We start from the raw sequence: 55553 nt of genomic DNA, 5'->3' as shown, positions 1-55553 counted from the left end.
CGCACCAGGACGCCGTGACCGGTCAGGCGACCGGGCCGGCCATCCTGGTGGTGGACAACTACGACTCCTTCGTGTGGAACATCGTGCAGTACCTGGCCCGGCTCGGCGCCCGGGTCACGGTCTGGCGCAACGACGACCCGCGCCTGGTCCAGGAGGGATGGGCGGACCCGTTCGACGGGATCATGCTCTCCCCGGGGCCCGGGGTGCCCGCCCAGGCCGGGCGGTGCATCGACATCATCCACGAGCAGGCCGGCCACCGGCCCGTCTTCGGGGTGTGCCTGGGTGTGCAGGCGATCGGCGAGGCGTACGGGGCGACGGTCGACCGGGCCCCGCAGCTGCGCCACGGCAAGACGTCCACGATCCTGCACCACGGTGCCGGGTGCCTGGCCGGACTGCCGGAGCCGTTCACCGCGACCCGGTACCACTCACTGGCGATCATGCCGGAGACGGTGCCGGACGTCCTGGAGGTGACCGCGACCACCGAGGACGGCGTGATCATGGCGGTCCGGCACCGCGAACTGGCGGTCGAGGGCATGCAGTTCCACCCGGAGTCGGTGCTCAGCGAGGGTGGCTATGCGATCTTCGCGAACTGGCTGGCGCTGTGCGGTGACGCCGGTGCTCCGGCCCGGGCCGAGGGCCTCACACCGCTGGTGGAGCTGGGCTGAGCGATCCCCGGACCCTCAGCGGGCCGGGCGGGCGTACTGCAGCTCGATGCCGCCGGAGTAGGCGGGGAAGGACAGGTTGTCCTCCCTGCGCTCCTGGTAGCCCAACCCGTACGCGGCCACGTAGTCCTGGTAGTTGCTGACGTACGGGGAGGACAGCAGCGCGGCCTCCAGCGCGTTCTGGTCACCGATCACCTGGATCCGGTACGGCGGGGCGTAGGGGATGCCCTGCAGCACCACGGTGTTGCCGACGCACTTGATGCCGGTCGTGGAGATCACCCGCTGGCCCTGGATCGTCATCGCCTCGGCGCCGCCCTGCCAGAGGGCGTTCACCACGGCCTGGATGTCCTGCTGGTGCACCACCAGCAGGTCGGGGTCCACGTCGGGCGGGGCCACCGAGGACGGCGCGTCGTTCAGCACCACCGTCAGGCCCGGGCCGGAGACGGGGGTGGTCTGCGCATTCGTCGCGGCCTGCTCCAACTGCTGCGCCGAGACCCCACTCGCACCCGTCGCACCGCTCAGCCGGTCGACCTGGGCCCGTACGTCGGAGACCTGGGCGGCGAGGGCGGCGTTGCGCTGGGACTCCACGGTGACCATCGAGATCAGGTCGGTCGTCCGCCCGCCACGCAGGTCGGTGCCCTTCGCCAGGGCCGCGCTGGTGCCGATCATGTAGCCGGCCAGCACGCAGATCAGCAGGGTGGCCAGGCCCGCCACCAGTCGGCCGGACATCCGGCGGGGCCGGGGGACGTCCGTCTGGGCGGACCGCTGGGACCGCAGGTCGCGGACGCGGCCGATCACCATCCGGATCGTGTCACGCAGGGACGCGGGACCTGTCGGCTCCTCCATGCTGTCCCTCCCCCTCGGTCGCCGGTCGGCCCGGTTCTCGTCGTCGACTAGGCTACCCAACGTACCCAACAGGATCCGTACGAGGAGTGGTTGTGCCCGAGTCCCAGCAGCGCAAGTCCGCCGCCGACAGCGAGAACAGCGACGAGCTGGAGACCACCCGTCGGACCGGTGCCCCGGGCACCGCCGCGTGGGTCATCCCGACCCTGCTCACCCTGCTGCTGCTCGGCGTGGCCTGGATCGTCGTGTTCTACGTCGCCGGCTACATGATCCCGTTCATGGCCGCCCTGGGGAACTGGAACCTGGCGATCGGCATGGGCCTGATCGCCGCCTCCTTCGTCGTCGCTACCCAGTGGAAGTGACGGCGGCCGCCTGGGCGAGTGCGATCGCACCGAGGCGTCCGGACCACTCCCCCAGTCCCGGCGGCACGATGAAGTCGTCGATGCCCTCCGCGACCGACGAGGAGGACACGTACCCGGCCAGCAGCTCCTGGGTCCGGCTGCGCACCATCGGGAACAGCCCGGGCCCCGACATCACGCCACCGCCGAGCACGATCCGGCGCGGTGACAGGGTGCAGACCAGCGCCGCCATCAGCTCGGCGAGGTAGCCGGCCTCCAGTTCCCAGGCCGGGTGGCCGGCGGGCAGCGTCTCCGCAGGCACGCCCCACCGCCGGGCCAGTGCCGGGCCGGAGGCCAGCCCCTCCAGGCAGTCGCCGTGGAAGGGGCAGGCCCCCTCGAAGGGGTCGCGGGCCAGGTCGTGCGGGACGCGTACGTGGCCCATCTCGGGGTGCACCAGGCCGTGCAGCGGGGCGCCGTTGACGATCGCGCCACCGCCGACGCCGGTGCCGATGGTCAGGTAGACGAACGGGTCCAGGCCCTGCCCGGCGCCCCAACGGGCCTCGCCCACGGCAGCACCATTGACGTCGGTGTCGAAGCCGATCGGTACCCCGAGCGCCTGCTGCAGGGTCCCGACCACGTCGGCGCCGGTCCAGCCGGGCTTCGGGGTGGTGGTGACATGGCCGTACGTCGGGGAGGCCGGGTCCAGGTCGACCGGCCCGAAGCAGGCCACACCGAGGGCTGCCATCGGCGCCGTAGTGGCCTGTTCGCGGAAGAAGTCGATCGAGCGGCCGAGGGTCTCCTCCGGCGTCGTGGTCGGGAACCGCGCCTCCGCCCGGATGTCGTCGGGCCCGGTGCCGACACAGCAGACGAACTTCGTGCCGCCGGCCTCGATGCCGCCGTACAGACCACTCGACCCCATCGCCCCTCCTCGGGTATCACCGCATGTCCAGGTCCCCCCATGTCACCCACCACGCTACCGGTGGGCGGCCCCGGAATCGCGCAGACCGCTCATCTCCACGAGCCTGTCGACCACCGCCGCGTAGTAGGTGTCGAGGTCCACGACCGAACGGTTCAGGTGACCGAACAGCTCAGTGGAGATCGCCCCCATCACGCCGCTCCACGCGGCCATCCCGCGCAGCAGCAGCGCTTCGTCGACCGGACCCTCCAGCATCCCGACCAGGCCCGCCACCGCGGCGCGCTCCGCCGGGTCGACGGGTGCCGCCAGTTCCGCCGGGAGCCGGTACCCGGCCCCGGAGGCGTCGGACACGATGGCGAGGAAGGCGCCGGTCGCCTCGGCGGCCGACGGGACGGTGTCCTGGGGTGCGTGGTAGCCGGGGACCGGGGAGCCGTAGAGCAGCGCCCAGTCGTAGGGGTGCGCGACCGCCCAGTCCCGCAGCGCCTGCGCCAGGGTCCGGAACCGTCGGGCGTACGCCTCCCGTGGCCGCACCGCGCGGTCCGCCTCCTCGAGCACGGCGCCCAGTTCGGCGTACACCTCCACGAGCAGGGCGGTGAGCAGCTCGTCGCGGCTGGCGAAGTAGCGGTAGATGGCCGAGGAGGCGATCCCCAGGTCGCGGGCGATCGCCCGCAGCGACAGCTCACCGGGGCCGGCGTCCAGCAACTGGGCGCGGGCCCGGGCGAGGATCCGCCGGGTCATCTCCTGCCGGCCGATCTGCCGGGCGGTGCGCGGGGCGTCGGGATCCGGTGCGTCGCTCATGTCCTCAGCATGCCGCACGATGCGTCAGGAGCAGCGAAGTGCCCTCAGGGCCGGTCGTCAGGTGACGTCGAGTTCCTGGTACATGCCGTCGGCGTAGTGGTTCTGCAGGTTGCAGACCAGTTCGTAGCGGCCGGGCGGCAGGGTGAGGGTGATCCAGCCCGTGGCGCCGGGGGTGATGCCCTCCCCGGTGCCAGCGGCGCAGGAGGCGGACGCCTCGCCGAGACTGCCTGCTTCGTCAACCTTGCCGTCCGCGCCGGGGACCCGCTTCCCGGCGGAGGTGCCAGCGGGCAGGGGCAGGATCACCAGCTCGTGGGTGCGCCCTCCGAAGTTGGAGGCCACGAAGCTGACCTGGCCGGCGGGGACGCTGGCCGGGGAGGCACGAAGACTCATGCGCTCACCCATCGGGGCGCTGCCGCCCATCATCGGTGAGTTCATCATGCCCGCGTCGGTCAGGGTGACCGAAACGGTCTGGCCGGGCAGGGACTCCGGCGCCGTACAGGACAGCCGGGCCTGCGAGGAGCCCGGGGTGGTGGCCCCACCGGTTCCGCCGCCCCCGTTCCCGCCCATCATTCCTCCATCGGAGGAACGGCCACCGGAGCTGCAACCCGACAGGGCCACCGCTGCCAGGATCCCGACGACGACCAGACGAACGTGCTTACCCCCGACAGATGTCATCTCTCCACGCTACTCCGGGCTACCTGACGTTCGGCATTCTCAGAGGTCGTTGCCGGCGTAGGACATGTTGAAGCTCTTGTTGGCCAGCGGGAAGTCGGGGACGATCGTCTCGGCCAGTGCGACCGGCAGCCCGGGCCACGTGCAGAACGAAGGATCCACGACCTTGACCCGGGTGAGCACGCCGTGGGCATCCACCTCGATGCGGTGGACCAGGGTGCCGCGCCAGGCCTCCACGACACCCAGCCCGGCCCCGGGTCCGGTGGGCAGGTCCGCCGACGCCGACGCGTTGCTGTCCGACCCGCTCCCCTCCAGCGCGGCGATGCGCGCGGCGAGGTCTGCCACCAGGCGCGCGGTCACGGCGACCTCGTCCACTCGGACGTCGAAGCGGGCGCGTACGTCGCCGGTGGTGCGGGTGATGACCTCGAACCGCTCGCCGAGGTCGACGAACGGCTGGTCGGCGCGGGCATCGACGGCCAGGCCGGACGCGCGCGCCACGTAGCCGAGGACGCCGAGCCGGCGCGCCTGCTCCGGCGGCAGGACGGCGGTGGTGTCGAGCCGGTTCGCGACCATGCCGTGCCCGGTAGCGATCGACGCCAGCTCCGCGGCCTCGGCCGCGACGGACGTCACCAGGGCGAGGTCGGGGGCCGACGCCAGGTCGGCGCCGCCGATCCGGATCGCGCCGCGCAGCAGGCGGTGGCCGGTGAGCCGGGCGTTGTGGCGCAGCAGGGTCTCCCGCAGCCGTCCGGCGTGCTGGTTCACGATGCTCAGGCCGGTGTCGTTGATGATGGCGCCGATGTCGTTGACGTGGTTGTAGAGGCGCTCGCACTCCAGCAGCAGGGCCCGCACCAGTCGGTCATGTTCGGGCACCTCGATGCCCAGGGCATCCTCGACGGCCATGGCGTACGCGAGGCTGTGGCCGACGGCGGTGTCGCCGCTGATCCGCTCGGCCAGGGGGATGCCGTCGGCGACGGGGCGACCCTCGAACAGCTTCTCCACACCCCGGTGCGCGAAGTACAGCCGCTGGTACATCCGTACGATCGTCTCCCCCACCACCGAGAACCGGAAGTGGCCCGGCTCGATCATGCCCGCATGGACAGGGCCGACCGGGATCTCGTAGACGCCTTTGCCCGAGACCTCGACGAACGGGAACCCCTGGTCGGCGCCGAACGTGGGTGCCGGGTCGGCGTCGCGGAGCATCGGGTAGAAGCCGGTGGGCCAGTGTCCGTGGCGGACCAGCCGATACGGCTGGGGGTGGCCCCGCGGGACGATGCCGTAGAGGTCGCGGATCTCCCGCTCGAACCTGCCCGCCGGGTAGGACAGGCCGGCCAGGGTGGGCAGCCACGCGTCGTCCCGCGGGACCTCGACGACGACCTCGACCCGCTCTCCCGCACTGCCGAGGAAGACATGGACGACCCGGAAGGAGGTGCCCCGTACAAGGGGCCCGTCCTCGTGCGCCGCCACCAGGGCGAGCCGGAGGCCCCTCTGCAGCTGGGTGGCCATCGCGGCGGCGAGCTGGTCGCGGGTGACCAGGACGGTCTCGGGTGGGGCGAGGCGGGTCATCGGGTACCTCCCAGCGCAGCCACCGCGTCGGTCAGGACGCCGACGAGCGGCCAGGCCGCGAAGGCCAGGACGGCGCTGAGCCCGAGGGCGATCACCACCGGGACCTGCCGGAAGACGGTGGGACGATCCGGCATCAGGGCCTCCGGGTCGGGCGTGACCGGGTCGGGGTCGCTGCCCACGGTCATCGCGAGGACGTGGCGCGCGAAGCCTGCGAACATGGCGAGCAGCAGGACACCGGCGAGCGCCATCTGCCAGCCGAGTCCGCGACCGAACCCGGCGACCAGGATCGCGACCTCGGTGAAGAAGGTGACGAACGGCGGGAAGCCGAGCAGGGCGGCCGCGCCGAGGAGGAAGGGCGCCCCGAGGTCGGGACGGCGCCGCAGCAGGTTACGGACATCGGAGATGCGGTGGCCGCCGACTGTGCCCAGGACGCGTCCGGCCAGGACGAACATGGTCGACTTCGCCAGCCCGTGGCCGAGCATGTGCAGCAGGACCGCCGCCAGGGCGAGCGGCCCTCCCGCTGCCACCCCCAGCGCCAGGAGGCCCATGTGCTCCATGCTGCTGTAGGCGAGCAGGCGTCGGTAGTCCTTCTGGGTGAGCGACATCGCCGCCGCGACCCCCAACGACAGCAGCCCCGCGGTGACGAGCATGCCGCGGACGAGTTCGGGACCGATCGCTGCGTCGGTGATCGCCTGGACCCGCAGGATCGCGTAGAGGGCCACCGCCTCCAGGACGCCGGACATCAGGCCGCTGACCGGGGCCGGGGCCTGGCTCTGGGCGTCCGGCAGCCAGGAGTGCATCGGCGCCAGGCCCACCTTGGTGGCGAAGCCGAGGACCGTCAGGGCGCCGGCGGCGCGCGTGAGTGCCGGGTCGAGCCGGGCGGCGCTCTCGAGCAGACCGAGCCACGACAGCGAGGGCTCCCCCGTGCCGCGGCTGGCCGCATAGAGCAGGACGATGCCGAGGAAGGCGATCGCGATGCCGACCGAGCCGAGGACCACGTACTTCCAGGCCGCCTCCAGTGCTCCCCGTCCGCCGCGGTAGCCGACCAGGAAGGCGGTGGTGATCGTCGTCAGCTCGATGGCGACCCACAACAGTCCGAGGTTGTCGGCGACGACGGCGAGGGCCATGGCGGTCAGGAAGAGGGCCAGCAGGGTGGCGAACAGGCCGATGCTGCGCTGGCGGTCGGCCCGGTGCGGGATGCCGGCCCACAGCGCTATCACTGCGACGGCCCCCACCACGGACAGCATCCAGGCGCTCAGGGCGTCCACCCGGAGCAGGCCCGCCCCGGTGCTGAGCGGGCCGCCGAGGTGGACGGCGACGACCAGCGCGACGCCGACCACCAGCAGGGTCGCCGCGGCGGCGACCGGCAACCAGAGTGTCCAGCTGTGGCGACGCAGCAGGAAGCTCAGCGCCGCCAGGAGCAGCGGCAGCGCGAGCGCGATCCAGATCAGGGCGGCCATCAGTCCCGCAACTCCCTCAGCTCGGTGATGTCGATGTGTCCTTGCTCCTCGTGCATCCGTACCACCAGGACGCCGAGGATGAGGACCACCAGCAGCACGTCCAGCGACACCCCCAGCTCGATGGTCAGCGGGAGGCCACCGGAGGTGAGGAAGGCGATCGTCGCGATGCCGTTGTCGATCAGCAGGAAGGCGACCAGCTGGGTGAGCGCCGACCGGCGGATGAGCAGCTGCCAGAAGCCCAGCAGCACCAGGGAGAAGCCGACCGGCGCGGCCTGCGCGGCGGGATCGGCCTGGCCCCCGAGGAGGGGGCCACTGATGGCGTAGGCGAGCAGGGTGAGGCCGGCGGCGCCGATGAGTTCGACGGCCGGGTTCGCCAGCGAGCCGGCCTCCTTGGTCTGGTCGATCAGCCGGGCCGACCGGGCCATCGCCCAGGGCATCGCCACCGCCTTGACCAGCAGGACCAGCAGCGCGACCGGCGGTGCCTGGCGCTCGCCCCCGTGCAGGCCGACGACCAGGACCAACCCGGCCAGGGCGAGGCCCTGGATCGCCAGCAGGCGGATCGCCCGGGTCACCGAGCGCCCCCAGACCTGCAGCACTGCGGTGAGCAGCAACAGGCCGGTGGTGGTCGCGAGCAGTTGCTCGTACAGGTGGTCGGACATCGGGGTCTCCTGCTAGAACACCAGGTAGGAGGCGCTCACCGAGAGGAACGCCAGGACGAAGGAGCCGGCCAGCAGCTCGGGGACGCGGAACAGCCGGAGCTTGGCCATGAACACCTCGGCGGCCGCGAGCAGCGCACCGGTCACCAGCAGTTTGGCCGTGATGGTCACCAGGCCGACGAGCAGGCCCAGCGGTGCGGCGTCCGCGGCGACCCCCCACGGCATGGCGAGGTTGACGACCAGGCCGAGCAGCGCGGTGAGGCGCAGCCACGAGCCGAACTCGAGCCAGCCGAGGTCCCGGCCACCGCTCTCCAGGATCATCGCCTCGTGCACCATGGTGAGCTCCAGGTGCGTGGAGGGGTTGTCCACCGGCAGGCGTCCGGTCTCGGCGATCACCACGACGACGAGCGCGACGATGGACAACAGGCTCACCGGGTTCAGCAGGGACGTCGGGTCGAGCTTGCGGGCCTGCACGATGGAGGCCAGCGCCGATGTCCCGGTCGGGACGCTGAGCGCGTAGATGCTCAGCAGGACCGTCGGTTCGACGAGCGCGGCGATCGTCATGTGCCGGCTGGAGCCCATCCCCCCGAAGGCGGTGCCCGACTCCAGGCCGAGCAGGGCGAGGGCCACCGTGCCCAGCAGCAGGACCGAGACGACCACGAACAGGTCGCCGGGGACGCTGGCCAGCGCCAGCGTGCTGACCAGCGGGACCAGGGCACACAGCAGCAGGCTGGAGGCCACCAGCAGGATCGGCGCCGTCGTCAGCACCGGCGTCGAGCCCGGGGCGCGCAGCGGCTCCTTCGACAACAGCTTGGCCACGTCGCGCCAGGGCTGGCCGATGCCACCACCCACGCGGCCCTCCAGCCGGGCGCGGGTGGTCCTCATCACGCCGATCAGCAGCGGCGTGACCGCGATCGCGAGGACCAGCTGGGTCACGATGACCAGCACCGAGTCGATCACCCCCGAGTCGAGTCCCACAGCCTCGATCACCACAGCCTCGGTCACCACAGCGCCAGCACCACCAGGACGACCACGAGGGCGGCGAAGGAGAAGCCGACGTAACGGTGGATGCTGCCGTTCTGGACGGTCCGTGCGAGGTCGCCGAATCGTTCGGCCCGGCGGGCGGCGGGCAGGTAGATGCGCTCCTCGACCACGTCGACGGTCTCCTGGGTGAAGGCCACCTGCGACACCAGCAGTGGCGACTGCTCGTGCCGGACCACCTCGACGCTGCGGGTCGCCTGCAACGACGAACCGAAGACCCGGACCAGCGGCTCCGCGTAGCTGGTGGCGTTATACTCCATCCGGGGGCTGGTGCGTTCGCCGCCGCTCCCCCAGGCCAGGCCGACGTCACGACGGGGGTGCCGCCGGGCCAGGACGACGTTCACGACGACCAGCGGGACCAGGATCGCCAGCAGCAGCAGGGTGAGGCCGACGGGGTGCAGCACGACGCCGACGGCATCCAGCACCAGGCCGGTGCCGGCGACGGTGGACACCCCGCCGGCGGGCACCGCGCCGGCAAGGGCCACCGACACCGGTCCGGGAGCCAGCCCGAGCGCGAGGACCAGCAGCGAGCCGACGGCCAGTGCTGCGCGCATGGTGATCCCAGCCTCGTGGGCGTCGGCGGCCGCCCGTGTGCGGGGCCGGGCGAGGAAGCCGATGCCGAGGGCCTTGACGAACGTGAGCAGGCCGAGTCCGACCGTGAGCGCGACCACGGCCATCGTGACCGGCATGACGACGGCGACGAGCCGGTCCGCACGGGCATCGGCGTGGACGAGGGCCTGCAGCAGCGCCCACTCCGCCACGAAGCCGGACGTCACCGGCAGCGCCGCGGCGCCCATCGCGCCGATGCCGAAGGCCGTGGCCGTCCAGGGCATCCGCGAGGCCAGGCCGCCGAGCAGGTCGAGGTCACGCTCCCCGGTGGCGTGCAGGACCGAGCCCGCACCGAGGAACAGCACCGTCTTGAACGCTGCGTGGCTCACCGCCAGGAGCAGGGCCGCGAGGAACGCCACGCCGGCCACCCCGTCCTGGCCGGAGTCGCGCAGCAGCACCCCGATCCCGACGGCGGCCACGACCAGGCCGACGTTCTCGGTCGTCGAGTAGGCCAGCAGGCGCTTGAGGTCGGACTGGACGGACGCCTGCAGGATGCCGTAGAGAGCCGAACCGGCCCCGAGGGCGATCAGCAGCACCGCCCACCAGCGGGGCCCCTCGGGCAGCAGTCGGAGGACGACCATCATGATGCCGTAGACCCCCATCTTCACCATCGCGGCGCTCATCGCCGCGGACATGTGACTGGGCGCCTCGGGGTGTGCCCGCGGCAGCCAGACGTGCACCGGCACCAGGCCGGCCTTCGTGGCGAACCCGGCGGTGAGCAGCACGAACGCGACCCCGGCCACCGGGCCCCCGAGCCCGGCCCCGGCCATCGTGGCCCAGGACGTGCCTCCGGCCGCAGCGGCGAGGATGCCGAAACCGGTGAGCAGCAGCAGGAAGCTCAGGTGGGTCATCACGGCGTACCAGAGCGTGGCGCGACGTACGGGCTCCCGGACGGCATGGTCGGCCAGCAGCAGCACGGTGGACCCGCCGGCCATCAGTTCCCAGGCCAGTAGGAAGGTGACGGCATCCGCGGCGGCAGGGACGAACTGCAGGCCGACCGCGAAGACCGCGAAGGCGGTCCAGCCCGTACGTGACGCGGCGGCACCGTGGGCGTACCCGATCCCGAACAGGGCCGACAGGGCCACCACCATGCCGGCGATCGCCATGAAGACGGCACCGAGCCGGTCGGGAGCCAGCAGCATCGGATCCATCGGACCGGCCAGCGGCAGCGCGAGCGGGATCCGCAGGCCCGCCGCGGGCGCACCGAGCAGGGCGGCCACACCTGTGATCGCTCCGGCGACACCGACCGCGACCAGGGCGCTGCCCGACGCCGCGTTGCGTACGCGACGGGGCACGACCACGGCGAACAGGACGGCCAGCGCCCCGAGCAGCGCCTGGGCGAGCAGCCCGACGTCCACCAGGGCGGCGAGGCGGTCCGGCGTCATCGGCCGGTCACCTTCCGGAACGCCGCGACGATGGCCTCGGGCGCCGGCGGACAACCCGGGACGTGCACGTCCACCTCGACGAAGTCGTCCACCGACCCGGCCACGGCGTACGAGCCCGCGAACAGGCCGCAGCCACGGGTGCAGTCACCGATCGACACCACCACGCGCGGGTGCGGGACGGCGTCCACGGTGTTGACCAGGGGGCCGGCCATGTTCTGCGTGACCACGCCGGTGACGGCGACCACGTCGGCGTGGCGGGGGGAGGCGACGAGGCGGACGCCGACGCGTTCGGCGTCGTAGACGGGCCCGAAGGCCGCGCCGAGCTCGATCTCACAGCCGTTGCAGGAGCCGGCGTCGACGTGGCGGACCTGGGCGCTGCCATGCAGCGCGCGCGGTGGGACGAAGCCGTCCCGGATCGCGAGACCGTGGTCCGCGGTGTCGTCGAGCGGCTCGGTGGTGCGCCCGGTGCGGGCGATCAGCCTGAGGATTCGTCCGGTGCTCACGCTTCGGTTCCCTCCGCGACGGACGCCTCGCCGTCGAGGGCGGCCTGCAGCTGGGCCTGGTCGGCCAGCAGGAACGACAGCGTGGTGCGCGCTGCGGCCAGCAGGTCACGCACCGAGGGAACGAGCAGCGAGTACACCACCTCGCCACCGATGCGCTGCTGGCGGACCAGTCCGGCGCGCCGCAGTACCCCCAGTTGCTGGGACAGTGCGCTGGGCTCGACCTCGACCTTCGCGAGGAGTTGGTGGACCGCATGGTCACCCTCGCACAGCAGCTCCAGTACGCGGATCCTCACCGGGTGCCCGAGGGTGCGGAAGAGCTCGGCCTTCGCCTGGTGCAACGGGACGGGCAACTCAAGACCTCTCGACTTGATGAATTCTGCAATTAGAGTACTACGAAACTCCGGTGCATGCCATCACCGGCCCCTCCCCACCTCTTGCCTCTCCACTACTTAGCGTTACTATTTACTAGTAGTCAGTAACACTGAGCAGCGAGGGAGACCTATGGGCAGGCAGATGACGGAGATGCTCAAGGGCACCCTGGAGGGCATCGTCCTGGCGATCCTTGCCGGACGGCCCGCGCACGGCTACGAGATCACGGCACGGCTGCGCGAGAGGGGCTTCTCCGACATCGCCGAGGGCACCGTCTACGCGATCCTCGTCCGGATCGAGCACAAGGGCCTGGTCGACGTGGAGAAGGTCCCGTCCGAGAAGGGGCCGCCCCGCAAGGTCTATTCCCTCAACACGCAGGGACAGCAGGACCTCGAAGAGTTCTGGAGGACGTGGAGCTTCCTCTCGGAGAGACTCGAACAGCTCCACGACGAACGGAGATAGCCATGGTTGCAGGATGGATCGAGCAGGTCACGGGCTCGCTGGAACAGAAGAAGCGCTACCGGGAGTACAAGGCGCGCACGAAGCAGCTACCCACCGATTACCGCATCGCCATCGAGGCGCTGGACCGGTACCTGATGTACTTCGGGTCGATCTCCAAGGGGGACGTCCTGGTCTCGATGCTGAATGATCTCGCCGATCTCTTCGAGCAGAGCGCGGCGGACGGCACCCCGATCCGCGAGATCGTCGGGACCGACCCGGTGGAGTTCGCCGAGACGTTCCTGCAGAACTACGCGGAGGGCCAGTGGATCAGCCGGGAGCGGGAACGCCTCACCACCACCATCGACCGCGTCGCGGGCGACCGGCCGTGACGCGGGAAGGAACTCCGACATGATCACCGAAGCGGTCCGACCCGCGATCCACGTACGCGGCCTGCAGAAGTCGTACAAGGCACTGGAGGTGCTGAAGGGGGTGGACCTCGACGTGGCGCGGGGCAGCATCTTCGCCCTGCTCGGCTCGAACGGGGCGGGCAAGACGACTGTCGTGAAGATCCTCTCCACGCTGCTCCGGGCCGATTCCGGGAGCGCCACCGTGAACGGCTTCGACGTGGCCGAGCAGGCAACGGACGTCCGGCGGTCCATCAGCCTCACCGGGCAGTTCGCCGCCGTCGACGAGATCCTCAGCGGACGGGAGAACCTGGTCCTGGTCGCCCGGCTGCGCCACCTCAAGGACCCGGGCGGCATCGCGGACGACCTGCTCGGGCGCTTCAGCCTCACCGAGGCCGCGACGCGGAGGGTGTCGACGTATTCGGGCGGGATGCGCCGGCGACTCGACATCGCGATGAGCCTCATCGGGGATCCGCAGGTCATCTTCCTCGACGAGCCGACGAACGGGCTCGACCCGCAGGCGCGCAACGAGGTGTGGCAGGCGGTCAGGGATCTCGCCGAGCACGGCACGACAGTGCTGCTCACGACGCAGTACCTCGACGAGGCCGAACAACTCGCCGACCGGATCGCGATCCTCCACCAGGGCCGGATCATCGTCAACGGCACCCTCACCGAACTCAAGCAGCTCCTCCCGCCCGCGAAGGTCGAATACGTCGAGAGGCAGCCGACCCTCGAGGACGTCTTCCTCGCCCTCGTCGATGACGAGGCGCGAACAGGGTCGCCCGCAACGGGAGCCATGACGCCGGCCGGGACCACGAAGGAACCACGATGACCACGCATGCCCTCGGCGACACCGCCGTCCTGCTGGGACGGTCGCTGCGCCACATCACCCGCAGCCTGGACACCATCATCACGACCACGATCATGCCGATCGCCTTCATGCTGCTGTTCGTCTACGTGTTCGGCGGCGCGATCGAGTCCGGGTCCGATTCGTACGTGAACTACCTGCTGCCCGGCATCCTGCTGATCACGATCGCGTCGGGGATCTCCTACACCGCCTTCCGGCTGTTCCTGGACATGCAGAGCGGCATCTTCGAGCGCTTCCAGTCCATGCCGATCGCGCGGTCGTCCGTGCTGTGGGCGCACGTGCTGACCTCGCTGGTCGCCAACCTGGTCTCGCTCGTGGTCGTCGTCCTCGCCGCCCTCCTCATCGGCTTCCGTTCCGGGGCGGGAGCGCCGGCCTGGCTCGCGGTCGCCGGCATCCTGGTCGTCTTCACCCTGGCCCTGACATGGATCGCCGTCATCGCCGGCCTCTCCGCCACGTCGGTGGACGGCGCCAGCGCGTTCTCCTACCCGCTCATCCTGCTGCCGTTCATCAGTTCGGCCTTCGTCCCCACCGAGACCATGCCCGGCCCGGTGCGCGCCTTCGCCGACCACCAACCGGTGACAGCCATCGTCAACGCGATCCGCGACCTGTTGGCCCAGCAGCCGGTCAGCACCGACCTCTGGGTCGCCATCGCCTGGTGCGTCGGGATCCTGGTGGTCGCGTACGTCCTTGCCATGGCCACGTACCGCCGCACGATCTCCTAGCCGGCCGTCCCTGCCGGGCCCGCCTCTCCTCGCGAAGGTCGTTTGACAGACCACCCCGCCGGCTTGCACCCTTGAAAGGAGAGCACTGCTCACACAAGAGATCAGAGAGCACTCTCTATTGCAGGCGAGACGAAGGGGACGGATCCATGGCATTCCACCTGGTCGTCGGGGCGGGACCGATCGGCCGCCACGTCGCAGCAGAACTCGCCAGCGAGGGCGAGGAGGTGGTGCTCGCCAGCCGCAGCGGCACCGGACCGGCCCTCCCCGGCATCCGCCGCCTGGCGCTCGACGCGACCGATGCGGCCGCGACCGCCGAGGCCGCGCGGGGCGCGGCGGCGCTGTACAACTGCGTCAATCCCCCGCACTACCACCGCTGGCCGCAGGAGTGGCCACCGATCGCCGCGGCGTTGCTGCAGGCGGCCGAGCGGTCCGGGGCGGTCCTCGCCACCACCAGCAACCTCTACCCGTACGGCCGCCCGACCGCGCCGATGGTCGAGGGGCAGCCGGACACGCCCGCCGAGGCCAAGGGCGAGGTCCGGGCCCGGATGTGGGCCGACGCCCTCACGGCCCATCGAGCCGGGCGGGCGCGGGTGGTGGAGGTCCGGTCCTCCGACTACGTGGGGGACATCGCCGGGATGAACGCGTCCGTCCCGCGGGCCCTTCCGGCGGCCCTGGCCGGGCGGACCGCCCGGGTGATCGGCGATCCCGACCAGCCGCACACCTGGACCGACGTCGACGACGTGGCCCGGCTGCTGGTGGCCGCCGCGGCGGACCCGACCGCCTGGGGACGGGTCTGGCACACCCCCAGCAACCCGCCGCGGACGCAGCGCCAGGCCCTGGCCGACGCCTGCGCGGCCGTGGGCAAGGAGCCCGGTGACGTACGGGCCTATCCGGACCGTACGCTCGCGCTGGCCTCCACCGTGGTGCCTGCCCTGCGGGCGATCCGGGCGATGTCGTTCCAGTTCACGGCGCCGTTCGTGATGGCCTCGGCGACCACCCAGCAGCACTTCGGCCTGGCGCCGACGCCCTGGCCCCAGGTGTGCGAGCGGACCGCCCGGGCCGCACTCAGCCGAGCGGCTTGAGCAGCGGGAAGAGGATCGTCTCGCGGATGCCGACGTTGGTGAACAGCATCACCAGGCGGTCGATGCCCAGGCCGAGGCCGCCCATCGGCGGGGCCCCGAACTCCAGCGCCTGCAGGAAGTCCTCGTCGAGCTGCATGGCCTCCTCGTCGCCCTCCGCGGCGCGCAGGGACTGGGCGGTCAGACGCTCGCGCTGGATCACCGGGTCGATCAGCTCGGAGAAGCCGGTGCCGCGCTCCATCCCGCCGATGATCAGGTCCCAGGCCTCGATCTTGTTCGGCTCGGAACGGTGGGGGCGGGCCAGCGGCTGGGCGGCCGGTGGGTAGTCGCAGACGAAGGTCGGCTGCAGCAGGTGGGGCTCGACCAGCTCGCCGAACAGCTCGATCACGAGCTTCTCCTCCGACCACAGCGGGTCGTACTCGATCCCGTGCGAGGCGGCGACGACCTGCAGCCGCTCCAGCGAGGTGGCCGGGGTGATCTCCTCCCCGACCCGCTCCGACAGGCCGGGGTAGACGCCGAGCCAGCGCCACTCGCCGTCGAGGTCGATGACACCCTTGTCGGTCTCGATCTGCCGGGTGCCGACCGCATCGGCCGCATCCAGGATGATCTGCTTGGTCAGTGCCGCGATGGTGGTCTGGTCACCCCAGGCCTGGTAGGCCTCGAGCATGGTGAACTCCGCGGAGTGCGAGGAGTCGATGCCCTCGTTGCGGAAGACCCGGCCCAGTTCGTAGACGCGCTCGGCACCACCGACCATCACCCGCTTCAGGTACAGCTCCAGCGCGATCCGCAGGCTCATGTCGATGTCGAAGGCGTTCAGGTGGGTGTTGAACGGGCGGGCCGCGGCACCGCCATGGACCAGTTGCAGCACCGGGGTCTCGACCTCGAGGTAGTCGTCGGCGTGCAGCGTCTCGCGAATGGACCGGGTGATCGCGGCGCGGGTGCGCAGCACGGTCTGCGCCTCCGGGCGGACGACCAGGTCGGCGTACCGCTGGCGGACCCGGGTCTCCTCGGACAGCTCGTGGTGCAGGTTCGGCATCGGGCGCAGCGCCTTGGAGGCCATCTCCCAGCCGTCGGCCATCACCGAGAGCTCGCCGCGCTTGGAGCGGATCACCCGGCCGTGCACGTACACCCAGTCACCCAGGTCGACGTCGGCCTTCCAGGCGGCGAGCGCATCGTCGCCGACCTCGGCCTTGGAGACCATCACCTGCAGCCGGGCGGCGTCCGCGCCGGGCGTGAACCCGCCCTGCAGGGTGGCGAAGCAGAGCTTGCCGGTGTTGCGCATGAAGACGACCCGGCCGCCGATGCCGACCAGGTCCTGGGTCTCCTCGCCGGTCTCCAGGTGGTCCCAGCCCTCGCGGACCTGGCCCAGCGTGTGCGTACGGTCCACCCACACCGGGTACGGGGGGCGGCCTTCCTCGAGCAGCCGGGTGCGCTTATCCTGGCGCACCTGCATCTGCTCGGACACCTCGTGTTCGGGAAGCTCGGCCGGGGCATTCTGCACATCACTCACCGGGTCATGCTACAAGCTTGCTACGGCCCGGGTCGTACGAGCATCAGTACGGGAGGAGGCGGGTCGGGTCCAGTAGAGTCGCCCGCATGGCTGACATGCTGGTCGACTACCCGACGGGAGCGGCGTTCGACGAGATGGTGGACCGGACCGGAGCCATCCGCGAGCCGTACGCCCTGCTCGGACGCACCCTGACCCAGATGGCCCCCGGGGACCTGCACGCGATCGCCGAGTCGCTCTCCAACAACTACCTGGCCGCCGGGGTCACCTTCGACGTCGGCGGGGTCGAGCGGCCCTTCCCGCTGGACGCAGTCCCCCGGATCATCCCGGCCGACGAGTGGGACGTGGTCGACACCGGCGTTCAGCAGCGGGTCCGAGCCCTGGAGGCCTTCCTGCACGACGTCTACAACGACCAGCGGGTCGTCGCCGACGGTGTCGTGCCGCGCTCGCTGATCACCACCTCGACCCACTTCCACCGGGTGCTGCACGGGATGAACCCGACCAACGGCGCCCGGATCCAGGTCGCCGGGATCGACCTGATCCGCACCGAGGACGGCGACATGCGCGTCCTGGAGGACAACGTCCGGGTGCCGTCCGGCGTGTCGTACGTGATGACGAACCGTACGTCGATGGCCTCGGTGATGCCCGAGACGATGGCCGAGCAGCGGGTCCGCCCGGTCGCCGACTACGCCCAGCACCTGCTGCACGCGCTGCGCCGGGCCGCGCCGGAGGGCGTCGAGGACCCGACGGTCGTGGTGCTGACCCCGGGCGTCTACAACTCCGCCTACTTCGAGCACACCCTGCTGGCCCGCACGATGGGCGTGGAACTGGTCGAGGGCTCCGACCTCGAGTGCCGGCGCGGCAAGGTCTACATGCGTACGACCCGCGGCATGCAGCAGGTGCACGTGATCTACCGCCGGATCGACGACGACTTCATCGACCCGGTGCACTTCCGGCGAAACTCCCTGCTCGGGGTGCCCGGCATCGTCAACGCCGTCCGCGCCCGCGGGGTCACGCTGTGCAACGCCCTGGGCAACGGGGTGGCCGACGACAAGCTGGTGTACACGTACGTCCCGGCGCTGATCCGCTACTACCTGCACGAGGATCCGGTGCTGAAGAACGTCGACACCTGGCGGCTGGCCGAGCCGGCCGCGCGCGAGGAGGTGATGGACCGCCTCGACGAGCTGGTGGTCAAGCCGGTCGACGGCTCCGGCGGCAAGGGCATCGTGATCGGCCCGATGGCCAGCGCCGAGACCCTGGACGAGCTGCGCCGCAAGGTCGAGCAGGACCCGCGCGGCTGGATCGCGCAGCCGCTGGTGCAGCTGTCGACCGTGCCGACCTTCCTGAACGACCGGCTGGCGCCCCGGCACGTCGACCTGCGGCCCTTCGCGGTCAACGACGGGGAGGACGTCTGGGTGCTGCCCGGCGGCCTGACCCGGGTCGCGCTGCCGGAGGGGGAGATGATCGTCAACTCCTCCCAGGGCGGCGGCTCGAAGGACACCTGGGTGATCGCCCGGACCCCGGAACAGATCTCCCTGCAGGTCGACCCGGCCGAGGGGTTCGGCGCGGAGACCACCGAGGTCGGTCCGCAGCCCGAGGCGACGGCCCCGGCGGACCTGGCCCAGCTGCCCGCCCCGGCCCAGCGTCCCCCCGCCTCGGCGCCGCCCCGCAACCCGCAGCACGAACAGCAGCAGCAGGTGCTGCCGCAGGAGGGCGCAGCATGCTGAGCCGGATCGCCGAGTCGATGTTCTGGATCGGTCGCTACGTCGAGCGGGCCGAGGACACCGCGCGGATCCTGCAGGTGCAGCTGCGCCTGTTCGTGGAGGAGCCGGTGGTCCCCACCGCCACGGCCTGCACCAACCTGCTCACCCTGATGGGGGTGCCCGCCGGGTCGTACGACCTGGACGGCGCCGAGCAGGGTGGGCGCAGCGCGCACGAGACGCTGGTCGACCTGCTGGCGTACGACCGTTCCCAGCCGTCCTCGATCGCCTACTGCTGGGCGCAGTCGCGCGACAACGCACGCCGGGCCCGCGAGGTGATCCCCTCCACCGTCTGGGAGCTGGTGAACACCACCTGGCAGGCGCTGCCGCGGGTCACCCCGCACGCCGTCCGGTCCCAGCACAGTTACCTGGACTGGGCCCGGGAGCGGTCCGCCCTCTTCTACGGCCTGGCCCGCGGCTCGATGGTGCGCGACGAGGGCTGGCAGTTCCTGCAGCTGGGCCGCAGCCTGGAGCAGGCCGACATGACGGCCCGGCTGGTGACCGCGACCACCCTCGCCGAGGGCGCGGTGCCCCTGCCCGCCGCCCTGCGCGGGTGCGATGCGCACGACGCGTTCCTGCGTACCCACCGCGGCTGGCGCGCCTCGACCCAGGCGATGGAGTTCCTGGTCCGCGACGGCTCGTTCCCGCGCTCGGTGATGCACGGACTGACCCGCGCCCTGGACGCGCTGAACGCCGTCTCGGAGCCCACCCGCGGGGTCGGACGACCCGGCGAGGCCCGCTACGAGCTGGGCCGGATGACCCAGGAGCTCGCGTACATGCCCGTGGACGAGCTGCACGCCGACCTGGCCGGGCAGATGGCCCGGGTGCAGCGCACCTGCGCCGAGGTCACCGCGAAGATCTCCCAGGACTTCTTCGCCGGGGCGACCGCCCAGTCCTGGACGACCGAGGAGGCACGCTGACATGCGGCTGAGCATCGACCACGTCACCTCGTTCCGCTACGCCACCCCGGTGCGCGCCTCCTACAACGAGGCGCGGATGACCCCGGTCTCCACCCACCGGCAGGTGGTGTGGACCTCGCGGCTGACGATCTCCCCGACCCCGTGGCGGACCACGTACACCGACTACTGGGGCACCCCGGTGACCTGCTTCGAGATCCATGAGCCGCACGACCGGCTCGAGATCCAGGCGCTGTCGCTGGTGGAGACCCGTCCCGACGGCGACGAGTGGGACACCGAGCGCCGGATCTCCCCCACCGACCTGGACTGGGCGGACCTGCGCGGCCCGGCCGTCCTGGACTCGATGGGCGAGTACCTGGACAACAGCTCCCGGACCACGCCGCACCCCGAGCTCGCCGACCTCTCCGCCGGCCTGGTCGACCGGGCCCCCCGGCTCGCTGCCCTCGACGTCTGCGCACTGGTCCACGACCGGCTGGCCTACCAGGCCGGCAGCACGGCCGTGACCTCCACCGCGGCCGAGGCCTGGGCCGGCGGCAGCGGGGTCTGCCAGGACTTCAGCCACGTCACCTGCGGCGCACTGCGCGGGCTGGGCATCCCGGCCCGGTACGTGTCCGGCTACCTGCACCCGGCCGGTCCGGACGCGGTCCGCGGCACCGGCGTCGCGGCCGAGTCCCACTCCTGGGTGGAGTTCTGGTGCGGGACCTGGCTGGCGTACGACCCGACCGGGATGCACCGTCCCGACGAGGCGTACGTGCGGATCGGGCACGGCCGGGACTACTCAGACGTGCCCCCGCTGCGCGGCACGTACGCCGGTGGTGACTCGGAGATGGACGTCAAGGTCACGATGACGGCCCTTTCGTGACCCGCGCCCACTAGGGTGAAGACCATGACGCACCCGCCGACCGCCTGGACGCCGCCCGGATCCGGCGCGTCCGCGGAGCCCCCGGCCCCGCACCCCACGGCACCGCCCGCCCCGACGGTCCAGCACCAGCCCTCCACCGCGCAGCCGTCCGAGCACGGAACGCCGTACCCGGTGCCGCCCTCGCAGCCCGCCCGCCCGGGCCAGCCCGCCCAGCCGCAGCAACCCGCGGTCGAGGCCCCTGCCCCGACCCCGCCGCAGCGGGCCGACCACGGCATGCCGGTGACCACCACCGACTCCTTCCCCGGCCGCACCATCGCCCAGGTGATCGGGGACGTGATGGGCGTGGTGGCCCGGTCCCGAGAGCTCGGCGGCAACCACGGCATCCAGACCCGTACGCTCCTGGTCGAGCGCCAGGAGGCGGTCACCCGGATGTGCCGGATGGCCCGCGACGCCGGCGCCGACTCGGTCGTCGGGATGCGGTTCGACACCTGCCAGGTGAACGACGAACTGATCGAGGTGATCGCCTACGGCACCGCGGTCCGCTTCGCCGAGAGCGCGGGGTTCACCGGCTCGCCGGTCGACCTGCCGCGGCCGTCCACCACGGCCAGTGCCACGCACCCGCCGGTGCACCACCAGCAGCACACGCCGCCTCCTACAGCGACGAGCTGACCCGCACCCCGCCGTCCGCCGGCCGCCACGAGAGGTGGCCGAGGTCGGGCACCACCACGTCCGCGAGCGGGGCCAGCTCGGCGGTCGTGTGCGTCGTGGCCACTGCCACCGTCGCCATCCCGGCGGCCCGGGCGGCGAGCAGGCCATTGGGAGCGTCCTCGGCGACCAGGCACCTGAGCGGGTCGGCGCCGAGCCGGTCGGCTGCGCGCAGGAAGATCTCCGGATCCGGCTTGGCCCGCTCCACGTCGCTGGCGGTGACCAGCACCGCGGGCGCGGGCAGGCCTGCCGCGGCGAGCCGGGCGGCCGCCATGTCGCGGGTGGCCGAGGTGGCCACCGCACCCCGGCTCCCGACGGCCCGCAGGGCCGCCGCGGCACCGGGCAGCGCGACCACGCCCTCCTGGTCGGCGAGCTCGTGCTCGGCGATCCAGGCCAGCGCGTCGTCGCGGCGGTCCGTCCCGACCAGCTGGGTGACCACCGAGCGGGTGGAGCGGCCGAACATCCCCTGCAGCTGCTCCTCGGTCAACCCGTACCGCATCGCGAAGCGCGTCCACACCCGCACGATCGCCGGCAACGAGTCGACCAGCGTGGAGTCCATGTCGAAGATCACGGCGTCGTAGGTCCGGTCGGTCATCGGCTCCCCCTCGGGCTCGTCCTGCCTGCAACCATGCCACCGTCGGCCAATCACCGGCCGCTTCGGAGCCATGGTGACCGACGTGGAGACATGGTGTCGAGGAGAGTGGACCGAGTGCGGGCCACCCCCTCCCGAGGTCCCCTCGTCACAGCAGGGCTTCCCGGCACCCCGTGATCTCCCATGCCTCCACCAGGCCGTCCAGGACGAACGGATCGGTGGCGGCGAACCTCTCGGCGGCCTCGCGGGTGGTGAAGACGCCGAGGGCGCCGTCCGCAGGATTCTCCATCGGCCCGATCGCGAGCAGCGTTCCGTCCTCCCTGAACGAGCCTCAGAGGTCCCGATGGGCTGTGAACCACCGAGCCCCACCTTGCTGAGTGAATACTCACTCACTACACTGGGGCGGTGACCAGAGCCCAGCGACTCTCGCCGGGCGACCGGCGCGAGGCCATCATCGAGGCGACCATCCCGCTGCTCGTCGAGCGCGGCCCGGATGTCTCCACCCGGCAGATCGCGGCGGCGTGCGGCATCGCCGAGGGCACCCTGTTCCGGGTCTTCCCCAGCAAGGACGCCATCCTCACCGAGACGATCCGGGCGACGCTCGACCCCACCGAGGCGATCGACGAACTGCACGCCATCGACCCGGCAGGCCCGCTGGCGGTGCGGCTACGCGAGGTCGTCGGGATCCTGCACGCCCGGGTCCTGCGGGTCAGCAGCCTGGTCAGCGCACTGGTCGGCCCGCGTCCGGGCATGGAGGGCAAGCCTCATGGGCCCGGCCACCCGCACCATCCGCACGGCGTCGAGGACCGGGAACGGCTCACCGCAGCCGTCGCCGACGTCCTGGCCCCCGATGCCGACCTCCTCGACGTCGACCCACTGGTCGCCGCCTCCTTCGTCCGCTCCTTCGTCCTCGCCGCCGCCCACCCGATGCTGGGTGACGGCCGCCTCGGCGATCCCGACCTGACCACCCGTCTGCTCCTCCGGGCCCTGCGGAAGGAACTCCCGTGAAGCATCCCCTGAACCGGCTCCTCGTCCGCCACCTGCGGCCCTACACCGGCCTGCTGGCCGGTGTCGTCGTCCTGCAGTTCGCCGCGACGATCGCCTCCCTCTTCCTGCCCACCCTCAACGCCACGATCATCGACAACGGCGTGGCCAGGGGCGACACCCACTTCATCTGGTCGCACGGCGGCCTGATGCTCGCCGTCAGCCTGGTCCAGGTGGTCTGCCAGATCGCCGCGGTCCTCCTCGGCAGCATGGTCGCGATGGGCTTCGGCCGTGACGTACGCGCAGCCGTCTTCTCCCGCGTGCTGTCCTTCTCCTCCCGCGAGGTGAACCGCTTCGGCGCACCGTCCCTGATCACCCGCAACACCAACGACGTCCAGCAGGTGCAGATGCTGGTGCTGATGACCTGCATCATGATCATCGGCGCGCCGATCACCATGGTCGGCGGGGTGGTGATGGCGCTGCGCGCCGACTGGCACATGTCGTGGCTGATCCTGGTCGCCGTCCTCGTCCTGGCCGCCGTCATCGGCCTGCTGGTGAGCCGGATGGTTCCGCTCTTCCAGGCCATGCAGAAGCGCATCGACGTGCTCAACCGGGTACTGCGCGAGCAGATCTCGGGCATCCGGGTCGTCCGCGCCTTCGTCCGCGAGCCGTACGAAGCGAAGCGCTTCGCCGCCGCGAACGCCGACCTCACCGCGACCGCACTCTCCGTCGGACGACTGATGGCGAGCATGTTCCCCGTCGTGATGCTCATCCTCAACGTGTCGAGCATCGCCGTGCTGTGGTTCGGCGCGCACCAGATCGACCTCGGCAGGATGCAGGTCGGCCAGTTGACGGCCTTCCTGCAGTACCTGATGCAGATCCTGATGAGCGGCATGATGGCGATGATGATGCTGGTGATGGTCCCCCGCGCCGCCGTCTGCGCGGACCGGATCATGGAGGTGCTCGACACCGACAGCACCGTCGTCCCGCCGGCCGACCCGATCCGCGAGGTGCGTACGCACGGCACGGTCGCCCTGGCCGGGGTGGGCTTCACCTACCCGGGCGCGGACGCACCGGTCCTGCAGGACATCTCCTTCACCATGGAGCCGGGCAGGACCACCGCCATCATCGGCTCGACCGGTTCGGGCAAGACCACCCTGGTGCACCTGCTGCCCCGGCTCTACGACGCGACCCAGGGCACCGTCGAGGTCGACGGCGTCGACGTCCGCCGGCTCGACCCCGAGGTGCTCTGGAGCCGGGTCGGCCTGGTCCCGCAGAAGCCCTACCTGTTCACCGGGACCGTCGCCAGCAACCTGCGCTACGGCAACCCCGAGGCGACCGACGAGGACCTCTGGCACGCGCTCGAGGTGGCGCAGGCCCGTGACTTCGTCGAGGCGATGCCGGGACAGCTGGAGGCGCCCATCGCCCAGGGCGGCACGAACGTCTCCGGCGGACAGCGCCAGCGGCTGTCCATCGCCCGGGCCCTGGTCCGCAAGCCCGACCTGTACATCTTCGACGACTCGTTCTCGGCCCTCGACGTCACCACCGACGCCCGCCTGCGCGCCGCCCTGGTCCGCGAGACCAGGGACCAGGCGGTGCTCATCGTCGGCCAGCGCGTGTCCACCATCGCCGGCGCCGAACAGATCCTGGTCCTGGAGGACGGCAGGATCGTCGGCCGGGGCACCCACGAGGAACTGCTGGCCGACAACCCGACCTACCGGGAGATCGTGGAGTCCCAGATGAGCGCCGAGGAGGCCGCAGCATGACCACCACACGAGCCCCGAAGGGCGCCCCGGTGCGCGTCGCCGCCCCCGAGCGCCCCAAGTACCAGCCGACCGTACGCGGCCACGGCCCGATGGGCGCGATGAGTGGCGCCGCCGCGGAGAAGGCGGCCAACTTCGGCCCCTCGCTGCGCCGCCTGCTCGGGCACCTGCGCCCCGAGCGCGCCCTGATCATCCTGGTCACCCTGATGGCCGCGACCGGGGTGGCGTTCACCGTGGTGGGCCCCAAGCTGATCGGCCGCGCCACTGACATCATCTTCGCCGGCGTGATGGGCAAGGCGCTGCCGGCCACCGTCGTGGTGGGCGGGCAGACGGTGCCGGTGACCAAGGACATGGTCATCACCGGCCTGCGCTCGTACGCCCAGGGCGGCCCGGGCCTGCCCGGGATGGGCGGCGGGGGCATGCTGACCCCCTCCACCGCCGGCCGCTTCGCCGACATGCTGCAGGGCATGGCCGTCGTCCCGGGACAGGGGATCCGGTTCGGTGACCTGTCCGCGGTCCTGCTGCTGGCCCTGGGCCTCTACGTCCTGGCCGGGGTGCTGATGTGGGGCCAGGCGTACGTCCTCAACGGCGTGGTCCAGCGGTCGGTCTACCGGCTGCGCGAGCAGGTCGCCGGCAAGATCAACCGGCTGCCGCTGGCCTACTTCGACCGGCAGTCGCGCGGCGAGCTGCTCAGCCGGGTGACCAACGACATCGACAACATCTCCCAGACGCTGCAGCAGACCATGTCCCAGCTGCTCAACGGGCTGCTGACGATCATCGGGGTCGGGGTGATGATGTTCGTCGTCTCCCCGATCCTGGGCGCCATCGCGATCGCGGCGATCCCGATCTCCGTGGTCCTGGTGACGATCATCGGCAAGCAGTCCCAGAAGCAGTTCGTGCTGAACTGGCGCTACACCGGCGAGCTCAACGGCCGGATCGAGGAGGCCTACTCCGGCCACGCCCTGGTCAAGGTCTTCGGCCGGGCGCACGAGGTGGAGGCCCACTTCGCCGAGAGCAACGACCAGCTCTACCGGGCCGGATTCCGCGCGCAGTTCATCTCGGGCATCATCATGCCGACGATGTTCTTTGTCGGGAACCTGTCGTACGTCGTGGTAGCGGTCGTCGGCGGCCTGCGGGTCGCCAGCGGCCAGATGTCGCTCGGCGACGTGCAGGCCTTCATCCAGTACAGCCGGATGTTCACCCAGCCGATCACCCAGGTCGCCTCGATGGCCAACCTGCTGCAGTCCGGGGTGGCCTCGGCCGAGCGCGTCTTCGAGGTGCTGGACGAGGACGAGGAGCCCACCGAGGCCGCGGGCCTGCTCAACCCGACCCGTGGCCGGGTGGAGTTCGAGTCGGTCGACTTCTCGTACGATCCGGAGCACCCGCTGATCACCGACCTGTCGCTGGTGGCCGAGCCGGGGCACACGATCGCGATCGTCGGCCCGACCGGCGCCGGCAAGACGACGCTGGTCAACCTGATCATGCGGTTCTACGAGCTGCAGGGCGGCCGGATCACCCTGGACGGGGTCGACATCACCTCGATCCCGCGCCACGACCTGCGCAAGAACATCGGCATGGTGCTGCAGGACACCTGGCTGTTCCACGGCACCATCCGGGAGAACATCGCGTACGGACGGCCGGACGCCTCCGAGGCGGAGATCCTCGACGCCGCCACCGCGACGTACGTGGACCGTTTCGTCCACTCGCTCCCCGAGGGGTACGACACCGTGATCGACGAGGAGGGCAGCAACATCTCCGCCGGCGAGAAGCAGTTGCTCACGATCGCCCGCGCGTTCCTCGCCGACCCGGCGCTGCTGATCCTCGACGAGGCGACCAGCTCGGTCGACACCCGTACCGAGCTGCTGGTCCAACGGGCGATGAACGCGCTGCGCAAGGACCGGACCAGCTTCGTGATCGCCCACCGGCTCAGCACCATCCGGGACGCCGACACCATCCTGGTGATGGAGCACGGCCGGATCGTCGAGCAGGGCAACCACGACGAGCTGCTGGCCGCGGATGGGGCCTACTACCGGCTGTACCGGTCCCAGTTCGAGGGAGCGATCGAGGAACCGGCCGCCTGATGGGGCCCGGGGCGGCCCTGCGCCTGACATCATCGAACGATCCTCGGAACGGTGGGTGTGCCATCCCGCGGGCCGTTCGATTTGCGCCTCGGATACCCCCCGGGGCATTATTGACACGTCCCCACCACTCCACCGAAGGAGAAAACCCATGTGCCGTCCCGTTTCCTGCTCGTCCTGCGGCAAGACCACCTGGGCCGGTTGCGGCCAGCACGTCGCCTCCGTCAAGGCGTCCGTGCCCGCCGGCCAGTGGTGCACCTGCGACCGCAACGCCGCGGCCCCGTCGAACGACGGTGGCCTCATGTCCTTCTTCCGTCGCTGAGCCCAGGAGCGCACCTCACCCATGTCTGACCGTCCCCGCAAGGTCCTCATCGTCGGCGGCGTCGCCGGCGGCATGTCCGCAGCGACGCGCCTGCGTCGCCTCGACGAGTCCGCCGAGATCGTCGTCTTCGAGCGCAGTTGGTACGTCTCGTTCGCCAACTGCGGCCTTCCCTACCACGTCAGTGGCGTGATCGAGGACCGTCAGGCCCTGCTGCTGCAGACCCCCGAGTCCCTCGGTCGCCGCTTCGGGATCGACGTCCGCGTCGGCCACGAGGTCGTCTCGATCGACCGGGACGCCAAGCGGGTGTCGGTGCGCGACCTGAACACCGACCGGATCACCACCGAGTCGTACGACACGCTGATCCTCTCCCCCGGTGCCGCGCCGTTCGTGCCGGACATCCCCGGCGCGGAGCGGGCCCTGACGCTGCGCAACATCGCGGACGTCGACAAGATGGTCGCCGCGGTCGGCCGCAGGCCGCACACCGCGGTGGTCGTCGGCGGTGGCTTCATCGGCATCGAGGTGGCGGAGAACCTCCAGCACCTCGGCATCGACGTCACCGTCGTCGAGATGGCCGACCAGCTGCTGGCCCCGCTGGATCCGGAGATGGCCGCGTACGTCGCCCAGCAACTGGTCGACAACGGCATCGAGGTGCTCACCGGCAACGAGGTCGTCGCCATCGGCGAGAAGACCGTCACCCTGGGCTCCGGCGACGAACTGCCGGCCGACATGGTCGTGATGTCGATCGGCGTCCGCCCGGACTCACACCTGGCCAAGGATGCCGGGCTCGAGGTCAACGGGCGCGGCGGCATCGTGGTCGACGAGTACCAGCGGACCTCCGATCCGGACATCTTCGCCGTGGGTGACGCGGCCGAGAAGCGCGACGCGGTGTCCGGCGAGGCCGCGATGGTCCCGCTGGCCCAGACCGCCAACCGGCACGGTCGCCTGGTCGCCGACGTGATCGTCGGCCGGCGGACGACGTCGAAGCCGGTACTCGGCACCGCCATCGTCGGGGTCTTCGGCCTGATGGCCGCCTCGGTCGGCTGGAACGAGAAGCGGCTGCGCGCCGCGGGCCGCAACTACCGGGCCATCCACGCCCACCCCGGCTCCCACGCCGGCTACTACCCCGGCTCCGAGGCGCTGCACCTCAAGCTGCTGGTCGACGCGGACACCGACGAGATCCTCGGCGCCCAGGCGATCGGCAAGGACGGCGCCGACAAGCGGATCGACGTCATCGCCACCGCGATGCGCGGCGGCCTCAAGGGTGCCGACCTGGCCGACCTGGAGCTGGCGTACGCGCCGCAGTTCGGCTCCGCCAAGGACCCGATCAACATGCTCGGCTTCATCGACGACAACGTCGTGAACGGGCAGTCCGAGCTGGTCCAGTGGCACGAGGTCGAGGCGGCCCGCAAGGCCGGCATCCCCCTGGTCGACGTCCGGACCCCCGGTGAGTTCCGCCGCGGCCACATCCCCGGCTCGATCAACCTGCCGGTCGACGAGCTGCGCAACCGTCTCGACGAGGTGCCCGCCGGTGACCTGGTGATCACCTGCCAGGTGGGCCTGCGCGGCCACGTGGCCGAGCGGATCCTGCGCCAGGCCGGACACCAGGTCCGGAACCTGACCGGTGGCTACCAGACCTGGTCCACCGCGACCCGACCGCTCGCCAAGCCGGCCTGGACCGAGTCCCCGGCCGAGGAGGAAGCCGCGCGCTGATCGGCGCGCACAGATCCGCACGCCGGCGCCGCAACCGACCCCCCTGCCCCGCGGCGCCGGCACTGCCGGGACGGCCCCGTCACGAGTCATCGTGGCGGGGTCGTTCCGGTTCCTCGCGTCGGTGCGCCCGCACCGACGATCACCCACGGACGATCGCCCATCATCCGCCAGGTGCGACCGCAACCCAGATCCGAACCGCCCCGGATGCGAACCGCCCCACGTGGAGACCACGTGGGGCGGTTGCTGCGTCCGGGGTGCCGGGGCTCAGGCGAGGCTGAGGAAGAGCTTCTCCATCTTGGAGGTGTCGAGCTGGTCCTCCGCGGTCAGGCACTGGCGCATGCCGGCCGCCACGACGGTGAAGCCGGCTCGGTCGAGGGCCTTGGACACCGCGGCGATCTGCGTCACGACCTCCTCGCAGTCGCGGCCCTCCTCCAGCATGTCGATGATGCCGTTGAGCTGGCCACGGGCACGCTTGAGCCGATTGATCACCGGGCGCATGTCATCGCTGGACAACTCCATGGCGGATCTCCTTCATCACTGGTCCATCACTGGGAATTGTTCCAAGAATACCCCCACGGGGATCCGGAGACCAGCCTCGTTCCCCCAGCGTGCCATCAGAGCGTAGGCCGCGAGGTCGACGACCCGATCACAGGCGTCGCGCACCACCGGGTCGTGGGTGATCACCAGGACCGCCGCCCCGTCGGTCGCGGTCCAGAGGTCGGCGAGCAGGTCCTCGGCGGTCTCCTCGTCCAGGTGCTCGGTCGGCTCGTCGAGGATGACCACGTCGGCCGCCCCCACGAACAGGCGGGCGGCGGCCAGCCGCCGGGCCTCACCGCCGGAGAGCCTCCCACCGTGTTCGCCGACCAGGTGGTCGGGTGCCAGGGCGAGACCGGCTCGGTGCAGTGCGGCGACGATCTCCTCGCGGCTCGCGTCCTTGCGCCCGATCAGGACGTTCTCGGCCACCGAGGTGTCGAAGACGTGCGCGTCCTGGGCGAGGTAGCCGACGGTTCCGTGCACCTCGACCTCCCCCGCCAGCGGCGGCAGCAGTCCCATGACCGTGGCGGCGACGGTCGTCTTGCCGAGCCCGCTGCGACCGACCAGCGCGACCCGCTCCCCGGCCCGCACCTGCAGGTCGAGGCCGCGGACCACCGGTTCGCCGCCGGGCCAGCCGACCGTCAGACCACGTACGTCGATCGCGGGCCCGCCCGCGGAGCGCACCGGCCCCAACTCCTCGCCGGTGGCGGGGAAGGCCAGTACGTCGCCGACCCGCCCCAGGGCGGAACGCACCCGGGTCCAGGTCTGTGCGGCCTCGGCGAGCGGCTCGAGGACCTCGTGCAGGGCCAGCGGGGTGAGCACCAGGACGGCGAGCATGACGCCGGGCAACCGACCGTCGACCACCGCCCGCGATCCGATCAGCAGGGCGCCGACCACGGCGACCGCCAGCGCGGCCACCTGCAGGGCACCGGACAGGCCGCGCACCCGGGCGGCCCGCTCCTCGGCGGCGGTCAACCGGGTGTTGATGGCCTCGATCCGGGCCAGGGCCCGGTCCTGCACGCCGTACGCGACCAGGTCCGGGGCGGTGCGATGAAGGCCGGTGACGGCGTCGGCGAGTTCTCCGCGCAGCGGGGCGAGCGCGGTGTCGGCACGCGCGGAGGCCCGCTGGGCGATCCACGGCACCAGACCCCCGGCCAGTATGGCGCTCAGGCCCAGCACCGCCCCGTCCACCGGCGAGGCCAGGCCGACCAGCACGGTGGTGGCGACCGCCACGACACCGGCCGCGGTGAACGGCACGAGCACCCGGACGACGGCGTCCATCACGGCGCGGACGTCGTCGACGATGCGCACCAGCAGGTCACCGCGGGAGCGGCCGAGCAGGATCGTACGACTCAGCACGTCGTAGACCCGCAACCGCAGGGCGCTCTGCATGCCCAGGGCCAGGTCGTGCCCGACCAGGCGCTCGACATAGCGCAGCACGGCGCGCGAGATGCCGAACGTCCGCACCGCGGTGATCGCGACCATCAGGTAGAGGATCGGCGGGTGCTCGGCGGCCCGGGACAGCAACCAGGCCGAGGTGCCCATCAGCGCGACCGCCGCGCCGGAGGCGCCGGCGGACAGCAGCACGGTGAGCAGCGCCCGGCGTCGCCCGTGCGGGACGGCGCGGAGCGTGGTGTCCACCAGGGTGGTGACCGGCCCGCTCACGCCCGGACCTCCTCGACGGACGCCCCGGCGTCGGTCGGAGCGGATGGCGCGACCGTCCCGACCGGACCGACCGTCCCGACCGGACCGACGGTGACCACCCGGTCGCAGGCCGCGATCACGGCAGGGCGGTGGGTGACGACCAGGGCGGTGAGGCGATCCTCGCGCAGCGCGGCGAGGACGCGGGCCTCGGTCCCACTGTCGAGGCCGGCGGTCGGTTCGTCGAGCAGCAACAGACTCGCACCGCCGTGGTTGAGGCGCAGCAGGGCACGGGCCAGGCCGACCCGGCGCCGTTCACCGTCGGACAGACCGGTCGACTCGTCGCCGACCGGATGGGACAGCTCGAGGTCGGCCGCGCCGGCCCGGTCGAGGGCACGTCGGATCGCCTCCGCCGGCGCTCCGGGGGCGCCCAGGGCGACATTGGCGCCGACCGTACGTTCCGGGAGGCCGGGCGACTGGCCCACCCAGGCGATCCGGGCCCGCCAGGAGTCCGGGTCGATGTCGGCCAGCGGTACGTCGCCGAGCACGACCTCGCCGGCCGTGGGACGCACGAAACCCATCAGCACCGACAGCAGGGTCGACTTGCCCCCACCGCTGGGGCCGACGACCGCGACGACCTCTCCCGGGGCGAGCTGGAGGTCCAGGCCGTCCAGCGCGGGACGGTCCGCGCCGGGATAGGTCACCTGCAGCCCGCGGATGTGCAGCGGCGTGGTGGCGGGGTCAGGGGCGGCCTGAAGACCGCCGGTGACCCGCGGGGCGTCGATCTCGGCGAACGCCCGGTCGGCAGCGGCGATGCCCTCGGCGGAGTCGTGGTAGTGCGCGCCGACCTGGCGCAGCGGCAGGTAGACCTCCGGGGCCAGGACCAACAGAAACAGCGCGGTGCGCAGGTCCATCCCCCCGGCGACCGTACGCAGGCCGATCGAGACCGCGATGATCGCCACCGACAGGGTCGAGAGCAGTTCGAGGGCCATCGAGGAGAGGAAGGAGATCCGCAGCGTGCCCATCGTCTCGGCGCGGTTGCGCGCCTCGATCTTCTGCAGGCCGATGGCCTGGGCCCGGGCACGGCCGAAGACCTGCAGGGTCGGCAGGCCGGCGACCAGGTCGGCGAAGTGGTGGGCCAGCTTGGCCTGCACGGCCCAGCGGCGGTTCATCCGCCGTTCGGTTGCCCAACCGATCAGCACCATGAAGAACGGGATCAGCCCGATGGTGAGCACGACGATGACGGCGGTGAGCAGGTCGGTGGCCAGCAGCGCGATGCCCACCACCAGCGGCACGGTCACCGCGAGCAGCAGTTGCGGGAGGTACTTCGCGTAGTAGCCGTCGAGCGCGTCGAGGCCGTGGGTGACCAGCTCGACCAGGCCGCCGGTGTCGCTGCGGGGGTCCAACGGGCGGGCGAGCCGGGCCGCGGCGACGTCGCGGCGCAGTCCGCCCTTGACCACGGCGGCGGCACGTTGGCCGAGCCAGGGATTGACACCGCGGAGCAGGGCGCGGCCGAGCAGAACCAGGACCAGCCAGCCGACGGTGGTGGCGAGGCCGTCGGGTCGGTGGGTCTCGACGACGTACGCCACCCGGTCCGACACCAGCCAGGCCTGGGCGACGACCAGGACCGCAGTCAGGGTACCGACGAGGACCCCGGCGGCCAGGTAGGTCCTCGTCGCGCGGGCCCTCGCCAGGAGCTGGGGGTGCAGCGGTCCCGGCATCAGCCTGCCACGTGCCGGGGCTCGGCGACCGGCGCCGGCGCCTCGAGCGGGATGTCACGGACCGTCAGTCGCTTGCGGAACACCCAGTAGGTCCAGGCCTGGTAGAGCAGCACGAAGGGGGTGATCACGACGGCGGCCACCGTCATGATCTTCAGGGTGTAGGTGGACGAGGCGGCGGTGGCCGCGGTGAGGCTCCAGGCCGGGTCCAGCGTGGAGGGCATCACGTTCGGGAACAGGGCGGCGAAGATGTTCACCAGCATGGCGAGGATGCTCACCGCGCCGCCGACGAAGGCCCAGCCCTCCCTGCCGCGGGAGTTGGCCAGCCACAGCACCACCAGCCCGAGGACGGCAAGCGCCGCGGCGGGCCACAGCGAGAGTGCCGGGGAGGCCCCGGCGACGCCACGGGCCAGGCCGGAGAACGAGAGGTTCATCCACAGGACGAACGCCAGCATCGCCAGGATCGCGACGGCCCCCGTACGGGACGCGAACCGACGCGCCCGGGCGCGGATCTCCCCGTCGGTCTTCAGGGCGATGAACGCGGCGCCGTGGGTGAGGAACAGCACCACGAAGAGCACCCCGCCGAGCAGGGCGAACGGGGTGAAGAGCCCGAATAAGGAGCCGGCGGTCTGGTGGATCGTCCGGGCCCCATCGATCGGCAGGCCGCGGACGAAGTTGGCGAAGGCCACGCCGAGCACCAGGGAGGCGACGAACGACGACCCGGTGATCAGGTTGTCCCAGCCACGCTTCCAGCCCATGCCGTGCTTCTGGTGGCGGTACTCGAAGGCGACGCCGCGCAGGATCAGCGCGATCAGGATGAGGAACAGCGGCAGGTAGAGGCCGGAGAACATCGTCGCGTACCACTCCGGGAACGCCGCGAAGGTGGCACCACCGGCGGTGAGCAACCAGACCTCGTTGCCGTCCCAGACCGGGCCGATGGTGTTGATCATGACGCGTCGCTCACGCTCGTCCTTGGCGAGGATCGGCAGCAGCATGCCGACGCCGAAGTCGAAACCCTCCAGGACGAAGTAGCCGGTCCACAGGACGGCGATGAGCAGGAACCAGACGATCGGAAGTGTGGTGTCCATGGTCGGTGTCCCCTCTCAGTACGCGAACGACAACGGGGCGTCGTCGCTCTCGGTGTCGACGGCGTGCTCCGGGGTGGAGGGTTCCAGACCCTTGCGGATGGCCCGCAGCAGCAGCTGCACCTCCACCACGGCGAGGGCGCCGTAGAGCAGGGTGAACCCGATCATCGTCGTCAGTACCTGAGCGGCCGGCACCCCTGGCGACTCGGCGGCGGCGGTGGGCATCAGCCCGAAGACGATCCACGGCTGGCGGCCCATCTCGGTGAAGATCCAGCCGAACGAGTTGGCGAAGAGCGGCAGCAGCGGTGCGGCGACCATCATCAGCCACCAGAACCAGCCGGCGCGCAGCGGCGGGAGGTTGCCGCGGCGCAGCATGACCAGCACGATCGCGCCGACGGCGATCGCGGCGAAGCCCAGGCCCATCATCAGCCGGAAGGTCCAGTAGGTGACCGGGACGGCCGGGGTGTACGTCATCGCATTCGCGACCTCGTCGCCGTACTTCTGCCGGATCATCGCGGTGTACTTGGCGTCGTACTCCTGGCGCAGCGGGTTGATCCCCTGCACGGTCCCGGTGAACGAACCGGTGGCGAGGAAGGACGTCACGCCCGGCACCTTCAGCGCGAACACCTCGCGGGAGCCGTCGAGGGTGCCGATGGTGAAGATCGAGAACGAGGCGGGGGTCTCGGTCTCCCAGATCGCCTCGGCGGCGGCCATCTTCATCGGCTGGACGTCGGTCATCACCTTGCCCTGCAGGTCACCGGAGAAGATCACCAGTGCGCCCGAGGCGATCATCACCCAGGCGCCGAACTTCGTCGCCCATCCGTACGCCGAGGCGTCCTCGGCCTGCTGGCCCTCCAGCTCGGACCGGTTCCGGGCGCCGGAGGTCCGGGCGATCCGGAGCAGGTGCCAGCCCGCCACGCCCATCACGAAGGCGCCGCCGACCATGTACGCCGCCATCAGCGTGTGCGGGATGGTGACGAGCGCGACCGGGTTGGTCAGGACCGCCCAGAAGTCGGTCATCTCGGCGCGTCCTCGCGCTTCGTTGAAGGTGAACCCGACCGGGTGCTGCATGAACGAGTTGGCGACCAGGATGAACAGCGAGCTGAGCACGGTGCCGATTGCGGCGAGCCAGATCGAGGCCAGGTGGACGGCCTTCGGCAGCCGGTCGCGCCCGAAGATCCACAGGCCGAGGAAGGTCGACTCCATGAAGAAGGCCAGCAACGCCTCCAGTGCCAGCGGTGCGCCGAAGATGTCCCCGACCATCCGGGAGTACTCCGACCAGTTCATCCCGAACTGGAACTCCTGCACGATGCCGGTGACGACACCCATGGCGAAGTTGATCAGGAACAGCTTGCCGAAGAAGTCGGTCAACCTGCGGTAGGCGTCCTTGCCGGTGCGGTAGTGCGCCGTCTGCATGACGGCGACGAGCAGCGCCAGGGAGATCGTGAGGGGAACGAAGAAGAAGTGGTAGACGGTGGTGATCCCGAATTGCCACCGTGCCAGCAGCACAGGGTCCATGCCCCCGAGAGTACGACCGGCCTCGCGGCAGCACAGTAGTGCCGGCCACACCGAGGCAGGGAAATGGAACGGTTCTACATCACACTCCGAATGGAACGGAGATATGTCACACCAGCCATCTACGCAACGTGTAGTACTTCGGCGCGAGTTGCTCTAGCATGGGGACATGCCAAACCTTGGTGACCTCGAGCTTCAGGTCATGGAGGTGCTGTGGCGCACGGACCATGCGATGTCGGTCAGGGAGGTTCTGGCCGACCTGACCCGCGACCGGGACCTTGCCTACACCACCGTCATGACCGTCCTCGACAGACTGTCGAAGAAGGGCCGCGTGACCCGTGAGCTGGAGGGCCGCGCCTGGTTCTACCGTCCCGCGGAGTCCCGGGCCACCCTGATGGCTGCGGAGATGCTCGCCGCCCTGACCGGTACGCCCGTACAGCGCCGGGAGGCCCTGCGCGAGTTCGCCGCGGGCCTGGCCGACGACGACGCCCGGGTGGTGCTCGAGGTGCTCACCTCCAAGGAGGCGGTCTCCTGACGTCCGGGCACCGGTAGCCTCTCCCTCCATGGCCCCTGCCCCGCGGTTCCGCATCGACTCCTTCCTGCTGGCCATCGTCGTCTCGGCGATCGTCGCGACCCTGCTGCCCGCGCGCGGCGTCGGGGCGGTCGTGCTCGGGCACGGCGTGACCGCCGGCATCGCCTTGCTGTTCTTCCTGTACGGGGCGCGGATGCACCCGCGCGAGACCCTCGACGGCCTGCGCCACTGGCGGCTGCACGGCGTGATCCTCGCCTCCACGTACCTGATGTTCCCGCTGCTCGGGCTGGCGCTCGGCTTCCTGGTGCCGCTCGGGATCCTGACCCCGGCGCTCTACCTCGGGTTGCTCTACACGACCCTGCTGCCGTCGACCGTGCAGTCCTCGGTCACCTTCACCTCGATCGCCCGGGGCAACGTCGCCGGCGCCGTGGTGTCCGCGTCGATGTCCAACCTGATCGGGGTGTTCCTGACCCCGCTGCTGGTCATCGCGGTGATGAACACCTCCGGGCAGGCCAGCGTGCACCCCCGCGCGGTGCTCGACATCGTGCTGCAGATCCTGGTGCCGTACGTCCTGGGCCAGCTCTCCCGGCGGTGGACGGCGGGCTTCGTCACCCGCCACAGGAAGCCGCTGAAGTACGTCGACCAGGGCATCATCGTGCTGGTCGTCTACTCGGCCTTCTCCGCCGGCCGGCGCGAGCAGATGTGGCGGGAGGTCTCCGCGCCGCAGGTACTGGCCCTGGTCGGGGTCTGCCTGGTCATCCTGGCCCTGGTCCTCGCGCTGACCTGGTGGGTCGCGCGACGGCTCGGCTTCGGGCGCGCGGACCGGATCGCGATCCAGTTCTGCGGCTCGAAGAAGTCGCTGGCGACCGGACTGCCGATGGCCGCGGTGCTCTTCGCCGGCCAGCCGATCGGCCTGATCGCGCTGCCCCTGATGATCTTCCACCAGGCCCAGCTGATGGCCTGCTCGGCACTGGCCCAGCGCTACGCCCGGTCGGCGCCCCCGGAACGGGAGCCGGCCCCGACCGCGTAGCGCAGGAAGACCTCGTCGCGGGCACCGAGCACGTCCAGCAGCCGCAGGTCCACCGGCTCCGGGTACGCGTGGCCGTGCAGGATCCGTGGGCCCTCACCGCCGACCAGGGTCGGCGAGACGGTCAGGAACAGCTCGTCGACCACGCCCGCGCCGACCAGCTCGGCCAGCACCGTCGGGCCGCCCTCGCTCAGCACCCGCGGCAGGCCGGCCGTCCGCAATCCCTCGACGGCGACCGGTAGCAACGGTCGGCCGTCCGGGCCGGCGGCGACCTCCAGCAGCTGCGCGTACGGCTCGAGCCGGGCCCGGCGGGCCGGATCGGCGCCGGCGACGGTCACCACCCACGGACGGCTGTCCGGCCCGGCCTCCGCGAAGGCGGGCAGCGCCGGGTCCAGGTCCAGACTGCCGGAGACGATCGCCAGCACCGGACGGGGAGCCTGTCCTCGGGCCTGCCGGATCTCGCCCAGCCGGGGCGGCAGGTCGACCACCCCGTACCCCTCCGCCCGGATCGTCCCGGCCCCGACCAGCAGCACGTCGCACCACCCGCGCAGGGCCAGCAACAGGGCCTGGTCCGCCTCACCGGTCAGGTCCCCGACCCGGCCGCGGATCGTCGCGTGGCCGTCGGGGGAGGTGACCATGTTGGCCCGTACGCCCGGGTCGTCGCCGAGCCACTCCAGCAGCCCCGCCGCGTCGAGCTCCTCGCCGGCGATCGGCCGGCGTCGCAGTCCTGTCATGCCCGTGCCTCCGTCTCGCGCAACCGCACCGCCACCTGGGATCGGGAGGTGACGCCGAACTTGGCCAGGATCCGCTCGACGTGGCCGTCGACGGTCCGGGTCGAGATGGTCAGCCGCCCGGCGATCTGCTTGTTGCTCAGGCCCTCGGCGAGGAGCTCGGCGACCTGCGCCTCGCGCCTGGTCAGCCCGACCTCACCGCCGTGCTGGGAGACCTCCAGCCGATCGAGTTCGGCCAGCGCCAGCGCGATCGCGCGGGGCACGTCGACCCCGGCGCTCTCGGCCATCAGCGTGCCGGCCTCGGTCCGCCCCAGCACCCGGAACAACCGCTCGCGGCTCTCCCTGGCATCGCCCGCCAGGCCCGGGCCGAAGGCGTCGATGCCAGTGCCGTGCAGGACCCAGAGAGCATCCGCCGCGCCCTGCAGCCGGGCCGCCCGGCGCACCTCGCCGGCGGCCATCACGACCTGGCCGACGAGCAGCATCAGGTGGGCGGTGCAGATGGCGTCCTGGAAGACCTGCTGCAACCGCAGGGCCGCGGTGGCGTACTCGCGTACCCCGGCCAGGTCACCCTGGCGCCACCGGACGATGCCCGCCACCCACAGGGCGTACGCCTTGACCCACGCCTCCTGGTCGCGGCGGCTCTCCTCGAGGATCTCCTCGCAGGTCGCCCCGCCGGCGGCCGGGTCGCCGGAGTAGATCTGGCACAGCGCCAGCTGGAACATCGCCGCCTGCCTGGCCGCGACGTCGCCGACCTCGCGCAGCTCGGCGATGCCGCGCTGGTAGTAGGGCACCGCCCCGGCCGCGTCGCCGGTGAAGAAATGGACCAGCCCGGTCCAGGTCTGGACCTCGGCGAGCCTGCGCCGGTCCCCCAGCTCGGTGGCGAGGGCCTGGGCCTCGGCGAGGTAGCGGGGGGCGTCGGTGTGGTCGCCCTGTAGCAGGCTCACCCAGGAGATCACCAGCAGGCACTCGCAGCGCAGCGACGGGGCGACGTCGGGCAGTGCCAGCACCCGCTCCAGCCGGTACCGCCCGGCGCTCATGTTGTAGCCGGAGGCCCAGAAGTAGCGCAGGTTCGCGGCCGTCTCGGCCGCCACGTCGTGCCCGTCGGGGGTGCTGGTGCCCCAGTCCATCGAGGCGACGATGTCGGCGTAGTCGCGGCGGGCCCGGCGCAGCCAGGCCGCCTGGTGCGGGCCTACCCACTCGGTGTGCATCCGGCGGCCGCGGTCGCGGTGCAGCAGCGCGTGCCGGCGGCGCAGTTCCTCCCACTCGCCGTGGCGCTCGGCGACCCGCTCGCCGTAGTCCCGCATGGTGACCAACTGGCGGTAGTAGGCCTGGCCCTCCACCACGACGGCGACCACCACCGACTTGGCGACCAGGCCGTCGAGCAGGTCGAGCACCTCGACCGGGTCGATGCTGCCGAAGCCGCACACCGCCTCGGCCGCCTCGAGGTCGGAGCCACCGCGGAAGACCGCGAGCCGGGACCACAGCAGCTGCTCGGCGGGACTGCACAGCTCGTACGTCCAGTCGACCAGCGCCTCCAGGGTGCGGTGGCGCGGCAGCAGGTCGCGGCTGGAGCCCTTGAGCACGGCGAACCGGTGCCCGAGCCGCTCCAGCAGGTCACCGACGGTGAGCGAGCGCAGCCGCGCGGCGGCCAGCTCGATCGCCAGCGGCATCCCGTCCAGGTGCTCGCACAGCTCGATCACCTGGCGGCAGTTGGCCGGGGTCACGTCCAGGTCGACCCCGGCCTGGGCGGCGCGCTCCACCAGCAGGTGCACGGCCTCGGAGTGGCGGACGGCCTCCAGGTCGGCACAGGAGACCGGCAGCTGCAACGGGGGCACCGAGACCACCCGCTCCCCCGAGATACCGAGCGGTTCGATCGAGGTGGCCAGCACGTGCACCTGGGGGCAGTCCCGCAGGACGGCCATCACCAGGTCCGCGGCAGCCTCCAGCACGTGCTCGCAGTTGTCGACCAGCAGCAGCACCCGTCGCTCGCGCAGCTGGCGGATGACCTGGGCGAGCGGGTCCTGGATCGACTGGTCGACACTGTGGACGGCCGAGGCCACCCGCCAGGCGACACCGGCAGGATCCTGCACCGCGTCCAGGGCGACCATGATCACGCCATCGAGGAACTCCGTACGGAGCGCGTCGGCCAGCACCATCGACAGCCGGGTCTTGCCGATTCCGCCCGGACCGACCAAGGTGACCAGCCGCTGCTCCCGGACCACCTGCTCGGCGTGGTGGAGCAGCTCCCTGCGCCCGACGAACGACGTCAGCGGGGTCGCCAGCATCTGGGGCGTGGGATCGGTCAACGTCTGCTCCTCAACACTGCGGATACCCCCGAGCGTACGCGACCGACGGCGGCGCCGGGGGCCTCTCGACCCCGTGGGAACGGGCAGGACACGCGTACCCGGTGGACCGGCCACCCGGTCACGGGGAACCGGAATGGGGTAGTTCTACGGATGTGCCCGTGCTGTGATGCACCTTACATTTCTAGTACGAACTCGACTCGAGGAGGAGTCTCCATGACGTTCTTCATGCATCGGCTGGCCGAGGTACTCGGGGCCGAGGAGCCGGAAGCGGCCCCCCAGCCCACCATGCGACCGGCAGTTGCAGTGGCCCGCAACGAGGGCACGGACCGGCAGATCGCGCTGCGATCCCTGGCCGAGCAGCTCGTCAGCGAGGCGAACGCCGTGATCACGGACCCGACCTCACACCTGTCGCTCGTCGACGAGGTCGGCGGGGACGAGCTCGCCTTCACCATCAGCTGCCGCAACCACCTGGCGCGGGTCTCCACCCGCTTCGCCGGTGGCAGGACCGTCGGGCAGGTGATCTCCGACGACCTGCCGCAGGGCGAGCCCCAGGAGCTCACCGGCCCGGAGGCACTGCCGGACCTGCTGGTCCGCCTGGTGATCGCCGCGGGCCTGCACAACGAGCAGGCCATCCACCTCAGCTGAACCCCGAGGGAACCTCCCTCACCCCGGCGCGTACGCCCTGCGAGCGCCACCCCACAGATGTCCGGTCAACGTGGACCGGCAAACCTCGGAAGGAGGTCAGTTACGTGCAGTACGAGTTGAAGACCCAGGTCATCGAGCCTCTTCGCCAGACTTTCACGCCACTGATCGAGCGCTATGGCAACAAGCCCGCCACCCGCTACCAGGAAGGCACCATCGGCCTGCAACCGGTGGAGAACTTCCACTACCGCCCCACCTGGGACTCCGAACGTGAGCTCTACGACCCGAACTACAGCGCCCTCAAGCTGACCGACCCGTACTCCTACACCGACCCGCGGCAGTACTACTACACGCCGTACGTCACCAACCGGGCCGCCATGCACGATGCCTTCGGCAAGACCCTGGACTACGTCACCAACCACGGCCTGCTGGAGCGTACGCCGGCTGACTGGCAGCAGCTGATCGCCGAGGTGATCATCCCGCTGCGCCACTACGAGTCCGGCGCGCAGATGCTCTACTCCAACGCCTGCCGCTTCAGCTACGGCGCGACCATCGCGCAGTGCTGCGGCTACGAGAGCTTCGACCGGATCGGCAACGCCCAGCTGATCTCCCGGGTCGGCATCGCCCTCGGCCAGCAGACCGCCGACATCCTGAAGGCGGCCAAGGCGCTGTGGATCGGGGCCCCGAGCATGCAGGGTCTGCGCTCGGTCGAGGAGCGGCTGCTGGTCGAGCAGGACTGGGCGGTCGGCGTCATCGGTCTGGACCTGGTCGACGAGCTCGTCGATGCGCTGGTCTACCGCTACCTGGACGAGGAGGCCATCCTCGGCGGGGCCGGCGCCTACTCGCTGCTGGCGCAGCACATCGGCACCTGGTGGACCGAGCACCGCAAGTGGCTGGACCCGCTGTACAAGGAGTGGATCGCCGACGAGCAGTACGGCGCGGCCAACACGGCCTCGATCGAGGCCGCGGTGAACACCTGGCTGCCGCAGGCCCTCGCCGCCGTCAAGCTGATCGCTTCTCGCGCCGACGAGCTCGCCGGCACCGCATCGATCGCCGCCGTCGAGGAGCACGCCGTCGCCGTGGCCGATCGTTTCCGCGGCCTCGGCATGGACATCACCGACCCGATGGGAGCCTGACATGGCAGAACAGATCACCGAGAGGCCTCTGGTCAGCGTCGACCTGCAGGAGACCGAGGAGAACCGCGGGCTCATCAACGCGATCGAGGCGGACAACCCGGACCTGGTCATCAACCACTTCCCCGGCGTGATCAAGCTCCAGGCCCCGGGCCGGCTGCTGATCAGCCGGGAGTCCGTTGAGGCCCAGCTCGGCCGTACGTGGGAGACCCACGAGTTCCAGATGGCCATCATCACCCTGTCCGGCAACGTCTCCGAGTGGGACGAGGACCGCATCGTCATCTCGTGGGGTCCCAGGGTCGACGACGAGGAAGACGAGGACTGACATGACCACCACCGCTCCGAACCAGGCCGGCAAGAAGTCGGCCGGCAAGCCGAAGAAGCTCTCCATGAAGGCGCGCTACAGCGCGCTCACCCGTGACCTCGACTGGGAGCCGAGCTACGTCTCCGAGCAGGAGATGTACCCGCACACCCAGTACGAGGGCATCAAGATCCACGACTGGTCCAAGTGGGACGACCCGTTCCGGCTGACCGTCGACGCGTACTACCGCTACCAGGCCGAGAAGGACAAGCGCCTCTACTCCGTGCTGGACGGCTTCGCCCAGGGGCAGGGCCATCTGACCCTGTCCGAGGCGAAGTACCTGAACGCGATGAAGGTCTTCCTGAGCGGCGTGACCCCCTTGGAGTACGCAGCGAACCGGCACTTCGCCTACATGGCCCGCCAGTTCAACGGCCCGGGCCCGCGCTTCGCCGCGCTGTGCCAGTCGATCGACGAGATGCGCCACGCGCAGACCGAGATCCACACGCTGTCGAACTACAACAAGTACTACTCCGGCATGCACAACTTCATCCAGCAGCACGACCGGGTCTGGTACCTCTCGGTGACCAAGTCGTACTTCGACGACGCCCTCAGCGCGGGCCCGTTCGAGTTCATGATCGCCATCGGGTTCTCCTTCGAGTACCTGCTGACCAACCTGCTGTTCGTGCCGTTCATGTCGGCCGCGAGCTTCAACGGTGACCTGCCGACGATGACCTTCGGCTTCTCCGCCCAGTCCGACGAGTCCCGTCACATGACCCTGGGCCTGGAGGTGATCAAGTTCATCCTGGAGCAGGACGAGGCCAACGTGCCGATCGTCCAGGAGTGGGTCGACAAGTGGTTCTGGCGCGGCTACCGGGTCACCGGCATCGTCGCCCAGATGCTCGACTACCAGCTGCCGCGACCGGTGATGAGCTGGAAGGAGGCCTTCGAGCTGTACTTCGAGCAGCAGATGATGGGGGGCCTGTTCCCCGACCTGGCCCTGTACGGCATCAGGCCGCCGAAGCATGTCGAGCAGGCCATCTGGGAGAAGGACCACCTGTCCCATTGGCTGCATGACACCTTCTACCAGTTCAGCCACGCCGCGAACTTCACCACCACAGTGCCCGACGAGGAGCACATGGAGTGGCTGTCGCAGGCCTACCCGGACACCTTCGACGAGCTGTACCGCGACAAGTGGGAGGAGATGCGCAAACTCGACGAGGAGGGCAAGCGCTTCACCTATCCTGGCCTGCCGCAGCTGTGCCAGGTCTGCCAGATCCCGATGACGTTCCCGCAGCACGGCAATCCGCACCTCAAGGCGCAGTTCACCTCCGAGTACGAAGGTGAGCACTTCAACCTCTGCTCCGATGGGTGCAAGTGGATCTTCGAGCGTGAGCCCGAGAAGTACCGCCAGGCCTGGCTCCCGGTGCACCAGATCTACCAGGGCAACTGTGGGGGCCCGACCATTCCGGACGTGCTGAAGTGGTACGGCGTCCAGGAAGGCGACAACGGCGAGTACGTCGGCAGCGTCGACCAGAAGAACTGGGTGCGCTGGCACCACCAGATCGAGGACAAGCTCGGCACCAGCAGCGAGATCGAGGAGACCCTGGAAGCCGAGGGTGTCCACGCCGCCGTCAAGAAGATCGAGGAGGCCTGACCCATGCCCACTCTCGCCCTCTACGACTACACCGTCCATCCGTCGCGTTCCGCCCAGGAGCTGTACGGTGACGACATGCTGGTCAACATCTGGCAGAAGGACGACAACTTCTTCGCCTGCCCCTGTGCAGTGCGCGTCCCGAAGGCCATGACCTGGCAGGACTTCTACCAGACGCAGTTCCTCCCGTACGTCTCGGCCAGCCCGCGCACCACGGGCGACGAGACCTACGCCTGGCACCTGGACGATGCCCCGTTCACCCCCGAGGATTCCAAGACCCTCGATGAGCTGGGCGTGCATCACAAGCACACGTTGGGCTTCTTCAAGGCCTGACCTGCAGGACGTGACGGGCCGGGGTGGTCCCCCGGCCCGTCACGGCGTCCCCCCGACATCGACTGATCGAGCAACAAAACCGCATGCCGCGCGCCACCGCTGCCGCGCCGAGAGAAGCAGGAAAGCCTGACATGAGCGAGACCTACACCGTCACCGTCGAACCGCTCGGCCGCGAGGTCGAGGTCGCCGAGGGCCAGACCATCCTGGAGGCCTGCCTGCGCGCCGGCGTCTGGCTGCCCCACTCCTGCACCCACGGCACCTGCGCCACCTGCAAGGTGGAGGTCCTCGACGGCGACGTCGACCACGGCGAGGCGTCCAGCTTCGCGCTGATGGACTTCGAGCGCGAGGAGGGCAAGACGCTCACCTGCTGCGCCCGCCCGCAGACCGACGTGACCATTGAGGCCGACGTCGATGTCGACGAGGAGCTCGAGGTCTTCCCGGTCCAGGACTTCACCGGCACGATCGTCGAGCTGACCGACATCGCCAACGACATCAAGCGGCTGCGGATCGAACTCGACCGCGAGATCGGCTTCAACGCCGGCCAGTACATGAAGGTCCAGGTCCCCGGCACCGACGGCATCGACCGGACCTGGTCGATGGCCAACCCGCCGACCGAGAACCGCGTCGTCGAGTTCCAGGTCCGCAACGTCCCCGGCGGCGTCGCCACCGACGGCTGGCTGTTCAAGGACGCCGCCGTCGGCGACTCCCTCCAGCTCTCCGGCCCGTACGGCCGCTTCGTGCTGCGGACCTGGGAGGAGGAGCGCCCGATCATCATGCTCGGCGGCGGCACCGGCCTGGCCCCGCTCGCCTCCATGGTCAAGCACGCGCTGATCAACGAGGAGTACGACGGCCACATCACCCTGTACGCCGGTGGCCGCACCAAGAACGACCTGTACGACGTCGACTTCTTCCGCCAGCTGGAGCAGGAGTACCCCGACCAGTTCGCCTTCCACCCGTGCGTCTCGGCCGAGGAGCCCGAGGAGGGCTACCGCGGCGGCTACGTGAGCACCGTGATGGAGCAGGACTTCGACAAGCTCACCGGCTACCAGGGCTACATGTGCGGCTCCCCGGCGATGGTCGAGGGCTGCCTGAAGTCGTTCATGAGCAGGCGACTCTTCCCCCGCGACATCTTCGGCGAGGACTTCTTCAACGAGGGCGACAAGCAGAACGGCCTCAGCTCGCCGCTGATCAAGCGCTGACCGGGGGCTGATCGGGGGCGCCTTCGCCTCCTCCCTTCGCCTCCTCCCTTCGTCTCCTCCCTTCGCCTCCTCCCTTCGCCTCCTCCCTTCGCCTCCTCCCTTCGTCTCCTCCCCACAGCCGCGGATGCTGTTGCCGCTTGCGGACGTTCCAAGGTCCGCAGCCTCGGACAGCATCCGCGGCTGTGCCCGTCCGGCTGTGCCCGTCCGGCTGCGCCCGTCCGGCTGCGCCCGTCTGGATGGCGCGCCGCATAGGCTCGGAGCATGAGCGATCCCCTGCCCGACGGCGTGCCCGATGGTTCCGATCCCGCGGCGCTGGCGCAGTGGCTGTTCGACCGGGCCCGGGCCGGTGACACCGCCCGGGTCGCGGCGTACGTCGATGCCGGTGCACCGGTCGACATGGCCAACGAGAACGGCGACACGATGCTGATGCTGGCCGCCTACCGCGGCCATGCGGAGACCGTCCGGGCGCTGGTCGAGCGCGGCGCGGACCCGGGGCGCGCCAATGACCGTGGCCAGACGCCCTTGGCGGGGGCGGTCTTCAAGGGCGAGGCAGAGGTCGTCCAGGTGCTGCTCGAGGCCGGCGCCGATCCCGACGCCGGCACCCCGAGCGCGCGCGAGACGGCCCGGATGTTCGGCACCGGGGAACTGCTCGGGTGACCCGCCGGATCGGTGCGGACCGATCTACTGGAGGCCCTTCCCACGCCACGGCGAATGACTACGGTGGGGACATGCTCGTAGCCTTTTCCGTGGCCCCGTCCGGTGGGGACAACCCCGAAGCCTCCATGCACGAGGCCGTCGCCGCGGCCGTCCGGATCGTACGCGAGTCCGGCTTGCCGAACCGTACCGACGCCATGTTCACCACCCTCGAGGGCGAGTGGGACGAGGTGATGGACGTCGTCCGGCGTGCCACCGAGGCGGTCGGGGCGTACGGTCCGCGCGTCTCGCTGGTCCTGAAGGCCGACATCCGCCCCGGCCACACCGGGGAGCTGATCGGCAAGGTGGACCGCGTCGAGGCGGTCCTGGCCGAGGGTCCCGATCCCTCCGGCGGCGGCGCATGAGGAGGTTGCCGCTGTTCCCCCTCGGCATGGTGCTGTTCCCGGGGATGCCGCTGCAACTTCAGGTGTTCGAGCCGCGCTACATCGAGCTGCTGGAGGATCTGGCCGCGCTGGAGCCCGAGGAGCGCGAGTTCGGGGTGACGGCGATCCGCGAGGGCTCCGAGGTCGGGCGCGACCGGGTCACCAGCGTGCACACCATCGGCTGCGCGGCGCGGCTGGCGTCGGTTCGCCCGGTCGGTGGCCGGTTCGCGATCCGGGCGCTGGGCAGCTGGCGGTTCCGGCTGGACGGGGTCGACGCCGCCGCGACCACCCCCTACCCCACCGGCCTGGTGACCCGCCTTCCGGAGATCCGCGGCGACCAGCAGCTCGCCGTCCGGCGGGCAGCCGACGTCCAGCAGGCACTGGCGGCGTATGCCGAGGCGATCAACGGCGAGATGCCGCCACTGCCGACCGATCCCGACGAGCTGGCCTACACCGTCGGCGCCCTGGTGCCGCTGAGCATCGCGGACCAGCAGGCCCTGCTGGCCGCACCGACGACGGCGGACCGGCTGCTGGTCGTCCGCACCTGCCTGCGCCAGGAGGCCCGGCTGATCCGGGCCACCCATTCACTGCCGTTCCGCCGCAACACCGCGGCCTCACCGAACTGAGCCCGCGACGCCGCCGTGGGGTGGGGCGGCTCGACTGCTAGTCGCTGCCGAACAGGTCGCGGGTGTAGACCTTGTCGGCCACATCGGCGAGCTTGGCGGATCGGCGGTTGGAGACGATCACGTCGGCCCGGCGCTTGAACTCCTCCAGGTCGCGGACGACCTCGCTGTGGTAGAACTCGTCGCCCTCGTAGAGCGGCTCGTACAGGATCACCGGGATGCCCTTGGCCTTGATCCGCTTCATGATGCCCTGGATGGAGGACTGCCGGAAGTTGTCCGAGCCCGCCTTCATCGCCAGCCGGTAGATCCCGACAACCTTCGGGCAGCGGGACAGGATGTCCTCGGCCACGAAGTCCTTGCGGGTGGAGTTGGAGTCCACGATCGCCCGGATCAGGGTCTGCGGCACCTGCTCGTAGTTCGCCAGCAACTGCTTGGTGTCCTTGGGCAGGCAGTAGCCGCCGTAGCCGAAGGACGGGTTGTTGTAGTGGGTGCCGATCCGCGGGTCAAGGCCGACGCCGTCGATGATCTGGCGGGTGGAGAGCCCGTGCTGGATCGCGAAGGAGTCCAACTCGTTGAAGTAGGCCACCCGCATCGCCAGGTAGGTGTTGGCGAACAGCTTGATCGCCTCCGCCTCGGTCGCCCCGACCAGCAGCACCGGGGTGTCCGCGTCGAGCGAGCCCTCGCACAGCAGGGCAGCGAACCGCTCGCCGGCCGGCGACGGGTCGGCCACGATGATCCGCGAGGGGTGCAGGTTGTCGTACAGGGCCTTGCCCTCGCGCAGGAACTCGGGGGAGAACAGGATCGTACGACCCGGGTGCTGGGCGCGGATCTGCTCGGTGAAGCCGACCGGGATGGTCGACTTGATCACGACCACGGCGTCGGGAGCGATGCCGAGGACCTGGTCGACCACCGACTCCACGATGGAGGTGTCGAAGAAGTTGGTGACCTCGTCGTAGTTGGTGGGCGCCGCGATCACCACGAAGTCGGCGTCGGCGTACGCCTCGACCGGATCGGTCGTGGCGACCAGGTCCAGGTCGTGGTGGGCCAGGTAGTCCTCGAGCTCGGGATCGACGATCGGCGAGCGGCGCTCGTTGACGTCGGCCACCCGCGTCGCGTCGATGTCGATGGCGACGACGCTGTGGTGCTGGGCGAACAGCACGGCGTTCGCCAGCCCTACGTAGCCCAGCCCGCATACTGCGATCTTCATCCCAGTCCTCTTCCCGTGGTGAACAAGCCGATCGTCGCCCGGGGAGGGCGGTCCGCGCCAATCGGGTGCCGCGGAGACGGGTCGATCCCGCCGATCGGGTGGGGTCGGCGAAGGCGTGGGGTACGCGCTCGCCGGGTCGGACCGGGCAGCGCTGGCCGGTGGTCGGTGCTCCGCTCAGGCGGGGACGACGGTGTAGCCGCCTGCCTCGTCAACGGCGGCGGCGATGGTCTCCAGGGGGACCTCGGTCGCGGAGGTGACGGCCATCCGGCCGGACTCCAGGTCCACCTTGACGTCACTGACGCCGTCGACCGCACTGACCTCTTCGGTGACTGCACTGACGCAGTGTCCGCAGGTCATGCCGGTGACGGTGTACTCGTTGGTGGCCACAGTGGTCCTCCCGTGGGTGCTGCGGGCGCGACGGACGTCGGCCCAGGTGGTGTGCTGGTCCTACGGTACGTGACGGGGACGGCCGGTCAGGAACGGACCAGGCGCGCGATCGCCGCGGACGCCTCGGCCAGCTTGTCGTCGGCCTCCTGGCCGCCGGCCTCGATCGCGTGCGTGACGCAGTGCGAGAGGTGCTCGTCCAGCAGGCGCAGGGCGGTGGACTCCAGGGCCTTGGTCACGGCGGAGATCTGGGTCAGGATGTCGATGCAGTACTGGTCCTCCTCGACCATCCGCTGCAGTCCACGGACCTGGCCCTCGATGCGGCGCAGCCGGCGGGTGTAGTCCTGCTTGTGGTCGGCATAGCCGTACGTGTTGTCACCGGCGCAGCACGACTCGGCCCCCGCCTCGTCCGTGGTCGCGGTATCCAGGTCCGGTACGTCCTGCTCCGGGTCCTGCACGTCGATCGTGACGGTGCCGGTCCCCCCACAGCAGGAGGCCTGCGACTTCGTCTCGGATCCCATGATGACTCCCCTCGTTCACCCTGCATGATACCCCGCGGGGCATGACTGCCGGCTTGCCGGCGAGGGCTTGGGGCAACGTTACCCGAGGTCGCCAAGGAGAGCAGGATGCACGTGGAACACCGGCCGTGCAGCGGCTCGACACTGCCGGCAGGCGGTCGCGGACGCAGGCGTACGACAGGCCTCCTGCTCGGTCTCCATGCGGTCCCGGGCAGGCATGGATCCGCTCCCCCACAGGCGGGAACGGCCGCTCCTGGACACCGCAGCAACCACCCCGAAGTTATGCACAGAAGGTGTGGATATGCCACACGGGATGGCGGCTGTCAACAAGCAAGACCAGTTGGGCACGTGGTCCCATGATTCATCGGCCCGACTTTCCATCCACCAGTGCACCCCTGCGTTTGCCCTTGCCAGAGGGCGAAAACCCCGGTTTGGACACGCTTGCTCGCCGTGTCGTCCACAAGTTGTCCCCCTGCGGCAAGGGTGTCTCCACAAAGAGTCCACAGTTGTCCACAGCTCCTGTGGATAACTGTGGTGGCCGGGCGTCCGGAGGAGGGCTACGGTAGAGGCCGTCCCGACCTCGAAATGCCGTGCCCCCACTGCGCGTCGGACGTGCCACGAAGGACTTGTCAGTGGTGCTCCCTAGCGTTGGTGGCACATCGGGAAGCGTCAGAAAGGAAGGTTGGCCATGGCGGTCGTCGACCTGGAATCCGCGTGGAACACCGACAGCCGCGAACCCGTCCCGGGAGCCGACCGACAGCCGCCGCAGGACATCATCGCCGAGCAGAGCGTCCTCGGCGCGATGCTGATCTCGAAGGACGCCATCGCCGAGGTCCTGGAGATCGTCCGCGGGGACGACTTCTACAAGCCTGCGCACGAGATGATCTTCGACGCCATCCTGCACCTGTACTCCGTCGGGGAGCCCGCCGACGCCATCACCGTCTCCGAGCAGCTGACCAAGCGGGGCGAGATCGGCCGGGTGGGCGGCCACGGCTACCTGTACGACCTGGTCGCCTCGGTGGCCGTCGCCGCGAACGCCGGCTACTACGCCGAGATCGTCCGCGACAAGGCGATCCTGCGCCGGCTGGTCCAGGCCTCGATCAAGATCGCGCAGCTGGGCTACAACGCCGAGGGGGATGTCGACGACATCGTCGACGAGGCCCAGTCCACGATGTACCAGATCGCCGATCGCCGCTCCACCGAGGACTACAAGCCGCTGGAGCAGCTGATCGAGCCGACCATGGACCAGATGGAGCTGATCGAGGCCCAGGGCGGCGTAATGAGCGGCGTACCGACCGGCTTCATCGAGCTCGACGAGCTGACCGCTGGCCTGCACGGCGGCCAGATGATCATCATCGCGGCGCGGCCGGGCATGGGTAAAAGCACCCTGGGCCTGGACATCTGCCGCTCCGCCTCGATCAAGCACGGCCTGGCCTCGTGCATCTTCTCCCTCGAGATGAGCCAGACCGAGATCACCATGCGCATGCTCTCGGCCGAGGCATCGGTCCCGTTGTCGCACATGCGCCAGGGCACGATGTCGAGCGAGGAGTGGGACCGGGTCTCCGGCAAGGCCAGCCTGATCGGTTCGGCCCCGCTGTACGTGGACGACTCCCCCAACCTGACCATGATGGAGATCCGGGCCAAGGCCCGCCGGCTCAAGCAGCAGCACGACCTCAAGCTGATCGTGCTGGACTACCTGCAGCTGATGAGCTCGGGCAAGAAGGTCGAGTCCCGCCAGCTGGAGGTCTCCGAGTTCTCCCGGCAGATGAAGCTGCTGGCCAAGGAGCTCGACGTCCCGGTGATCGCGATCTCCCAGCTGAACCGAAACTCCGAGAAGCGCGACGACAAGAAGCCCTCGGTCTCCGACCTGCGTGAGTCCGGCTCGCTGGAACAGGACGCCGACGTGATCATCCTGATCCACCGTGACGACTACTACAACAAGGACGAGTCCGACCGGGTCGGTGAGGCCGACGTGATCGTGGCCAAGCACCGCAACGGTCCGACGAAGACCGTGACGGTGGCCTTCCAGGGCCACTACTCACGCTTCGTGGACATGCCGCACTAATCAGGGTTGCCGCAGGGGCTGCATCCAGCTGTTGACAGCAACGATGACCGTTCGGGCGTCGAGGTCACCGAAGGGTCTGGTTCCCCTTGGCAGTCGGTGCCGCGTCGTACAGCGACTGGGTCTTCGAGTTCAGGATCGGGCCGTGCAGGTAGGACTGCCCGGAGTAGGTGTACGAGTTCAGCGACATGATCGTCCCCGAGCCGCTCGCCGTGGTGAAGGGCGAGAACCAAGGGCCGCCCGAGCAACCGCCGGTCATGTTGCTGGCCACCCGATAGGTCTTGTTGGAGTTGTAGCGATCCAGCCCCAGCGACCCCTCGCTGTAGATCAGCCGGCTGCCGTTGTAGGGGCTGGCCGCCGGGTAGCCGAAGAGGTCGGTCGTCTTCCCGTTGGGCACCTGGGAGAACTGGATCGGCTGCGTCCCGACGGTGCTGTCCAACTGGCTGCTGCCGCTCAAGCCACCGGCACCGACAGTGGCGAAGGCGAAGTCGTTCAGGGTGGCGGTGGTGTTGAACGAGGTCTGGTTGGCGAAGTCGGCATCCACGGTGAGTGCCGAGGCGGTCCAGCAGCCGTACACCGTCTGGGCACAGAAGCTGCCGCCGGTGATCAGCGGTGCGGGAGCGTCCGCGTAGTCCGGCACGAACATCCAGTCGGTGGCGTATTTCTGGCCGGCATTGTCCCAGGCACAGTGCCCCGCGGTCAGGATCACGGACACGCTGGTGGATGTGTCCGGCACCACCGAGGCCGAGCAGACGTAGTACGTGCCGGCCATCGCGAACAGCACCTTCCCGGTGGTGTTCTGGACCAGTCCGCCGGTCCAGGTGGCCCCCAGGACGCCCGTGCCGCTCCCGGGCCCGGGCTTGGCCCTGGCGGGGTTGAGCTTGAAGCGGCCGGTGCCCGGGTCACCGACGAAGTCACGGGGGACAGCCTTGGCGACCTTGTCCGGCGTCCAGAAGTCGATGATCCGCTGGTGCTCGGAGCTCGCGCCCCGGTCGGGCGGCGGGGCGGCGGCCGGACGCACCGGTGAGCCCAGGATCGCTCCGGCAAGGGCGAGGGCCACGGAGAGTGTCGCGGCCCATAGACGTGGTGTGTGCTGGCGCATGGAAGCCCCCGAAGTGTGGTACGGATCACTGATCGGTCCTGAGAGAAAAGGTAGGAGCGAAGGTGGTCCGCTGTCAGCCGATCCGGCAGGCCGGGGGCGCCGAAGCGTCCCACAACGGCGACGTCAGCGAGCTGACGTGCCGGATCGGACGTACGTTTCACGGGCGTCGTCTTCAGGGCCTGCCGTGCAGCGTACGAGGCACGTCGTGTGCCATCCAGGCTGCGTCCGGACAGGGTGCTCGTGGCGGCGCGGCCCGTCCTGAACGCACGCTTGCCTGGAGGAACCACGTTCGATCCGAAGACGGCTGCGGCCGTCGCCCTCGCCGTCATGGCACTCGCCGGCTGCACGGCCTCCCCGAACGGCGCCGCCCCCGAGCCATCACCCTCGACCGGTCCCACCACCGCCTCGTCGGCGCCCGCTGCCCAGCGCCAGTCGAGCACCGCCGGCGGCACCAGGCTCCGTAGCGTCCACACGTCGGCGATCATGGTCGACGACATGAAGCTGCAACTGGACCGGTGCCACGAGCGGACCCTCGACGCCGCCCAGGGCCTGGTCCTGCCCGATCGCGCCTGCACGCCCGGCGCCATCGACCCGGCCGTCACCCAGGCCGACATCAACCAGACCATCTGCAAGTCGGGCTACACGGCCACCGTCCGCCCGTCCGCGTACGTCACCGGGAAGGCGAAGACAGCCTCCTTGGCGGCCTACGGCACCCGGCCCTCCCCGACCATCGAGTACGACCACCTCGTGTCCCTGGAACTCGGCGGGGCGAGCAGCACGTCGAACCTGTGGCCGGAAGCGAACCACGCCGGGGCCAAGGGAACGACGAACCCCAAGGACACCGTGGAGAATGCGATCCACAAGGCCGTCTGCAGCAAGCAGGTCACGTTGTCCGCCGCACAGAAGGCCATCGCGACCAACTGGACCACTGCCGAGACCGTCCTTCACATCATCCGCTGAAGGGATCCCCACCATGCGTTTCTTCCACCGCGACCGCCCAGGGGGAGACGATCCCACCGCGGGCAACCCACCCGCACCGTCCCAGGAGGAGATCGACGCCACGGCGCGCGACCAGCAGCGGGTCGCCGACACCCCGGACTCACCCGGGCTGTGCGCCGACTGCAAGCACCCCGCCGCGGTCCACACCCCGGTCTGCAACGACTGTCTGGCCGACCTCGGGCCGCACAACGCCCTGCAGGTGTGCGGCGCCTTCGCCACCGTCCCCACCCCTGGGTGGCACCGCTGACCCGATGTTCCAAGCTCACACCGGCGCGTCGCCGCCGGCCTCCCGCCACGAGCACCGAATCTGACCCTAGGCTGAGGACCGAGCCAGGGCGGGTGGATGAGCCGATCGACAGCCCTCCGCAACGACCCGAGGAGTTCCCGTCATGCGCCGAGCCATCACCCTCGCCTGCGCCGCGATCGTCCTGGCCGCGTCCCCCACCGTCGCCAATGCGTCGGACTACTACCGCACGGGCGCCCTCGGGGTGGACGTCAGCTACCCGAACTGCACCACTGCGCTCCCGAGCGGTTTCGGCGTCGTCGGGGTGACGAACGGCGTGGTCCAGAGCAAGAACCCCTGCCTGGCCGCTGAGGCGAGCCACTTCGCCGATCTCAGCCTCTACATGAACACCGGGCTCAACACCAGCAGGTCCTCCGGGTTCTACTCCCGGGCCCTGGCCGCCTGCCATGGCGATACTTCCTGCGCCGCCTACAAGTACGGCTACGCGGCGGCAACGAGTGCCCTGGCGTACGCGCGATCCCAGCACGTCGCGAGCACGCGATGGTGGCTCGATGTCGAGAACGGCAACACGTGGAGCAAGGACGTGCAGCTGAACCGGCGCAGCCTGCAGGGCTCGTACGACGCCCTGAAGGCCGCTGGCGCGACGATGGTCGGCGTGTACAGCACCACCGCCCAGTGGGGCGAGATCACCGGAGGATGGAAGAACAACTGGCCGAGCTGGGGCGCGACCGTCCTGACCTCGGCCGCCAGGGCAGCGACCTACTGCACCGGCCACCGGTTCACCGGTGGGCCCAGCCTCCTCATCCAGTACGTGGACCGCAGGTCCCGGCTCGACCGCAACGTCGCCTGCTGAGTCCGGCGGAGCCGGGGGAGAGCGCGGAGATGGGCGGAGATGGGCGGAGATGGGCGGAGAACGTCGGACACGAGCGAGGCGCTCCACGGGGTTGTGACGTCCCTCACGCCTGCCTAGCCTTGAATTGCTGGCGCCGCCTGCCCGGGCGGCCGAGAGGAGAACCATGACTACCTCGGAGCACCACGTCGACACGAACCCCGTCCGTCCCTCCTCCGCAGAGGGCGATCCTGACGAGGAACTGGACGACCTCACCGTCGACGTCGATCCGCACGCCTCGCCTGATCCCCATGCCTTCCGCCCCTCACAGGCCGAGGGCGAGCCCGACGAGGACTGACATCCTGGGCGGTTCCGCGTGCTCGGTCGTGTTCGGGACCGACCCCACCCCCAGGCGAGGAAGCGGCCGGCACCACGTCGGATGCGCCGCGAATACTGGTGAGGGCCGACCGCCCGGGCTGCCTGCCCTGGCGGCGGTCCTCGCTGCCTGCCAGCGGACGACCACCTTGATCAGCGTGACGGTCGCTGCCCCCGTGGCCACGTTTCGCTCCGGGACTGAGGCATGTGGGTCCTCTGGTTTCCGCGAGTTCGGGATATCCGAGAGATAATCTGCGCCCCTCGACAGAGCCCCCTGAGCTGTGCTCATGATGGATCGGTAGCGATAGGCAGGCTTGTGGCTGCGGCTTTCCGTACGCGCAGCACCACCTGCCGGTGTTCCGGATCATGTTCATCGAGTGACGGGAGGCAGGGATGTTCTGGGGAACCGTGGTGATGGGGCTGGTCGCCGTCGGGTTCGTCCTGGGTCTCCACCTCGTGCACCGGCTGGCCTGCGTGGCCAGGGATCCGCTCCGCGTGCTTCCGTTCCGATCCGGCTGGCCCCCGCAGGAGCATGCGCTCTCGCGGTACCACGTACGCTGGTACCTCACCTCGCTGGTCTTCCTCGCCTTCGACGTGGAGATGCTGTTCATGTATCCGTGGGCGGTGGTCGTCGCGGCGCGCGGGGCCAGTGCGATCCTCGAGATGTTCCTCTTCCTCGCCGCCCTGTTCGTGGCCGTCGTCTGGGCGTGGCGCGAGGGGGCGCTGCGATGGGTGTGAGCCTGGCCCGCCTCGCGGCATCCTGCACCCACGTCCTGCTGGTGGAGGTACCCGGACAATGGCGGCTCCGGGCGAGGGTGGAACACGCTGTGCTGGCACGAGGCTGGGTGCTGGCAGCCTCCCCCGCCGACGCGGACGTCCTCGTCGTCTGCGGGATGGCCTCGCCTCGGCTGGCCGAAGCAGTCGAAGCCGTCTGGAACCAGCTACCGGGGCCTCGGGTACGGATCGATGTCGCGGGGGCCGACGAGGTGACGTCCGGCCTCGACCGGGCGTACGCGGAACTGCTGCCGGACGCCCCCCATCGCGAGGACGCGCAACAGCGACCTAGTGGCCCGAACCTGCTGGACGACGGGGACATGGGCGACATGGACATGGACCACGGCGACATGGACCACGGCGACATGGACCACGGCGACATGGACCACGGCGACATGGACCACGGCGACATGGACCACGGCGGCATGGACCACGGCGACATGGACATGGGCGGCATGGACCACGGCGACATGGACATGGGCG

57 protein-coding genes and 2 pseudogenes are annotated in these 55553 nt (G+C 70.4%); 34 read left to right on the top strand and 25 right to left on the bottom strand.

What is annotated here, in order from left to right; all coding sequences use genetic code 11:
- Window positions 1–41: 41 nt before the first annotated feature.
- Entirely contained in the window at window positions 42–665 is a 624-nt protein-coding gene (locus GA0111570_RS04045; RefSeq protein ID WP_092607145.1) for an aminodeoxychorismate/anthranilate synthase component II, read from the top strand.
- Between the two features lie 15 nt (window positions 666–680).
- On the opposite strand, the gene GA0111570_RS04040 is transcribed toward GA0111570_RS04045, so the two are convergent.
- Complete coding sequence (locus tag GA0111570_RS04040; protein ID WP_245703008.1) at window positions 681–1508, bottom strand: DUF881 domain-containing protein; 828 nt, start codon at window positions 1506–1508, stop codon at window positions 681–683.
- A 92-nt stretch (window positions 1509–1600) separates the two neighbouring features.
- Between GA0111570_RS04040 and GA0111570_RS04035 the strand changes: the two genes are divergently transcribed.
- Window positions 1601–1867, top strand: a complete 267-nt coding sequence (locus GA0111570_RS04035; RefSeq protein WP_092606644.1) for a cell division protein CrgA — start codon at window positions 1601–1603, stop codon at window positions 1865–1867.
- Here the strand turns inward: GA0111570_RS04035 and GA0111570_RS04030 are convergent.
- Genes GA0111570_RS04030 through GA0111570_RS03985 form a run of 10 tightly spaced genes read right to left on the bottom strand, consistent with a single transcriptional unit; the run spans window position 1851 to window position 11796 of the window.
- The gene (locus tag GA0111570_RS04030) at window positions 1851–2762 is read right to left on the bottom strand and encodes an ROK family protein (protein WP_092606641.1); all 912 of its coding nucleotides are present in this window, start codon (window positions 2760–2762) and stop codon (window positions 1851–1853) included. The genes GA0111570_RS04035 and GA0111570_RS04030 overlap by 17 nt on opposite strands.
- Before the next feature lie 54 nt (window positions 2763–2816).
- Window positions 2817–3557: a TetR/AcrR family transcriptional regulator gene (locus GA0111570_RS04025; protein ID WP_092606638.1), complete on the bottom strand. Its 741-nt coding sequence runs from the start codon at window positions 3555–3557 to the stop codon at window positions 2817–2819.
- A gap of 57 nt (window positions 3558–3614) precedes the next feature.
- Complete coding sequence (locus tag GA0111570_RS04020; protein WP_092606635.1) at window positions 3615–4232, bottom strand: hypothetical protein; 618 nt, start codon at window positions 4230–4232, stop codon at window positions 3615–3617.
- Between the two features lie 39 nt (window positions 4233–4271).
- Window positions 4272–5792, bottom strand: a complete 1521-nt coding sequence (locus GA0111570_RS04015; RefSeq protein ID WP_092606632.1) for a hydrogenase large subunit — start codon at window positions 5790–5792, stop codon at window positions 4272–4274.
- The gene (locus tag GA0111570_RS04010; protein ID WP_092606630.1) at window positions 5789–7252 is read right to left on the bottom strand and encodes a proton-conducting transporter transmembrane domain-containing protein; all 1464 of its coding nucleotides are present in this window, start codon (window positions 7250–7252) and stop codon (window positions 5789–5791) included. The genes GA0111570_RS04015 and GA0111570_RS04010 overlap by 4 nt, the downstream gene beginning before the upstream one ends.
- Window positions 7252–7911 (bottom strand): hypothetical protein, encoded by a 660-nt coding sequence (locus GA0111570_RS04005; RefSeq protein ID WP_092606627.1) that lies wholly within the window; start codon window positions 7909–7911, stop codon window positions 7252–7254. Before GA0111570_RS04005 ends, GA0111570_RS04010 begins: the two co-directional genes overlap by 1 nt.
- Window positions 7912–7923: 12 nt before the next feature.
- A complete protein-coding gene (locus GA0111570_RS04000; protein ID WP_245703007.1) occupies window positions 7924–8913 on the bottom strand; it encodes a respiratory chain complex I subunit 1 family protein in 990 nt (329 codons plus the stop codon).
- Window positions 8910–10943, bottom strand: a complete 2034-nt coding sequence (locus tag GA0111570_RS03995; protein ID WP_092606624.1) for a proton-conducting transporter transmembrane domain-containing protein — start codon at window positions 10941–10943, stop codon at window positions 8910–8912. The genes GA0111570_RS04000 and GA0111570_RS03995 overlap by 4 nt, the downstream gene beginning before the upstream one ends.
- Window positions 10940–11446 carry an NADH-quinone oxidoreductase subunit B family protein gene (locus tag GA0111570_RS03990; protein WP_092606621.1) on the bottom strand — a complete coding sequence of 169 codons (507 nt, stop codon included), beginning with the start codon at window positions 11444–11446 and terminating at the stop codon, window positions 10940–10942. The genes GA0111570_RS03995 and GA0111570_RS03990 overlap by 4 nt, the downstream gene beginning before the upstream one ends.
- Window positions 11443–11796: an ArsR/SmtB family transcription factor gene (locus tag GA0111570_RS03985; RefSeq protein ID WP_092606618.1), complete on the bottom strand. Its 354-nt coding sequence runs from the start codon at window positions 11794–11796 to the stop codon at window positions 11443–11445. The genes GA0111570_RS03990 and GA0111570_RS03985 overlap by 4 nt, the downstream gene beginning before the upstream one ends.
- A gap of 151 nt (window positions 11797–11947) precedes the next feature.
- Here GA0111570_RS03985 and GA0111570_RS03980 point away from each other — a divergent pair, with 151 nt between their 5' ends.
- From GA0111570_RS03980 to GA0111570_RS03960, 5 genes are all read left to right on the top strand, one after another.
- Entirely contained in the window at window positions 11948–12277 is a 330-nt protein-coding gene (locus GA0111570_RS03980) for a PadR family transcriptional regulator (RefSeq protein ID WP_092606615.1), read from the top strand.
- A 2-nt stretch (window positions 12278–12279) separates the two neighbouring features.
- The gene (locus GA0111570_RS03975; protein ID WP_092606612.1) at window positions 12280–12645 is read left to right on the top strand and encodes a DUF1048 domain-containing protein; all 366 of its coding nucleotides are present in this window, start codon (window positions 12280–12282) and stop codon (window positions 12643–12645) included.
- Between the two features lie 19 nt (window positions 12646–12664).
- On the top strand, window positions 12665–13492 hold the full coding sequence (locus GA0111570_RS03970) for an ABC transporter ATP-binding protein (RefSeq protein ID WP_092606609.1): 828 nt from the start codon (window positions 12665–12667) through the stop codon (window positions 13490–13492).
- Complete coding sequence (locus tag GA0111570_RS03965; RefSeq protein ID WP_092606607.1) at window positions 13489–14250, top strand: ABC transporter permease; 762 nt, start codon at window positions 13489–13491, stop codon at window positions 14248–14250. The genes GA0111570_RS03970 and GA0111570_RS03965 overlap by 4 nt, the downstream gene beginning before the upstream one ends.
- Window positions 14251–14396: 146 nt before the next feature.
- A complete protein-coding gene (locus GA0111570_RS03960; protein WP_092606604.1) occupies window positions 14397–15332 on the top strand; it encodes an NAD-dependent epimerase/dehydratase family protein in 936 nt (311 codons plus the stop codon).
- Here the strand turns inward: GA0111570_RS03960 and lysS are convergent.
- Complete coding sequence (gene lysS / locus GA0111570_RS03955) at window positions 15316–16782, bottom strand: lysine--tRNA ligase (protein WP_092607137.1); 1467 nt, start codon at window positions 16780–16782, stop codon at window positions 15316–15318. The two genes, GA0111570_RS03960 and lysS, sit on opposite strands and share 17 nt — an antisense overlap.
- Window positions 16783–16925: 143 nt before the next feature.
- Here lysS and GA0111570_RS03950 point away from each other — a divergent pair, with 143 nt between their 5' ends.
- Genes GA0111570_RS03950 through GA0111570_RS03935 form a run of 4 tightly spaced genes read left to right on the top strand, consistent with a single transcriptional unit; the run spans window position 16926 to window position 21044 of the window.
- On the top strand, window positions 16926–18563 hold the full coding sequence (locus tag GA0111570_RS03950) for a circularly permuted type 2 ATP-grasp protein (RefSeq protein WP_092606601.1): 1638 nt from the start codon (window positions 16926–16928) through the stop codon (window positions 18561–18563).
- Entirely contained in the window at window positions 18557–19516 is a 960-nt protein-coding gene (locus GA0111570_RS03945) for an alpha-E domain-containing protein (RefSeq protein ID WP_092606598.1), read from the top strand. Before GA0111570_RS03950 ends, GA0111570_RS03945 begins: the two co-directional genes overlap by 7 nt.
- 1 nt (window position 19517) lies before the next feature.
- Window positions 19518–20375 (top strand): transglutaminase family protein, encoded by an 858-nt coding sequence (locus GA0111570_RS03940; protein WP_092606595.1) that lies wholly within the window; start codon window positions 19518–19520, stop codon window positions 20373–20375.
- Window positions 20376–20399: 24 nt separating this feature from the next.
- Window positions 20400–21044, top strand: a complete 645-nt coding sequence (locus GA0111570_RS03935) for a YbjQ family protein (RefSeq protein ID WP_139283137.1) — start codon at window positions 20400–20402, stop codon at window positions 21042–21044.
- Here GA0111570_RS03935 and GA0111570_RS03930 read toward each other — a convergent pair.
- Window positions 21028–21675: an HAD family hydrolase gene (locus GA0111570_RS03930; protein ID WP_092606589.1), complete on the bottom strand. Its 648-nt coding sequence runs from the start codon at window positions 21673–21675 to the stop codon at window positions 21028–21030. The genes GA0111570_RS03935 and GA0111570_RS03930 overlap by 17 nt on opposite strands.
- Before the next feature lie 145 nt (window positions 21676–21820).
- Window positions 21821–21961, bottom strand: coding sequence for a YciI family protein (locus tag GA0111570_RS17580; protein ID WP_175557308.1), 141 nt, complete (start codon window positions 21959–21961; stop codon window positions 21821–21823).
- Window positions 21962–22077: 116 nt separating this feature from the next.
- On the opposite strand from GA0111570_RS17580, the gene GA0111570_RS03925 reads away from it, so the two are divergent.
- The 5 genes from GA0111570_RS03925 to GA0111570_RS03910 all read left to right on the top strand — a co-directional run bounded on the left by GA0111570_RS03925 (window position 22078) and on the right by GA0111570_RS03910 (window position 28529).
- Window positions 22078–22680 carry a TetR/AcrR family transcriptional regulator gene (locus tag GA0111570_RS03925; RefSeq protein ID WP_092606585.1) on the top strand — a complete coding sequence of 201 codons (603 nt, stop codon included), beginning with the start codon at window positions 22078–22080 and terminating at the stop codon, window positions 22678–22680.
- Complete coding sequence (locus GA0111570_RS03920) at window positions 22677–24422, top strand: ABC transporter ATP-binding protein (RefSeq protein ID WP_217634007.1); 1746 nt, start codon at window positions 22677–22679, stop codon at window positions 24420–24422. Before GA0111570_RS03925 ends, GA0111570_RS03920 begins: the two co-directional genes overlap by 4 nt.
- Window positions 24419–26500, top strand: coding sequence for an ABC transporter ATP-binding protein (locus GA0111570_RS03915; RefSeq protein ID WP_092606582.1), 2082 nt, complete (start codon window positions 24419–24421; stop codon window positions 26498–26500). The genes GA0111570_RS03920 and GA0111570_RS03915 overlap by 4 nt, the downstream gene beginning before the upstream one ends.
- Window positions 26501–26648: 148 nt before the next feature.
- Window positions 26649–26819 (top strand): hypothetical protein, encoded by a 171-nt coding sequence (locus GA0111570_RS17575; RefSeq protein WP_175557307.1) that lies wholly within the window; start codon window positions 26649–26651, stop codon window positions 26817–26819.
- 21 nt (window positions 26820–26840) lie between these two features.
- Window positions 26841–28529, top strand: a complete 1689-nt coding sequence (locus GA0111570_RS03910; protein ID WP_092606579.1) for an FAD-dependent oxidoreductase — start codon at window positions 26841–26843, stop codon at window positions 28527–28529.
- Window positions 28530–28793: 264 nt separating this feature from the next.
- On the opposite strand, the gene GA0111570_RS03905 is transcribed toward GA0111570_RS03910, so the two are convergent.
- From GA0111570_RS03905 to GA0111570_RS03885, 5 genes and pseudogenes are all read right to left on the bottom strand, one after another.
- Complete coding sequence (locus tag GA0111570_RS03905; RefSeq protein ID WP_092606576.1) at window positions 28794–29048, bottom strand: metal-sensitive transcriptional regulator; 255 nt, start codon at window positions 29046–29048, stop codon at window positions 28794–28796.
- Between the two features lie 108 nt (window positions 29049–29156).
- Window positions 29157–30728, bottom strand: a pseudogene (gene cydC, locus GA0111570_RS03900) (thiol reductant ABC exporter subunit CydC); the annotation flags it as partial.
- Window positions 30725–32425 carry a thiol reductant ABC exporter subunit CydD gene (gene cydD / locus GA0111570_RS03895; protein ID WP_092606570.1) on the bottom strand — a complete coding sequence of 567 codons (1701 nt, stop codon included), beginning with the start codon at window positions 32423–32425 and terminating at the stop codon, window positions 30725–30727. The pseudogene cydC and the gene cydD, both read right to left, overlap by 4 nt.
- Entirely contained in the window at window positions 32425–33510 is a 1086-nt protein-coding gene (gene cydB / locus GA0111570_RS03890; protein ID WP_092606567.1) for a cytochrome d ubiquinol oxidase subunit II, read from the bottom strand. The genes cydD and cydB overlap by 1 nt, the downstream gene beginning before the upstream one ends.
- A gap of 15 nt (window positions 33511–33525) precedes the next feature.
- A complete protein-coding gene (locus tag GA0111570_RS03885) occupies window positions 33526–35025 on the bottom strand; it encodes a cytochrome ubiquinol oxidase subunit I (RefSeq protein ID WP_092606564.1) in 1500 nt (499 codons plus the stop codon).
- A gap of 166 nt (window positions 35026–35191) precedes the next feature.
- Between GA0111570_RS03885 and GA0111570_RS03880 the strand changes: the two genes are divergently transcribed.
- Together GA0111570_RS03880 and GA0111570_RS03875 are read left to right on the top strand one after the other, a co-directional pair.
- Window positions 35192–35557, top strand: coding sequence for a BlaI/MecI/CopY family transcriptional regulator (locus GA0111570_RS03880; protein ID WP_092606561.1), 366 nt, complete (start codon window positions 35192–35194; stop codon window positions 35555–35557).
- Window positions 35558–35585: 28 nt separating this feature from the next.
- A complete protein-coding gene (locus GA0111570_RS03875) occupies window positions 35586–36584 on the top strand; it encodes a bile acid:sodium symporter family protein (RefSeq protein ID WP_092606558.1) in 999 nt (332 codons plus the stop codon).
- On the opposite strand, the gene GA0111570_RS03870 is transcribed toward GA0111570_RS03875, so the two are convergent.
- Together GA0111570_RS03870 and GA0111570_RS03865 are read right to left on the bottom strand one after the other, a co-directional pair.
- The gene (locus tag GA0111570_RS03870; protein ID WP_092606555.1) at window positions 36536–37315 is read right to left on the bottom strand and encodes a dihydrofolate reductase family protein; all 780 of its coding nucleotides are present in this window, start codon (window positions 37313–37315) and stop codon (window positions 36536–36538) included. The two genes, GA0111570_RS03875 and GA0111570_RS03870, sit on opposite strands and share 49 nt — an antisense overlap.
- Window positions 37312–39618 (bottom strand): ATP-binding protein, encoded by a 2307-nt coding sequence (locus tag GA0111570_RS03865; protein ID WP_139283136.1) that lies wholly within the window; start codon window positions 39616–39618, stop codon window positions 37312–37314. The genes GA0111570_RS03870 and GA0111570_RS03865 overlap by 4 nt, the downstream gene beginning before the upstream one ends.
- A gap of 213 nt (window positions 39619–39831) precedes the next feature.
- Between GA0111570_RS03865 and GA0111570_RS03860 the strand changes: the two genes are divergently transcribed.
- The 9 genes from GA0111570_RS03860 (at window position 39832) to GA0111570_RS03820 (ending at window position 46579) form a co-directional block, all read left to right on the top strand.
- Window positions 39832–40263, top strand: a complete 432-nt coding sequence (locus GA0111570_RS03860) for a hypothetical protein (RefSeq protein WP_092606549.1) — start codon at window positions 39832–39834, stop codon at window positions 40261–40263.
- Between the two features lie 104 nt (window positions 40264–40367).
- Complete coding sequence (locus GA0111570_RS03855) at window positions 40368–41396, top strand: ferritin family protein (RefSeq protein WP_092606546.1); 1029 nt, start codon at window positions 40368–40370, stop codon at window positions 41394–41396.
- A gap of 1 nt (window position 41397) precedes the next feature.
- Window positions 41398–41718 (top strand): MmoB/DmpM family protein, encoded by a 321-nt coding sequence (locus tag GA0111570_RS03850; RefSeq protein ID WP_092606543.1) that lies wholly within the window; start codon window positions 41398–41400, stop codon window positions 41716–41718.
- 1 nt (window position 41719) lies between these two features.
- Window positions 41720–43348: a YHS domain-containing protein gene (locus GA0111570_RS03845; RefSeq protein WP_092606539.1), complete on the top strand. Its 1629-nt coding sequence runs from the start codon at window positions 41720–41722 to the stop codon at window positions 43346–43348.
- A 3-nt stretch (window positions 43349–43351) separates the two neighbouring features.
- Entirely contained in the window at window positions 43352–43678 is a 327-nt protein-coding gene (locus GA0111570_RS03840; protein ID WP_092606536.1) for a phenol hydroxylase subunit P4, read from the top strand.
- Between the two features lie 131 nt (window positions 43679–43809).
- A complete protein-coding gene (locus GA0111570_RS03835; protein ID WP_092606533.1) occupies window positions 43810–44877 on the top strand; it encodes an NADH:ubiquinone reductase (Na(+)-transporting) subunit F in 1068 nt (355 codons plus the stop codon).
- A gap of 261 nt (window positions 44878–45138) precedes the next feature.
- Window positions 45139–45534, top strand: coding sequence for an ankyrin repeat domain-containing protein (locus GA0111570_RS03830; RefSeq protein ID WP_092606530.1), 396 nt, complete (start codon window positions 45139–45141; stop codon window positions 45532–45534).
- A 71-nt stretch (window positions 45535–45605) separates the two neighbouring features.
- Window positions 45606–45935 carry a thiamine-binding protein gene (locus GA0111570_RS03825; RefSeq protein WP_092606527.1) on the top strand — a complete coding sequence of 110 codons (330 nt, stop codon included), beginning with the start codon at window positions 45606–45608 and terminating at the stop codon, window positions 45933–45935.
- Window positions 45932–46579 (top strand): LON peptidase substrate-binding domain-containing protein, encoded by a 648-nt coding sequence (locus tag GA0111570_RS03820; protein WP_092606524.1) that lies wholly within the window; start codon window positions 45932–45934, stop codon window positions 46577–46579. Before GA0111570_RS03825 ends, GA0111570_RS03820 begins: the two co-directional genes overlap by 4 nt.
- A 37-nt stretch (window positions 46580–46616) precedes the next feature.
- Here GA0111570_RS03820 and GA0111570_RS03815 read toward each other — a convergent pair whose 3' ends face one another.
- The 3 genes from GA0111570_RS03815 to GA0111570_RS17995 form a co-directional block, all read right to left on the bottom strand.
- Window positions 46617–47783 carry a nucleotide sugar dehydrogenase gene (locus GA0111570_RS03815; RefSeq protein WP_092606521.1) on the bottom strand — a complete coding sequence of 389 codons (1167 nt, stop codon included), beginning with the start codon at window positions 47781–47783 and terminating at the stop codon, window positions 46617–46619.
- A 174-nt stretch (window positions 47784–47957) separates the two neighbouring features.
- Complete coding sequence (locus tag GA0111570_RS03810) at window positions 47958–48170, bottom strand: heavy-metal-associated domain-containing protein (RefSeq protein WP_425438604.1); 213 nt, start codon at window positions 48168–48170, stop codon at window positions 47958–47960.
- Window positions 48171–48256: 86 nt separating this feature from the next.
- On the bottom strand, window positions 48257–48595 hold the full coding sequence (locus GA0111570_RS17995) for a metal-sensitive transcriptional regulator (protein ID WP_281245195.1): 339 nt from the start codon (window positions 48593–48595) through the stop codon (window positions 48257–48259).
- Window positions 48596–49373: 778 nt separating this feature from the next.
- Here GA0111570_RS17995 and dnaB point away from each other — a divergent pair.
- The gene (gene dnaB / locus GA0111570_RS03800) at window positions 49374–50750 is read left to right on the top strand and encodes a replicative DNA helicase (protein ID WP_092606515.1); all 1377 of its coding nucleotides are present in this window, start codon (window positions 49374–49376) and stop codon (window positions 50748–50750) included.
- 64 nt (window positions 50751–50814) lie between these two features.
- On the opposite strand, the gene GA0111570_RS03795 is transcribed toward dnaB, so the two are convergent.
- A complete protein-coding gene (locus GA0111570_RS03795) occupies window positions 50815–51849 on the bottom strand; it encodes a trypsin-like serine peptidase (protein ID WP_139283135.1) in 1035 nt (344 codons plus the stop codon).
- 270 nt (window positions 51850–52119) lie between these two features.
- Between GA0111570_RS03795 and GA0111570_RS03790 the strand changes: the two genes are divergently transcribed.
- From GA0111570_RS03790 to GA0111570_RS17565, 6 genes and pseudogenes are all read left to right on the top strand, one after another.
- Window positions 52120–52809, top strand: coding sequence for a hypothetical protein (locus GA0111570_RS03790; protein ID WP_217634006.1), 690 nt, complete (start codon window positions 52120–52122; stop codon window positions 52807–52809).
- 13 nt (window positions 52810–52822) lie between these two features.
- Entirely contained in the window at window positions 52823–53095 is a 273-nt protein-coding gene (locus GA0111570_RS03785; protein WP_092606509.1) for a hypothetical protein, read from the top strand.
- Between the two features lie 142 nt (window positions 53096–53237).
- On the top strand, window positions 53238–53945 hold the full coding sequence (locus GA0111570_RS03780; protein WP_092606506.1) for a glycoside hydrolase family 25 domain-containing protein: 708 nt from the start codon (window positions 53238–53240) through the stop codon (window positions 53943–53945).
- A gap of 163 nt (window positions 53946–54108) precedes the next feature.
- Window positions 54109–54279: a hypothetical protein gene (locus GA0111570_RS17570; protein WP_175557306.1), complete on the top strand. Its 171-nt coding sequence runs from the start codon at window positions 54109–54111 to the stop codon at window positions 54277–54279.
- 410 nt (window positions 54280–54689) lie between these two features.
- Entirely contained in the window at window positions 54690–55034 is a 345-nt protein-coding gene (locus GA0111570_RS03775; RefSeq protein WP_092606503.1) for an NADH-quinone oxidoreductase subunit A, read from the top strand.
- Window positions 55035–55123: 89 nt separating this feature from the next.
- Window positions 55124–55553: pseudogene (locus GA0111570_RS17565) on the top strand (hypothetical protein); the annotation flags it as partial.

The sequence above is a fragment of the Raineyella antarctica genome (assembly GCF_900092135.1).
Lineage (GTDB): Bacteria > Actinomycetota > Actinomycetes > Propionibacteriales > Propionibacteriaceae > Raineyella > Raineyella antarctica.
This window is presented reverse-complemented; position numbering and strand designations above follow the sequence as displayed.

Coding starts and splice junctions, on each gene's coding strand:
- GA0111570_RS03835 (WP_092606533.1), top strand. CDS start 43,810: ATGAGCGAGACCTACACCGTCACCGTCGAACCGCTCGGCCGCGAGGTC.
- GA0111570_RS03870 (WP_092606555.1), bottom strand. CDS start 37,315: ATGACAGGACTGCGACGCCGGCCGATCGCCGGCGAGGAGCTCGACGCG.
- GA0111570_RS03785 (WP_092606509.1), top strand. CDS start 52,823: ATGCGTTTCTTCCACCGCGACCGCCCAGGGGGAGACGATCCCACCGCG.
- cydB (WP_092606567.1), bottom strand. CDS start 33,510: ATGGACACCACACTTCCGATCGTCTGGTTCCTGCTCATCGCCGTCCTG.
- GA0111570_RS03970 (WP_092606609.1), top strand. CDS start 12,665: ATGATCACCGAAGCGGTCCGACCCGCGATCCACGTACGCGGCCTGCAG.
- GA0111570_RS03875 (WP_092606558.1), top strand. CDS start 35,586: ATGGCCCCTGCCCCGCGGTTCCGCATCGACTCCTTCCTGCTGGCCATC.
- GA0111570_RS03840 (WP_092606536.1), top strand. CDS start 43,352: ATGCCCACTCTCGCCCTCTACGACTACACCGTCCATCCGTCGCGTTCC.
- GA0111570_RS04015 (WP_092606632.1), bottom strand. CDS start 5,792: ATGACCCGCCTCGCCCCACCCGAGACCGTCCTGGTCACCCGCGACCAG.
- GA0111570_RS03780 (WP_092606506.1), top strand. CDS start 53,238: ATGCGCCGAGCCATCACCCTCGCCTGCGCCGCGATCGTCCTGGCCGCG.
- GA0111570_RS03820 (WP_092606524.1), top strand. CDS start 45,932: ATGAGGAGGTTGCCGCTGTTCCCCCTCGGCATGGTGCTGTTCCCGGGG.
- GA0111570_RS03940 (WP_092606595.1), top strand. CDS start 19,518: ATGCGGCTGAGCATCGACCACGTCACCTCGTTCCGCTACGCCACCCCG.
- GA0111570_RS03965 (WP_092606607.1), top strand. CDS start 13,489: ATGACCACGCATGCCCTCGGCGACACCGCCGTCCTGCTGGGACGGTCG.
- GA0111570_RS03935 (WP_139283137.1), top strand. CDS start 20,400: ATGACGCACCCGCCGACCGCCTGGACGCCGCCCGGATCCGGCGCGTCC.
- GA0111570_RS03880 (WP_092606561.1), top strand. CDS start 35,192: ATGCCAAACCTTGGTGACCTCGAGCTTCAGGTCATGGAGGTGCTGTGG.
- GA0111570_RS04010 (WP_092606630.1), bottom strand. CDS start 7,252: ATGGCCGCCCTGATCTGGATCGCGCTCGCGCTGCCGCTGCTCCTGGCG.
- lysS (WP_092607137.1), bottom strand. CDS start 16,782: ATGCAGGTGCGCCAGGATAAGCGCACCCGGCTGCTCGAGGAAGGCCGC.
- GA0111570_RS03975 (WP_092606612.1), top strand. CDS start 12,280: ATGGTTGCAGGATGGATCGAGCAGGTCACGGGCTCGCTGGAACAGAAG.
- GA0111570_RS03910 (WP_092606579.1), top strand. CDS start 26,841: ATGTCTGACCGTCCCCGCAAGGTCCTCATCGTCGGCGGCGTCGCCGGC.
- GA0111570_RS03995 (WP_092606624.1), bottom strand. CDS start 10,943: ATGACGCCGGACCGCCTCGCCGCCCTGGTGGACGTCGGGCTGCTCGCC.
- GA0111570_RS04025 (WP_092606638.1), bottom strand. CDS start 3,557: ATGAGCGACGCACCGGATCCCGACGCCCCGCGCACCGCCCGGCAGATC.
- GA0111570_RS17570 (WP_175557306.1), top strand. CDS start 54,109: ATGACTACCTCGGAGCACCACGTCGACACGAACCCCGTCCGTCCCTCC.
- GA0111570_RS17575 (WP_175557307.1), top strand. CDS start 26,649: ATGTGCCGTCCCGTTTCCTGCTCGTCCTGCGGCAAGACCACCTGGGCC.
- GA0111570_RS03905 (WP_092606576.1), bottom strand. CDS start 29,048: ATGGAGTTGTCCAGCGATGACATGCGCCCGGTGATCAATCGGCTCAAG.
- GA0111570_RS03825 (WP_092606527.1), top strand. CDS start 45,606: ATGCTCGTAGCCTTTTCCGTGGCCCCGTCCGGTGGGGACAACCCCGAA.
- GA0111570_RS03815 (WP_092606521.1), bottom strand. CDS start 47,783: ATGAAGATCGCAGTATGCGGGCTGGGCTACGTAGGGCTGGCGAACGCC.
- GA0111570_RS03845 (WP_092606539.1), top strand. CDS start 41,720: ATGACCACCACCGCTCCGAACCAGGCCGGCAAGAAGTCGGCCGGCAAG.
- GA0111570_RS03950 (WP_092606601.1), top strand. CDS start 16,926: ATGGCTGACATGCTGGTCGACTACCCGACGGGAGCGGCGTTCGACGAG.
- GA0111570_RS03775 (WP_092606503.1), top strand. CDS start 54,690: ATGTTCTGGGGAACCGTGGTGATGGGGCTGGTCGCCGTCGGGTTCGTC.
- dnaB (WP_092606515.1), top strand. CDS start 49,374: ATGGCGGTCGTCGACCTGGAATCCGCGTGGAACACCGACAGCCGCGAA.
- GA0111570_RS03960 (WP_092606604.1), top strand. CDS start 14,397: ATGGCATTCCACCTGGTCGTCGGGGCGGGACCGATCGGCCGCCACGTC.
- GA0111570_RS03980 (WP_092606615.1), top strand. CDS start 11,948: ATGGGCAGGCAGATGACGGAGATGCTCAAGGGCACCCTGGAGGGCATC.
- GA0111570_RS04005 (WP_092606627.1), bottom strand. CDS start 7,911: ATGTCCGACCACCTGTACGAGCAACTGCTCGCGACCACCACCGGCCTG.
- GA0111570_RS03930 (WP_092606589.1), bottom strand. CDS start 21,675: ATGACCGACCGGACCTACGACGCCGTGATCTTCGACATGGACTCCACG.
- GA0111570_RS03830 (WP_092606530.1), top strand. CDS start 45,139: ATGAGCGATCCCCTGCCCGACGGCGTGCCCGATGGTTCCGATCCCGCG.
- cydD (WP_092606570.1), bottom strand. CDS start 32,425: ATGCCGGGACCGCTGCACCCCCAGCTCCTGGCGAGGGCCCGCGCGACG.
- GA0111570_RS03945 (WP_092606598.1), top strand. CDS start 18,557: ATGCTGAGCCGGATCGCCGAGTCGATGTTCTGGATCGGTCGCTACGTC.
- GA0111570_RS17580 (WP_175557308.1), bottom strand. CDS start 21,961: ATGGAGAATCCTGCGGACGGCGCCCTCGGCGTCTTCACCACCCGCGAG.
- GA0111570_RS03885 (WP_092606564.1), bottom strand. CDS start 35,025: ATGGACCCTGTGCTGCTGGCACGGTGGCAATTCGGGATCACCACCGTC.
- GA0111570_RS03850 (WP_092606543.1), top strand. CDS start 41,398: ATGGCAGAACAGATCACCGAGAGGCCTCTGGTCAGCGTCGACCTGCAG.
- GA0111570_RS04030 (WP_092606641.1), bottom strand. CDS start 2,762: ATGGGGTCGAGTGGTCTGTACGGCGGCATCGAGGCCGGCGGCACGAAG.
- GA0111570_RS03860 (WP_092606549.1), top strand. CDS start 39,832: ATGACGTTCTTCATGCATCGGCTGGCCGAGGTACTCGGGGCCGAGGAG.
- GA0111570_RS04020 (WP_092606635.1), bottom strand. CDS start 4,232: ATGACATCTGTCGGGGGTAAGCACGTTCGTCTGGTCGTCGTCGGGATC.
- GA0111570_RS03915 (WP_092606582.1), top strand. CDS start 24,419: ATGACCACCACACGAGCCCCGAAGGGCGCCCCGGTGCGCGTCGCCGCC.
- GA0111570_RS04040 (WP_245703008.1), bottom strand. CDS start 1,508: ATGGAGGAGCCGACAGGTCCCGCGTCCCTGCGTGACACGATCCGGATG.
- GA0111570_RS03795 (WP_139283135.1), bottom strand. CDS start 51,849: ATGCGCCAGCACACACCACGTCTATGGGCCGCGACACTCTCCGTGGCC.